Here is a 57,671-nt window from a genome sequence, read left to right as displayed (position 1 = left end):
TTCAGTGTCTTTGCGTTCGAGCGCGACAATTCCGAGCGACAGCAGTATGTCGCCATTGTTAGGCATTTGCTTGGCCAGGATTTTGAATTGCTCTTGCGCTTGCTCCATATCGTGATGGGTGAGGATGCGCGCGTATTGCTGGCGCAAGCTAGTGTTGTCTGGATAGAGGTCCAGCAGGTTGGCCATTTTGGTGGTGGCTTCCTGGTCGCGCTTTAGTTGATGGAGCAGGTTGGCTTCCAGAATCGCGGCGGGAATACTGCCAGGATGAAGCTTCAAGGCTTTGTGGGTGAGGTTCATTGCCTCGTCGTATTTACCCTGTTGTTGCAGCAGGATTCCGGTGCCGACCAGCAGTTGTTCGTCTTCCGGTTTGCGCTGCAGCTGGCCAACATAATCCTGCAGCAAGTTGGCGCGGTCGCCATCGCCAAGAGCGGTAGCGCCAGCGGCAATATTCTGGAACAGCGGCTCGCCGCCTTCATCTTGCAGGCGACGGGAGTATTCAAATGCCTCTCGCATATGACCGAGCAACATCTGGGTCATCGACATGTTAGTGAGCGCATCTTTATTTTTCGGGGCGGACTCCACCCAGATTTGCGCCATTTCCAGCGCTGCCTGGTTGTTGCCCATGTAACGCGCAATCATGGTGGCGCGCTCGGCGATCTGCGGGTCGCGGGTTTCGCGCGCTTGCTGAACGTAGTTGCTCAGCGCCAGATCATATTGCTGGCGGCTGCCGGCGATTTCGGCGGCGAGCAGGGAGTAGAGGGTTTCGGTCGGAAAAGCGCGTGCCGGGATCTGGATCAGCGGTTCCGGTTCAATCTCTGGTGCCGCCACCGTATTGGCCGATTGCAGCGTACAACCGCTCAGTACCCAGTAAAGGGCTGCGCTCGACAACATAATAGGGCGGTTTTTGATCATGCTCGACCGATAGCGGATGCAGAGTGGACGCAGATGCTGCTGCGTGGCCAGACATCATAAACGCGAAGGCGGGCGATAAAAAGAGTGTTCTGGAATTGTGTGAACTGATCTGGTGCTTAAAGCCCAGTACGCGCCGCCAATGCTGGCTGAGTCTCCACCAAGTGACGCGTTTCCAGATAGGTCTGCTGGATCAGGTAGGCATCGCCACTGGCGCGATGGCGCTTGATATCCAGCCGCCGCTCCAGCCGTTTTTTGGTTTTGTCCCACAACAAAAGCTGCGCTTCGGTGGCGATAAGCTCGATGGGGCTTAAATGGAAGATGGGATTGATACGTGCGGCGAAGAATAAGCGGTTAAGCCAGGGGCTGTCGTGGGTCCAAGCATCGCTGTAGACGGTCATACCCTCAAGGAACTGGTTGAGTTCCTGGCAGATGTCGCGCGGTTTTTTACCGCGGGTTTCGATCAATGCGCGGGTGATGCCATGTACCGCTTGCGCACTATCGCTCCAGTGATCCCACTCGGGTTGCGGCTCGATCAAGGCGCAATAGCGCTCGCCGCCGGGCTTGGCTACGCCGATTTCAATCGGATAGCTGCGCGAGCCAAAGCCGGAAGCCTCGATATCGATAATGGTGGGGCAGATGGGTCTGCGCATAAAAAATCCTTGGTAGCCAGTCTGATTATAGATGCAACTTGCGAGTGAAACGGCTTAATACGCCTCCTTTATGACAGGATTACGTGCTTGCCTCTTGTCACGCCCCGTCTGTGACCGGACAATACCGCCCTTCAAAACTATACCGGCCGCAAATAGCCCCGACCCATGACCCTGTTAGCCTTTGGTATCAACCACACGACTGCCCCTCTTGCCCTGCGCGAGCGGGTTGCATTTGCGCCGGAAAATCTCCAAAGCGCCATGCAAGAAGCCTGTGCCCACGCGGGGTTGACCGAAGTTGCCATACTCTCAACCTGCAATCGCACCGAAATCTATGCGGCGAGTGAAGGTGATGCCGGGGCGATCCAGCAGTGGCTGGTCGATCACACCGCGATTGAAGCGGCGGATCTGGCCAACAGTTATTACTGCTATCAGGATCAGGAAGCGGTGCGCCATATGATGAAGGTGGCCGGCGGACTCGATTCACTCGTGCTGGGTGAACCGCAAATTTTAGGCCAAATGAAATCGGCCTTTGCAGTAGCCAAAGAGGCGGGCACTTTAGGAGCGGAATTACACTCCACTTTCCAGCAGGTTTTTAATATCGCCAAGCGTGTGCGCACCGAAACGGCGATTGGCGAGAACCCGGTATCCGTGGCTTATGCCGCGGTCAGCCTGGCGCAGCAGATTTTCTCCAACCTGAAACAGGACACCGCGCTCCTGATTGGTGCAGGTGAAACCATCGAGCTGGTTGCACGCCACATGGCGGAGCAGGGCATTAAACACATTATCGTCGCCAACCGTACGCTCGACCGCGCCCAGCGCCTTGCGCGCGAATTTAATGGCGAGGCGATCTTGCTGGCCGATATTCCCGATTATCTGCACCGCGCCGATATAGTAATTTCATCCACCGCCAGCCAGTTGCCGTTGCTCGGTAAAGGTGCGGTGGAGTCAGCGTTGAAAAAACGCAAACACAAGCCGATGTTTATGCTCGACATCGCCGTGCCGCGCGATATCGAAGAACAAGTGGGCGAGCTGGATGATGTGTATCTTTACACCGTCGATGATTTGCACGCGGTGATTGATGAAAACAAAAAATCCCGCGTTGCCGCTGCCGATCAAGCCGAAGAAATTATTACCGAAGGTGTCGAGTCTTTCTTGCGCCAGCAACGCTCGCTCAATGCGGTGGCGACAGTAAAAGCCTATCGCAGCAAAGCGGAGCAATTGCGCGATCTGGAATTACAAAAAGCGCTGCGCAGTTTGCAAACCGGCGCCGATCCCGAACAAGTGCTGCAACAATTTGCACGCAACCTGACCAACAAATTAATCCACTCACCCACCGCTGTATTGAAAGAGGCGAGTGCCAGTTCCCGTCACCACGTTATCCAGGTGGCGCAAGAATTGTTTGAGTTGTCGATCACCACCGAAGAATCTGTTAACCCTGCTGCTGATCTCGGCAGTAACGCAAGTGAGTCATAATGAAAGCCTCTATTTTAGAAAAGCTGGATCGCCTTAAAGAGCGCTACGAAGAAGTCAGCGCTATGTTGTCGGAAGCCGACACCATCAACAACCAAAACAAATTCCGCGATCTTTCCAAAGAGTACGCGGAGTTGGAGCCGGTGGTGCAGGGTTATCAAAGCTACTTGCAACTGCTCGCCAATATCGAAGAGGCCAAACACTTGTTAGTGGATGGCGATGCCGATATGAAAGAAATGGCAGAAGAAGAATTAAAAGAGTGCGAAGCGCAGCTCGAACCTGCGCAGTTGGAATTGCAAAAACTGTTGCTGCCAAAAGATCCCAACGATGAGAAAAACTGCTACCTCGAAATCCGCGCCGGTACCGGTGGCGATGAAGCGGCGATTTTCTCTGGCGATTTATTCCGCATGTATTCGCGCTATGCAGAGAACCAGGGGTGGCGTGTAGAAATTTTGAGCCAGAACGAAGGCGAACACGGCGGCTTCAAAGAAATTATTAGCTTGGTGAGCGGGCAGGGCGTGTATTCAAAATTGAAATTTGAATCGGGCGCGCACCGAGTGCAACGTGTACCTGAAACCGAATCCCAAGGGCGTATCCACACATCAGCTTGTACCGTTGCAGTAATGCCGGAAGCAGATGAAATGGAAGAGATCAATATCAACAAAGCCGATTTGCGTATCGATACTTTCCGCGCATCCGGTGCGGGTGGTCAGCACGTTAACAAAACCGATTCAGCGGTGCGTATTGTGCATTTGCCAACCGGTTTGGTAATTGAATGTCAGGACGAGCGCTCGCAACACAAAAACCGCGCGCGCGCGATGAGTTTGCTTGCCACCAAATTAAAACAAGCTCAGGAAGATGCCGCGCACAAATCGCTTTCTGACGAGCGCCGCAGTTTGGTCGGTTCCGGTGATCGCTCCGAGCGCATCCGCACTTACAATTATCCGCAGGGGCGTATGACGGATCACCGCATCAATCTCACCCTTTATTCCCTGGATGCGATTATGCAAGGTGATTTGAATCCGGTTGTGCAACCGCTGGCAAATGAATATCAAGCCGACCAGTTGGCGGCGATTTCGGATTAATCCTGTGTACTCGGCGACCTTTATTTTCGACAAAAAACAATTCGATGCAGAATTTTATGCGTTGGATAAAGACATCGCCGAGGCAGCAAAAAACACTACGGGTTACCTTGGCGAAGAAGCTTGGGAAAATACTGAAACTGGCCGTGTTTCCACAGTGTATTACTGGGAGAGTATGGAAGGATTGCAGGAGCTGATGAAGCATCCCAAGCATTTAGCAGCCAAGGCTGCGCAAGCCAAATGGCTGGATGGTTATCATGTGGTCATTGCACAAGTGTTGCGCGCATATGGTGATGGTAGCTTTGCCCACCCAACTGATTCGTTGACATCCCAAACCTAGGTCGGGCCGCCGCGTATCAACCTTGCTTCAATGTGTTGGGGTTCGTTCCTCACCACCAACCTACAGTGAAATTTATGAGCAACATTACCGTTGCACAATGTCTGCAATTATCATCCGAGCTGGAAAGCATTAGCGATTCTGCGCGCTTGGATGTTGAATTAATTCTATGCAATGTCCTGCAAAAAAATCGTACCTGGCTTTTTACCTGGTCGGATAAAAATCTCACCGCCGAACAGCAGCAATTATTTAATGAATTTTTCTCGCGTCGCAAAAGCGGTGAACCGATAGCGCATATTATTGGTCAGCGCGAATTCTGGTCGCTCCCACTTTCAGTCAATAATTCAACTTTAATCCCGCGGCCGGATACTGAATTGTTGGTTGAGTTGGTGTTGGAATTATTCGCCGCCGACGAACCACAGAAAAAACGTCGCTGTTTGGATTTGGGCACGGGAACCGGTGCGATTGTATTGGCGATCGCCAGCGAAAAACCGGATTGGCAATTGTTCGGGGTGGATAAATCAGCTGATGCAATTGCGCTTGCCGAAAAAAATCGCGCTGCTTTGCAATTCAATCAAGTGACAATGCTGCAGAGCGATTGGTTTGCCGCGCTTTCGCTGCATGCAGATGAAACGGCGGTGCAACAATTCGATGTTATCGTCAGCAATCCTCCCTATATCGACCCACAAGATCCGCATCTTGATCAAGGCGATGTACGTTTTGAGCCGCGCTCGGCGTTAATTGCCGATAACAAAGGGTTGGCCGATATTGAATTAATCATCCAGCAAGGCTGGGATTATTTGTGTCCACAAGGATGGCTGTTACTGGAGCACGGTTACGATCAAAGCGTTGCAGTGCGCGATTTATTGCGTGCACGCGGTTTTGTGCAAATCGAAACGCGATTTGATCTCGGCGGCAATGAGCGAGTGTCTTTTGGTAAAAAAGATGTGGTCGGCAGAAAAGGAGCGGCAGAATGAATGATGAACAATTGTTGCGCTACTCGCGTCAGATTATGTTGCCGGATGTCGATCTCGACGGGCAGGAAAAATTACTTGCTGCGCGCGTATTAATTATCGGCCTCGGTGGATTGGGTTCGCCGGTAGCAATGTATCTTGCCGCAGCGGGTGTCGGCCACTTAACGTTGGCTGATTTTGACGTTGTAGATCTTAGTAATCTGCAACGGCAAATTGCCCATACCAGTGCGCGAATTGGCACTAACAAAGCCGTATCGGCGGCGCACAGCCTGCGTGAATTAAATCCGGATATCAACATTCACTGTATCGAAAAAGTGCTGGATGCAGATACGTTGGCTGACCATATAAATCAGGCCAGTGTGGTGGTTGATTGCACCGATAATTTCCAAACCCGTTTCGCGATTAATGCCGCTTGTGTTGCGGCGAAAGTGCCACTTGTATCCGGCGCCGCGATTCGGTTGGAAGGGCAGGTTGCCGTGTTTGATTCGCGCGCTACTGATAGTCCTTGTTACCGCTGCTTGTATGAAGAGGATAGCGATGACCTGACCTGCGCCGCCAATGGTGTATTGGCGCCGCTGGTGGGAATTATCGGTTCCATGCAATCGCTGGAAACGATCAAATTAATCTGCGGTTTTGGGACCAATCTTGCCGGACGATTATTGCTGTTGGACGCGCGCCACAGCCAATGGCGCGAACTGAAATTGCCCAAAGATAAAAACTGTCCGGTATGCGCGAGTAAGTCTGCGTAAAGAGCTTGTTTTTTGCCATGCGCCCCTTATATTGGCGCTAACTAATTTCCATTCCCAAAAAGGTGTTGTAATGAGTGATGTTCCCCCCGTGTATAAAACCGGCTTTTTCCCCAAGCTGATTTTCAGCTCGCGCTGGTTGCAGTTGCCCCTTTATCTGGGCTTGATCGTTGCGCAATGCGCTTATGTTTTCCTGTTTTTGAAAGAATTGGTGCACTTAGTGACTGGTGTTGCCTCTTTGGGCGAGCAACAAATTATGTTGATCGTACTGGGGTTGATCGATGTAGTAATGATCTCGAACTTGCTGGTGATGGTAATTGTTGGCGGCTATGAGACATTTGTATCGCGCTTGAGATTGAGCGGTCACCCTGATCAACCGGAGTGGTTGAGCCATGTCAACGCTACTGTGCTTAAAGTGAAACTGGCGATGGCCATTATTGGGATATCATCAATTCACTTGTTAAAAACATTTATTGAAGCGGGTTATATTGGTATTCCGTGTGCGGATCAACCAGCAGGTGTTTGTCGAACAATCACCGAAGCCGGTGTTATGTGGCAAACAATTATTCATATGACTTTTATTGCCTCTGCTATCGGTATCGCCTATACCGATTTGCTGATGCAACGTGTAAGTTCTGCGAACAAAGCTGGGCATTAATCCTTTGCAATACGAAAAATAGGCAGCTAAAGGCTGCCTATTTTTTTGCCCAAAATTTGGGTTTCGTCGTGTGAGATTGAAGCTGGTGCATTTGTTGCTACGTAACAAATTAGACACAAAAACGTCTGGTGCCGCGTGTTATCAAGTCCTCAGGTTAAGGCTGTTGGAATTGGCGACCTAAAGAACGCGCATCTGCTTTTTTACAGTAAATTCATACAGATAGGAGCAGGATATGAATGTTGAAGTAGGCGGAATCTTAGGTTTTATTTTACTGGTTTGTGTTATTTACGCGATTGTAAAAACAACGCAGAGCAGTGCAAGTACGGGAACAAAAGTTATTTGGATAGTGGTGCTTTTGTTGCTGCCGTTCCTCGGTTTTATTCTGTGGTTCCTGTTTGGACCCAAGTAGCTGGCGGCACAAACACACTCGGTAAGATGGGTTTTTATGCTCATCTTGCCGAGTGATTGTTCGCGAGCTTATTTAAAAAATGCGGCTTTTAATTCTGCGTGTTGTTCCGCTTTCAAGCGTGGGCCAAATTGGCTTACGACTTTTGCAGCGGCCAGGTTGGCAAATTCGCCTGCGGTTTTGAAATCTTTCCCTTGGTTGATTGCATACAAAAATGCACCGGCGAACATATCGCCAGCGCCGTTGGTATCTACGGGAGTAATCGGCGTTGCGGATACTTGCGTGAGTGTTTCACCATCAAACACCAATGCACCTTCGCCTCCGCAGGTAATTGCGAATTGTTTGCAATATTTTTTGAGCGCGGTGCAGGCTTCTTCCAGTGAATGGGTTTGGGTGAAACCGATAGCTTCGTCGCGGTTGCAGAAAATCAGGTCGACACCGTCGCCAATCATTTCTACCAAACCATCGCGGAAAAATTGCACCATCGCCGGGTCAGACAAACTCAACGCAGTGCGCGTATTTTTTGCTTCTGCTTGTTTACGCAATTCAATTGCGGCAGCGCGACCGGTATTCGAACTGACAAGGTAGCCTTCGATATAAACGTATTCTGCTTGCGCAACTGCGGCTACATCCAGCTCGGCAGTTGAAAGGGTTTCGCTGATGCCGAGGAAAGTATTCATGGTACGTTCAGCGTCAGGTGTAATCATAACCAGGCATTTTCCGGTGATGCCTGTGGGCGGAACGATATGCGCAGGAGTGGCAACACCGGCAGCGTGAATGTCATTCAAATAAAATTCACCGTTTTCATCGTTGGCAACTTTGCATGAGTAGAAGTTGTTACAGCCGAAGTAGCTGGCAGCGATGATGGTGTTGGCTGCTGAACCGCCGCTCGCGCGATGGGATGCAACCAGATGATGTTGCAAATAATCGATCAGCGCGTTTTGGCGCTCTTCATCCACTAGTGTCATTACACCTTTGGCAACCGCCATGGTGGTGAGGTCACTGTCGTTGAGGGTGATTTCGGTATCGACCAGGGCCGCGCCTATGCCATAAATGTGATATTGCTTGCTCATAAGCCGGTAACCTTTAGTTGTTAAGTTGAAAGAAGTTCGTTGATAAGTTGAGGGTAGCGTTAAATTGCGCGGCATTATGCAAAATTCGCTGCGCACGATAAAGCAGAAGCGTAGGCGAGAAATAAAAAATGCCGGTCAGCGTCACTGACCGGCATTGGTGTTTTGAGCGTGGGTTGTGCTTGTTAGGTGTTTGATCGCGGATTTGCGCTGCAAGCGACGACGCCATAGCAGGCCGCCGAGCAGCAGGCCGATAAGCGACAAACTTGACGGTTCGCTCACGGTGATCGGCGGAACAGGGATGTCCACGCTCACGCCTTCAAACAAAAAGATGTTGTCATTGAAGTCGCGGTCACCGCCGCCCCAAATATCTTCAAAGCCAACGAGGAATCGGTTATTGCCAAGATTCAACACTTTGGTGTGTATTTGGCGGTCGTTCCAGCCGCGCGCATCCTGATTGTTGCTGGCATCGCCGCTGAAGAAATAATTGGTGTTGGGATAGTGAATATTATCGCTGTTGTAATGCAGCACTAAGGCTTGCAAACCGAAAATCAAACTATCGCCGACCGTTAAACCGGATATCACACGCGACTGCCCGAGATTGTCGGGCACGCAAGTATTACCGGCTTTTGCCTCGGCATATTCGCAACCGCCGCGGGTTTCAAAGAGTGTGTTGCTATTTGTTACCGGATTGTAAGTCGAGAGATTGTTGGTGCCGCCGCTGGCATAAACAGGATTCCAAAAGGAATTTAAATCCAGTTGATCATCGCCATGTTGTGCGAGGAAAAGATTTGAGTTACGCGCGGCGCCAGTGCCTAAAAATGTTACGCGCACCGATTCCGATGCTGCCGCCAAACCGGCGCCGGTGTTGTCTTGCAGGGGCGCATTTTTAAATTGGCCGAGAATGGATTCGTCGATGTTGAAACGGTCATCACCATTGCCGATGGTGTAGCGGGAAAACCATTCGTTGGTGCCGGGTGTCGCACCGGGTGTGGCGATAATTTGATAGTCAGCGGTATCGCCTGACCAGCCGCTGCCGTTAGTGCTGGCGTCTTGCAAATTGCTGATGCTGTACGCGTGGGAAACTGCGCTGAGTAGCGATAAGCCCCCGGCGATCAGGATTGAATTAAGAGAATTGGTTGAGTAGCACATATAACTTTCCGTGAGCCCCTTGCTGTAATTTATGGTTATTGGTTTGGATAAAAAGCAAGCGGAAAATTATCACGGCAGATTTTGTGCTGCTATCGACAATTCAATGAATACGAATGCAGTTGAATGCATGTCATTGGCCTCGCATTCACACAGGGCGGCAGTTAAACTGGCGCGCATTATTTTTCCGGCCTTTTTTGGGCTTTGTGCATTATCACTATTTAAGATTTTTCCATGACCAAACGCCGCTCTACTTCCCGTCGCACTACCAAATCGTCCGGCCCTTCCTCGCGTATAAATTGGCGGGCGATAAGCCTGTGGGCTTTTTACGCTCTGCTGCTGATTGTGGCCTTGGTGGGAATCTGGACCTTGTATCTGGATACGGTGGTGCGCGCGAAATTCGAAGGCAAAAAATGGTCGCTGCCAGCGCGCGTCTATGCGCGTCCGCTTGAGTTATATCAGGGGCAATCATTGACTCCCGCGCTGTTTGAACAAGAGTTGCGTGCGCTTGGTTATCGCTTTGATGGAAGTATCAACACTCCGGGACAAGTAATAAAAAAAGTGACTGCCAGCTCACCGGAAGTGGTTTATCACATTCACAGTCGCGGGTTTGATTTCTGGGATAAAAAAGAGCCCGCGCATAAATTTATGCTGCGCGTTGCCAATGGCAGTGTGCAGGGTTTGATTGATTTAGGCGGTGCTGATTTGCCGTTGGTGCGTTTGGAGCCGGAAGAAATTGGCGGTTTTTATCCGGCGGATAAAGAAGATCGGTTGCTGGTGCGCTTATCCGATTTGCCACCATTACTCGGTGAAACGCTGCTCGCGGTTGAAGACAAACATTTCCTTGAGCATCACGGTGTATCGCCAATGGCGATTCTGCGCGCGGCTTGGGTTAACACTACCAACGGCGGCGTAGTGCAGGGCGGTAGTACGATCACACAGCAATTGGTAAAGAATTTTTATCTCACCAATGAGCAAAGTGTTTTGCGCCGCAAAATTCCGGAAGCGATTATGGCGGTGCTGTTGGAAGTGCATTACAGCAAATCCGAAATTCTGGAAACCTACATCAATGAAGTATCTTTAGGCCAGAGTGGCCCGCGTTCCATTAATGGTTTTGCGTTGGGCGCGCAACATTATTTCCGTCAACCGCTGCGTGAATTGAATGCACAACAGGTAGCGCTGCTGGTTGGATTGGTAAAAGGTGCATCGTTTTATAATCCCTGGCGCAATCCCGAGCGTGCGAAAGATCGCCGCAATCTGGTGCTCTCGGTAATGCATCAGGAAGGTTTGATTACTGACCAGCAATTAAAAACTGCACAAGCATCGCCGCTCGGAATTGTTGCTGCAGGTGATGCGCGCACCACAACTTATCCTGCATTTATGGATTTGGTGAAGCGTCAATTAAACGAAGATTATGACGAGGATGATTTGCGCAGCGAAGGTTTGCGCATCTTCACCACGCTCTCGCCGATGGTGCAGCGTCAGGCAGAAAAATCCATGAAGCTGCGTGTCGAGCAGCTGGAAAAACAATTCAAAACCAAAAACGTGCAGGGCAGCATGGTGGTCACTTCAGTTGGTGGTGGCGAAATTCTCGCGCTGCTGGGCGATCGCGATCCGCGTTTCTCCGGATTCAATCGCGCGCTCGATGCTAAGCGCCCAGTCGGCTCATTGCTGAAACCGTTTGTGTATTTAACGGCGCTGGAAAATCCGCAGAAATATAACCTCGGCACCATCATCAGCGATGCACCGGTCAGTTATAAATCCGGCGGCAAATGGTGGGCACCGCAAAACGCCGATAAAAAAGATCACGGCGATATCCCGCTCTATAAAGGTCTTGCCTATTCCTACAACCAATCGACCGCGCGTCTGGGGATGACACTCGGGTTGGATGCGGTTGCCAAAACCGTGAAGCGTGCCGGTTACGAAGGTAAAGTGCCGGAATTGCCATCGATGTTGCTCGGTGCGGTAGATATGTCGCCGATGGAGATTGCCGGTATGTATCACACCATCGCGGCGGACGGCGTTTACACACCACTGCATGCGATTCGCGAAGTGCTTACAGCAGATGGCAAACCACTTAAACGCTACCCGCTTGAGCTGGAGCAGCGCTTTGAAAATGAATCTACCTTTCTCGTGCAATACGCGATGCAGCGTACTTTGCGCGAAGGTACCGGGCGCAGCGCTTACAACCAGATCCCCTCGCAGATCGATCTTGCCGGTAAAACCGGTACCACCAACGATCAGCGCGATAGCTGGTTTGCCGGCTACAGCGGCGAGCATCTGGCGATTGTCTGGCTCGGGCGCGATGACAACAGCGCAACACCGCTCAGCGGTGCTGGCGGTGCGCTGCAGGTGTGGACAGATTTCATGAAGCAATTGCCGACCCGCAGTCTGGAACAGGAGCCGCCTATGGGGGTGAGTTTCGACTGGATTGACGATAAGACTGGCAAGTTGAGCGCGGAAACTTGTGCCGGTTCGACCTGGTTGCCGCTGCTGGAAAAATTCCGCCCGCTCGAATCGGTTGAGTGCAATATCGAGAGCAAAAACCCGGTCAAAAACTTCTGGCAAAAGCTGGTGAACTAACCAGCGTGAACCCGTCGCAAAAATAAACCGCTCAGGTGAATCTGAAGCTCACTAGACTGTGTCTTAGCTTGTGAGTTGGGGGCAATATTGATGTAATCCTGCCCGGATTTTTCCTGAGAGGCTTTTCCCATGACATTATCTTTTAGCTTGCCATGCCGCCTGTTGCGCGCAATAGGCTTGGCGCTGGTCTGCGTAGCGCCCGCCGCCTACAGCCTGGCGGCCAATGCGGCTGAGCTGCAGGGTACGCAAGTACCGCTTGATGCTCCCCATTCGGCACCGCAAATTGAGGCTCCTCGCGCTGAGGTCGATCCGCAACCTCAATCTCAGCCCCAGTCCCAGCCTGAAGCAAACCAGCAGCCGCTGGTGGCGCCAATATCGCCGGAGCCCACTGAACCGCCCCCACCGCCAGTTGTGATGGGTGAGGCTGAGTCTACGGCGGCGATGTCAGAGAACGTGCATCGTATTGCGCTTAATGAGGAGCAATTAGCACGCAATATTGAGGAGCGGGTTGAGCAGGTGCTAAATCGGCAAAATCATCGCAACAGTATCGATTTATCCCAACTGGTGCCGATTGTTGCTATCACCTTCTCCATTGGTGGTCCGCTGTTCCTGTTTATTTTCTGGATCTCCAAGCGCTATCAAAACCGCCAACTACGCCAGCAGAGCCTGAATGCGAATATCGATAAGTTACTCGCTGCCGGGCGCGACATTCCTGTCGAACTGCTGCGCGGGGATGACCCCAAAGAGGCCGATCAGAGCGGTAATCGCGATAAGGGGATACGCAATATCGCTATTGGTGTCGGGTTATTGTTTTTCCTGACGTTATTCAGTGGTCTATCTGAGGGAGCTATAGGGTTTATCTGGATTGCTTTGGGTGGGTCACAGGTGCTGATCTGGCATTTGAATCGCCCCAAGGGGATTGATCAGGCTGGGTCGCAGGACTAAGCCGAATGTCCCTTTCCGATCAGGAATTGATTGCGCGGGTGGTCAGCCGCAAGGATCAGCACGCCTTTGCGCAGCTGGTTTTGCGCTACCAATCGCCATTGCGTATCTGGGCAAGACGCCTGTGCAATGGCGATACGCACCTCGCGGACGATCTGGCGCAGGAGACCTTTATGAAGGCCTATGCTGCGCTGGGCGCGTTTCGCGCTGAAGCCAAGTTCTCCACTTGGTTGTACCGTATCGCCTTTAATATTGCCGCCAACCGCTGGCGTGCAAAAAAGATCGAATGGTGTGAACTGGATGAGAATGAGGAGATCGAAGCTGAGCAGTGCAGCGTAAAACAGTATCATGCGCAGAAGGATGTGGAAGCCGCCATGCAAACCCTGAGTGCAGGCCAACAATTGGCAATTCGGCTATGCTATGAAGACGGCTTCTCCCACGAAGAAGCGGCAACCATTATGGGTATTCCGCTCGGGACTGTGAAAACGCACATAGCGCGTGGCAAACAAAAACTGCAATCTCTCTTGGCATCCTGGCAGGATGCCCTACCTCAGTAAAAGGCGAGTAAGCGAGGTCGACTATGAACGACAAACAGTTTGATGATTTTCTGCAACAGCAGCTGCAGAGTTCCAGCCCCTATCTCGATGATGGTGATTTCAGTGCGCGCGTCATGGCGAGCTTGCCGGGGCAGAAAGTGCAAAAGCGTTTGCATCCCTGGGTGGAACGTTTGATTGCGTGTGTACCGGTCACGCTGATTGCAGTGCTGGTTCTGGGGCAGTTTCCGCTGCGCGATTTTATCCAACCGATTTATGCTTGGTTGATTACGTTTGATATGAGCAGCCTTGCACCGTTGATCGTGGTATTGGCGCTAGTGTTGTTTGCTATTTTCCAATCCTTATCCTCACGGCGCTTATCGCTGTTTTAATTTGTCGTATTTTTACGTTAAATATTTCTGCTTTAAGTCTCCCCCCTAAAAAAATCGCTTAATTACCGCAAGTAATTAGGCGATTTTTTTTAAGCGTTATAAATGCTTATGAGTAATTCCACTCAGGCGTTTATGGCGCTAAATCCCTTATGGCGTTTGCGCATTCCCTGAGCGACTGCTATACCCAAATGACGTAATAACGGCGACCGCCAAATTATATTTTGGTGCGAGAAAACTGCATCTTCTCAACGAGTTTTTTAAATTCGATTCATTTGTAATTTCTGGATCTTAAAAACACATCGTGTCCATTTGAGGCAAGGCTAAATGCTCCGCTTGACCATCGCAAAAAAATTGATGTTGCTTGTCACTATCGCCCTGTTGGGATTTGTTATCGCCCAAGCTTATTCAATGTGGATTGAGCGCGCTAATAGCAGCCGTTTGGCTGAAGTGGAAAAACGTATTTATCCCGCGCTTGAATTAACCACAGTTAATTTAGGTGCGCTCCTGTTAATGGAGCAGCAAATTAATAGTTCAGTAACAACCGGTGATGAAGGTGCGCTTGATGATGCCGATAAACATTATCAGGAGATTCGTCAGAATCTGGAAAAATTAGCTGGCCTCAGCAGTGATCTCGCTGGTCCCGCAAAAGATATTGATACCCAATTACAAGCTTGGTACACCACTGCAGTGCGCATCGCTAAAAGTTTTATTGGTGGTAATGTCGACTTAACACAAGTCGGTGCAGAGGCAGCGGCTAACGCCGATAAATTAAAGTCGCTGCGTAAATCACTGGCAACGATGAAAACTGAAAAAGCAAAACGCTTTAATGAAGCAATTAGTGAAACCGTAGATTCATCAAAAAACGCATCGCAAATTGCGTTGATTATTGCAATTTGTGCAGTGGTTGCTTTGTTGGTAATGAGTTCAATTATCAGTCGCTCAATTACATCAAGCATCAATGAAGTGACCGCATCGTTAAAAGAAATGGCATCGGGGGCGGGCGATTTAACCAAACGAATTAATTATCCAGGGCATGATGAAATTCGCGATCTGGTGAAATATTTCAATGCCTTCGTCGAAAAATTGCACGGCTCATTCGCCAATGTCAGTAATGATGTTGGTGGACTAACAAAAGTAGCATCGCGTTTGACCAATTCAAGCAGCCAAAATATGGGGCGCATTAATGAGCAGGCCACTGCAATTTCCAGCATGCGCTCATCGATTGAAGATTTAATGAAAACTGTGAGCGAAATTGCCGAGTTTGCTGGCAATGCATCACATCAGGCGCAAGATGCCAGCAACGCCGCCGCGCGCGGTAAAGAAACTCTCGCTACTAATGTATCGACTATCAGCACGCTCGCAGAAGAGGTTCGCAGTGCCGCGGGTGTGGTTAATCGCTTTGAAGAATTTTCGTCGGATGTGGGGCAATTGCTTAACACCATTCAAACGGTTGCCGAACAAACCAACTTGCTAGCGCTCAATGCTGCAATTGAAGCTGCACGCGCAGGTGAACATGGCCGTGGATTTGCGGTAGTTGCAGATGAGGTCCGCCAGTTGGCGGTGCGCACGCGTCAGGCGACAGAAGAAATTCACAAAGTGATTAGCGAATTGCGTCAAGTCTCTGCAAGTGCAGTTACTGCAATGCAGGGTAGTGTTGAGCGCGCCAATCGCGGTGTGGAAGCAACGGTTGCCTCGGGTGAAGTGCTTAATTCTATTCTCAATAACGTTGAAACTATCAGCAGCATTAACGAGCGAATTGCTGCTGCCACACACGAACAAACGGTAACTTTTTCCCATGTATCCCAGCATGTGAACGGTATTTATAACAGCACGCAATTGGTTACCAGTTCCACTAACGAACTTAATGAAATTAGTCACGACATTGGTCATATCAGTCAGGAGCTGGGCAAAGTTGCCAGCCAATTCCGCGTTTAAATTTTTCACTGTATCTCTTTGGTAGAGCATTTCTTTTTTTACTGCGTCGCTTGGCGGCGATGCAGGTTATTTTCACGGAGTTTATGCACAGGCAGTGCGCAACATTCAGGAGTGACACACACATGAACAACATTAGCTCGATGCGTAAAAAACACAGTCTTGCGCTGGCGATCGCACTTTGTATGGCTGCACCATTGACACAGGCTGCCGATCTCAATTTCTCCGGGTTTTTATCGGTAGGCGGCGGTATGGTCGATGATGAAAATGGCCCCGCTTACGGTGGATACGATGAAGAAGATTTAACGTTCGATAACAATCTCTTGGGTCTGCAGATTTCAGGGACCGTTTCAGAAAAATTAACGGCGACTGTCCAGCTAACCGCGCGCAGCGAAAACGATTATGAGGTTGATGCCGAGTGGGCCTATTTAAGTTGGCAAGCAACTGAAAGCAGTAAGATCCGCGCAGGTCGGTTGCGCACGCCTTTTTATATGTTTTCTGATTTTCTCGATGTAGGTTATGCCTACTCCTGGATCAGCCCACCGCGCGAAGTGTATTACCTGCCGTTCAATAATGTTAACGGTGTGGATTTTTATACCACGCAAACACTGGGGATTTTCGATACCACTTTCCAGGCTTACTTCGGCGGATTTGATGACGAGTTGGATCTCAACAATGACGGCATTTTGGAAGAGGCAAAAACCCGCAACCAAATGGGTATCGCCGGTACGCTAGGTAAAGATTGGTGGACATTGCGCGCTGCTTATCATCAGGCAGATTTGTGGATCGACGTTACCGGTATTTCCATGCCGGTGTTCGGCACCTTGGGTAATTTCGCCAACGCATTAACCAACACCTACAATTTGCCTGCTAATGCGAATAAATTGTTGGTGGAGGAAGACAGCGTTACTTTCGCTGAGGTTGGTTTAAATATTGATACCGGACGTTTTGTCGCAGCAATCGAATATGTAGAGTTCAAACCGGATGACGCATTGTTATCTAAAAACAAACGCGGTTACGCGATGGGCGGTGTGCGTTTTGGTGATTGGTTGGTGCACCTCACTGCATCGCAATCGAAAGATGATGAATCACATCCTGAAGCGGGTATCCCTGTTGCACCGCAAACTGCGCCGTTGATCGGTGCGTTACAAGCAGTGGCGGCATCGCAAGCAGTTGATCGCGAGGTTATTTCAATCGGCACTCGCTGGGACGTCACTACTGGTACTGCACTGAAGTTCCAGATTGATGATGTCGATGATAAAAACCAGGGCGACCAGAAAGTATTTTCCGTCGCACTACAAACTGTATTTTAATAGGGGGAGGCCATCATGAAAAAATTCATTTGTGCTGTGGCTACAACCTTAACATTGGGTTTAGCCAATGCAGCCTGGGCAGAAGTGGCGGTGATTGTACATCCATCTGCAAGTTTCGCTTCGCTCTCTGAAGACGACATCTCGCGCCTGTTCCTTGGCAAAAGCAAAAGCTTTCCTGGCGGTGGGCAAGCGGTTCCAGTGAACCAGAACGAAGGTGCAGCCGCGCGCGATAAGTTCAATGAAGCGGTGTGTAAGAAAAATGCCAGCCAATACAAAGCCTACTGGTCGCAGTTAGTATTTACCGGCAAAGGCACTCCACCTAAAGATGCTGGTGATGATGCAGCGGTGAAAGCCTTGATCGCAGCCAATCCCACTATGATTGGCTATATCGATGCCAGTGCTGTGGATGCCAGTGTAAAGGTGGTTTACAAGGTGCCCTAGGGTTTTTGTTTGATCAGGTTAGAGAAGGCCCGCCTTGTGCGGGCTTTTTTATACACAATTAAATCCCTGTCGCGCCGCCAATTAGGCTAAAATGCGCGCCTTTTTTACCCGTTTGTCCTTATTTATCCCTTTTTAGTCGCACAGTCGCAGAGAAAATTACCCGTGATCGCCACCGCCAATATCACCATGCAATTTGGTGCAAAACCGCTTTTTGAAAACGTTTCGGTCAAATTCAACAACAGTAACCGCTATGGTTTGATCGGCGCCAATGGCTGCGGTAAATCCACCTTTATGAAAATTCTGGGTGGTGATCTGGAGCCGTCCGGTGGCCAGGTGATGCTGGAGCCGAACGTTCGCTTGGGTAAATTGAAGCAGGATCAGTTCGCCTACGAAGAGTTCTCGGTAGTGGATACCGTCATCATGGGTCATACCGAGTTGTGGGCGGTGAAAGCCGAGCGCGACCGCATTTATGCGTTGCCGGAAATGAGCGAAGACGACGGCATGCGTGTTGCCGAGCTGGAAGTGGCATTTGCGGAGATGGACGGTTACACCGCTGAATCCCGCGCGGGCGAATTATTGCTCGGTCTGGATATTCCTATCGAACAACATTTTGGTCCTATGAGCGCAGTTGCTCCGGGTTGGAAATTGCGTGTGTTATTGGCGCAAGCATTGTTTGCTGATCCGGATGTACTGCTGCTCGACGAACCGACCAACAACCTCGACATCAACACCATTCGCTGGTTGGAAGGCATGCTCACCCAACGCAACAGCACCATCATTATCATCTCGCATGACCGTCACTTTTTGAATGCAGTCTGTACGCATATGGCGGATCTGGATTACGGCGAGTTGCGTGTTTATCCGGGTAACTACGACGATTACATGATGGCGTCGGAGCAAGCGCGTGAAAAATTATTGAACGAAAATGCGAAGAAGAAAGCGCAAATTGCCGAATTGCAAACCTTCGTAAGTCGCTTCTCTGCGAACGCTTCCAAAGCCAAGCAAGCAACATCGCGCGCGAAACAAATTGATAAAATCCAATTGGATGATATCAAACCTTCAAGCCGTGTCAGCCCGTACATTCGCTTCACGCAAAACAAAAAATTGCATCGCCAGGCGGTAACACTGGAAAGTGTGAGCAAAGGTTACGATCGCCAATTATTTACCGATTTAAGTTTGCAAGTGGAAGCGGGCGAACGCATTGCGATCATCGGCCCCAACGGCGCGGGTAAAACAACCTTGCTGCGTTGTTTATACGGTGACTTGCAACCGGATGCTGGCACCATCAAATGGGCTGAACAAGCAGAGATTGGTTATTTCGCGCAAGACCACGCTGCTGATTTTTCGTACGACACCAATTTGTTTGACTGGATGAAACAATGGACCAAAGGCGACGAACAATTGGTTCGCGGTGCGTTGGGTCGTATGCTTTTTTCTAACGATGAAGTGAAGAAAAATGTAAAAGTTTTATCCGGTGGTGAAAAAGGCCGCATGCTGTTTGGTAAATTAAGCCTGATTAATCCTAACGTTATGTTAATGGACGAACCAACCAACCACTTGGATATGGAATCGATTGAAGCGTTAAACCTCGCGCTGGAAAATTATCCGGGAACATTGATTTTCGTCAGTCATGACCGCGAATTCGTATCATCTTTGGCGACACGCATCATTGATATGCAACCGAGTGGTTTGATTGATTTCCACGGAAATTATGAAGACTACTTGCGCAGTCAAGGCATTTATACAATGTAAGATTTGCAAAAATTTTTGCATAAAAAAGCCCGCATTTGCGGGTTTTTTTATGCGCGCGTTAACGCACAGAGCATATGAATTTTTATTTTTATTCTGCATCCGTCTTTTAAATTAAGTGGGAGTTGATTATGAAAAAATTATTAGCAGTTTTGTGCATGGGTGCTGTGTCCTCTGTTGCGATGGCGCAAGACGATAATTCAAATCGTGGCAACGGTTGGCAATTCCAGCCGGAGTTTTCCATTGGTGCTGGTTACGGTTTCACCAAACTGAAAGACGGTGAATTCGATGAAGATGAAGCAGCCAAAAAAGTATTTGGTGTAGTTAAATTCAATGAGTACATCGGTGTTGAAGCTGCCTACATTGATTTCGATGAGGCCGGCAACGGTATTTATGATGTCGACCTTAAAGGTAAGGCGCTGAATTTAATTCTTGAGCTGCCAGTATCACAAAGCTTCTCAGTTTATGCGAAAGGCGGACAAATGTGGTGGGACGCTGATACTAATGAAGTGGATACATCAGACTTCCTCACCAGCAGAGATCATGACGGCGACGAAACCTTCTGGGGCTTAGGTGCGAAATTCCGTTTGGCTGAACATTTGGATTTGCGCGTAGAGTACGAGCGTTTCAATTTTGAAATTTCACGCGATGAAGTGAATGTACTGCAACCAAACAGTATTGATATGGATGTTGACTTTGCCAGTGTGAATTTGCAGTTCACTTTCTAATAGGAACAATATTTAAAAGGATTTTCTCAATAAATTATTCTCAGTAAATAAAAAGGGGCGATTCATTCGCCCCTTTTTATTTTACTCTTTATTTAATTTTTCAATTACACACAACTCCGCCGCCACCGGTACCCTGGCTATTACACGTGCTGGTAGTGATACAGCTGCGCGAATTTTCCCAGCCCCATCCACTCGCGGTATTTTGGCAAGTTGGATACAGGGTTCCCCACCAGTTACATTGGCAATTACCACCTGTGCTTACACTGCTGCGGCTGCTACTGGTCACCACTGCTGTGCTGCTACGACTACTGCTTGATATTGCAGGGGTGCTACTTGTAGTTCCGCTAGTAGGCGCAACTGCGCGACCGGTATTGGGATCAATTCTGCCCGGGCACAAACCTTTGTTGCGCAGCGTGGAAGCAATCTGCGCGATAGCGCTATTGGTGTTGGTATAGCTGCCATCATGCATCAGGATTATCTGGCCATTTTGCAATTGGTTCACCGCGTTGACGATGGCCGAAGCGCTGGCATTATTCCAATCTTGTGAATCCACATCCCAGGTAACAACACGCAGACCGGCAGCTTGTGCGGCTTGTTGGATGGTCGAATTCACTTCGCCGTAAGGTGGACGGAACAACGTAGGTTTGGGCGCGCCAGCATTCTGGATCGCCTGATTGGTGCGGTTCAATTCGTCGGACACTTGTGCCAGCGTCCAGCTGGTCATATGCGAGTGTGTAAAACTGTGGTTGTGCACCTCACCCACGCTGCGCTCCAGCGCGATCAGCGACGTATTGCTGGCGATATTATTGCCTTGGTTGAACCAGGTTACCGGCGTCAGGTTGTGTTGCTTGAGTAAATTAATCAGCGCCGTGGTATTGGAGTTGGGGCCGTCATCGAAAGTGATGCCGACGTAGCCACTGCAATTATTATTGGTGCCCGTGCTGCTAGTTGTACCGCCGGTACTGCTGGTGCCGCCGCTGCCATTGCAATTACCGCTGAAGCAATCGTAGGTGTAACCAAAACCAATCACGCCGTTGCAGTGCATGGTCTCCGAATTGGAGCCGCCACCGCAGGAGCCGTTGCCATAGGCTGCGGTGTTGTAATCCATATCTTCCGCTTGACGGGTTTCACCGTTGACCTGGATGTAATCAATAATCGCATCGCGGCCGCTGGCGTCGTTGTCGTACTGCACCTGGATATCACCGGACGCATTACCTGTGTAGGTGTAATTCTGGAAGCTGGTAGTCAGTGTCCAGTTAGCGACGGTTGCTCCGCCCACGCGCAGATTAATGTGCTCACTGCCCGCTACGCCGCGTGCACGAACAACAATACCTCCTCCTCCGCTATTAGGCGTTGAGCTGCGTACGGAGCTATTGGTAGCGGTAGAAGTAGGCGTACTGCTAGTGGTTGCTGTGCCTTCACTGACGGTGATATCGGAACTGCCGCGACTTTGATAGCCCTCGGTCGCAAGCACCTGATAATCATGCGCGCCCAGATTCAGGCCTTTGCTCGCCCAGAAATTAGCGTGGTTAGCAAAAGTGATGGTGCCGGAAATCGCTCCAAAGCCTTTTTTAGGATTGCGCACGCTGAAGTATTGATAGAAGGTCTGTGTACCATCGATCGATGGTTGTTGGACGCGCTGGCAGCGGCGCACGTTGTAAGTCGCACCATCGCTTTGGAAGCTGCCGTAGTCAGTACCGCCGGAGCAACTTGCTGGATTGTAAGAGCCGTAACTTTCGATAACGTAATATTCGATCAGCGGGCTTCTGGTCCAACCATACAGCGCGAGATAAGAGTTTTGGCTGTTATCGACGCCGTAGGTGCCGGAATAGCTGATCACTCTTGTGCTGTTGCCGGGCTTCCAGCCTTTGCCGCCCACCCAGTTGTTGGTGCTGTTAGTCCATTGCGATGTATAGCGGCCACCTGCTTGTAATCCCATTGATGCATCGCCGGAATCCTTCCAAAATGTGTAATAAAACCCGTTATTGGTTCCCGTCGAATTTGAACTCAGGGTTTGGGCGCTGACTGATGTTGCACTAATGGTTGCGCCTATACCCAAAGCGCAGATGAGCGTAGTTACAGCATTTCTGCCGATGTTGTGTAATTTCATTATTAGATCTCCAGAGTGTGCCTCTCAACCAATGCAGCCAATAGAGGTGGAGGCTGTTGGAAGGCGTATCCTGTTTATTGCAAACAGGCGTTGTTCATCGAGCGCCATACTGCTTTGCTGTTATTGTTAAAACTACGTGGCTAGCTCGAAGTGCACTTGTATACATCTTGATGTGTATTGGTGTCAATTGGACTATATGCATATTGTCATTTAAACCATTACGCATCACGTTTTTAGCGTGTCCTGTTCAAAAAAGCAGTTTTTTAATAGGCTTTTTTATTTTTTTACGCGATAAAATTTAAAAATTATCTGAAAAAAATTTATCGCCAGTAAAAATATTTTTTGAATTTTGATAACTTTTCAATTCTCAAGTGACAGAAAAAATACCCTCAAATTTCTCTCCTTCTGCTGTTTTACTCATTCATTTGATTTTGAAACATGCGCCGGATTGCGCACATACAGCAAGCAGGTTTATCGCTATAAAGGAGAGCGTCCGATAGGTGGCAGTACGGGCAATTCGACAACTGGATCTTTTTGTAGGAGCCTGTTTGATGGTGTGTTTTGCCAAAATACTGCTGCTTCCGTTACTGCTCGCGCTGGCGGCTTGTTCGGTTGCGCCGCTGAAAGAAAGGAGTGCTGATGTGAGCTTGTCGCAAGAGGATATCCTGCAAACGCGCCTGGGGCAGATCGCACAGGTTTATGGACAGGAGCATCCCGGGTTTTCCGGCGTTTATCCGCTCAATAATCCATTGGATGCATTTGCCGCGCGCATTTTTCTTGCGCGTGCCGCAGAGAAAACCCTTGATGTCCAGTATTACATTTGGCGCAAAGACCTCACTGGCACAATGCTGCTGCATGAACTTTATCAAGCTGCCGAGCGAGGCGTGAGAGTGCGGCTATTGTTGGATGATCTTGGTATTGCTGATCTGGATGATTGGCTCGCCATGCTCAATAGTCATCCCAATATTGAAGTACGGCTATTCAACCCTTTTCCGTTGCGCCAAGCGCGCATGCTCGGTTTTATTACCGATTTTTCGCGCGTGAACAGGCGCATGCACAACAAATTATTTACCGTTGATCAATCGGTGACAATTGCCGGCGGTCGCAATGTGGGTGACGAATATTTTGCAGCAACTGACGAAGTATTATTTGCTGATCTGGATGTGATGGCCGTTGGCCCCGCCGCAGTCGCTGCCAGTGAAGATTTTGATGGCTATTGGGCGAGCCAGTCATCATATCCAGTCGATCAACTCTTTCAGCAGAAGAGCGATATTTTATCGCTGCAGAATGAGGTCGATAAAATTCTCGCTCGCCCTGAGTCTGCGCAATATGCGACGTCATTGCGACAAACTTCATTTGCACAACGCATGCTAGCGAAAGAACTGGAAATGGACTGGGTGCATACGCGGCTTGTCAGTGATGACCCGGCAAAAGGAATGGGACCGGTCGATAAAAGTGGTTTGATGATTTACAGCCTCGAAGCAATGATGGGGCAATCGATCCGTAAATTGGATTTGGTGTCTTCTTATTTTGTACCGACTGACGCTGGTGTTGAGGTGTTCAGTGCGATGGCCGGACAGGGAACACAAATCCGTATTTTAACGAATGCGTTGGAGGCGACCGATGTTGCCGCAGTGCATTCCGGCTATGCAAAACATCGCAAAGCATTATTAAAATCCGGCATTGAGCTTTATGAAATGAAAAGCCAAGCACCTGCGGGTGATAATGGCGCTGGTGGTTTTAGTTACGGTTCCGGCAACGGCGGTTTTGGTAGCTCAGGTTCCAGTCTTCACGCTAAAACGTTTTCTGTGAATGGTAAGCAAATTTATATAGGGTCATTTAATTTTGATCCACGCTCCGCAGAGCTGAATACTGAATCCGGTTTTGTTATCGATAGCACTGCGATGGCCGATGCGGTGGATAAAATGTTTATTGAACGTGTCCCCCATACCGCCTATCAAGTCAAATTGGACGAGAAAGGAAATGTATATTGGTTAGAGCAGGGCGATCCTCCGGTGATCTATCACCGCGAGCCGGGGACAACTTGGTTAAAGCGTGCGATGGTTAAGTTTATGTCATGGCTACCGATTGAATGGTTGTTATAATTTTCTTGATTGAATTTGATATTTTTCACTGAAAATACTGAGGAAAGTATTGCTCAGCTTTGATCGAGTAATCTTCTAGTGTGTTGGCTAAGCCACACAATCCCATTAACGCTGATTCCGTATTTTTCTCTCTAATTCCTGTGAATATCTGTCTATAAAAAGAGATTATAGGTTTGCAGCTTTCCTGTTGTTTAAGCACTAATCTAAGCGCTCTATCAATGTGTATCTTTTCTTTAAAAATAATAGTTGTTAGTCGTTGGAAGTTTCTTGCTTGGCATAACGTTAAGTAGAACTGATGGTCTATATCAAAAAAATCATCTTCCTCTATAGTATTTTTTTGATCCAATTTGATGAGGTCTTGCTCCAGGCTACTGATTTCTTTTTCGACCCCAGCGGAAATGGGCATGCAATCTTTCATTATTGCAGCTAACAGGGATTGGATGATAAATATCGAGTCGATTGTGGTCCCCAAATTTAACTTGCAAATGGTGGTTACTCTTTGTGGAATTATATGGACTAATTTATCTTGAGCTAACAATCTAAATGCCTCTCTTATTTTTGATCTGGGTGTATCCAGTTCGCTTGCCAGCTCCATTTCTGAAAAACTCCTTCCTGGCAGATATTCAAGCATCGCTATTTTTAATTTAATAACGTCGTAACATGGATGACTTGACATGGGGTTATCGCAACCTTGATGCATAGATCAAAGGCCAAAAACCTTATTTAGAAAATCAATCATGTCAGTTACTGTCGGTTCGGAAAGGTCTTTAAAGCAGCCATTGTTATAATCGTTGCAGTTGCTATCCAGAAATCCATGGCCTTTGCCTTGGTAGATTTTAAATTGCACTGGCTGATCAAGAGTTTTGAGTTGTTCAACATAAGCTTTTGCGCGCTCGGGAGTGGTTAACGCATCCCGTTCGCCCACATGTACAAATTGCTTCGGCAGTCTATATTCGTTTGCTTTCACCAGATATTGGTCAGGCGATACCGCTTGGTAGTATTCGGGATTGTCATTTACATTTATTTTTCCGCCAAACATACCGCGCGGCGTCGCCTTGGCCCATTTCCAAAATTGATTTCCTTCGCCTTCAAAATCACGCTTGGCAACCTCGACCAGGCTGAAGCCTGCATAGCTCAGAATTGCTGCTTGAATCTTCAATCCATCTTTTTTGGCAACCTGTTCGGCGGTGATTCCTTTGGGAAGATAGGTTGGATTAAAACCCAGTGGTTTTTTGGTGAATCCATCGCTGTCTAAATTGCGGCCAGCTACTGCTACCATCGCGGCCAAATGTCCGCCTGCACTGTCTCCGGTGACGGCGATTTGATCCGGGTTACCTCCATAGGCTTTGATATTGTCTTTAACCCAAAGTACGGCGCCCATCGCGTCTTCCACAATTTCATTGACGGTGGTGGTGTTATCAACGTCAGCCAGCAAACGGTAGTTAACATTGACGGTGATGATATCTGTGCGGGTAGCAATGCTATTCGCTAAATCCGTCATGATTGATTTGTTATTAAGCAGCCAGCCTCCACCGTGAAAAATGACCAGCACCGGTTTTGTTTTGGTTTTTGTCTCGGGAATTGCTATATCCAGGGTAAGGCTGAAACCCTTCGGCTTTGCCCATTCGACATCCTTGAAGTGCTTTATATTGTGATTGGCAAAGGCCTGTGATGAGCTAAAAGTCAGAAATAGAAATAATGCAGAAATAATATTGAAACAACGCATCCAAAGCTCCCATGAGTGTAATTATTGTCGGTTTGGGTTTCATTCAATGTGGATATGCTGCGTTTTTGGAGGGGCGCTATCAAAAAAAAACTGCAAAACTTCATCAATTTTTTGCAGGATTTATCAAGTTTCTGTTGAATCTGCTCGATTTCAGATGATTTCAGTCAATTAAGTTCCTCACAGGGTAAAAAAAGCCCGGCATGTGCCGGGCAACCTCAAGAATGGGTTAATGACAATCAGAATTGTTTTATGAAGTTCCAGGCTTCCACGGGAATCCAAGATTCAGGCTGGCCAGCATCATGTTGTGATGGCCAATGTCCGCCATCAAATGCACACCAACGCACTGGATAACCAGCGGTACAACCCTGATAAGAGGTGCAGATATGTGTGCCACTACCACGGGCGGGTTCCAGCGGATTTTGTGTTGTACATTTGTTATTTCTAACAGCGCGATCACGTAATGAGCGACCTTGGGCGATGCTCAGGACGTTATCGTCCAAACCGTGTGCCGCAAAAAATGGAATGGGCAATGTTCCACCATCACAGCCACTTAATTGTGCTCCAGAATAAAGTGCTACGCCGCGAAACACATTGGCGCGCGCACAAGCAACTGCGTTGGACATTCCTGCACCGTAACTGAAACCGGTTGCGAAGATTCTGCTTTTATCGATACAAAAACCGGATTGGATTTGATTAAGAATGGCATCGGTGAGGGCGAGGTCACGCCCGCCGCTGTTTGCCCAACCCTTATCGATACCCTCAGGCGCAACAAAAATCGTGCTGTTTTGGGCAAGGTTCCAGAGGCCGTAATAAGGTGTTTCAGTAGCTGAACCATTGCCGCCATTGGCAACCTGCGCCGCATCCCCATTTAACCAGTGATATCCGACAATAAAACGGTAAGGGGTTTGATTATTGTAATTATCCGGTACGCGCAAAATGTATGACCGATTTAATCCATTCACATTTAAATTGATTCGGCCATTTTGCAAGCTGCGCGCTTTGCCGCAACCATCACTCGGTACAGCGCCAGTTGGATTGGTTGGTGTTGTTGGTGAATCAATTACACCGCTATAAGGCCCAATATGAATCCAATCCAGATCGGCATAATCCGTTGCGCCCACTGTCACACGAATTTTTTGATAGCCCGACTTCAAGCGAACTTTGCCGGCTGACCAGGTTTTAAATTCGCCCCAATTATTCACGTTGGGAACCTGAAAGGATTCAATTAACGTCGTGTTGCATTGTGAAATTTTAAATGTGCGTCCGGTTCCTACTGCACCGGAGCGAATAGTTACATCATAATCACCTTCGGTTTCCACATAGACGGTGTACTCCAACCATTCACCTGCCGTCATCCAACCTACGGCATTACCGTTGGTAATCGTTTTAATATCGACGCCGGTATCAGTGCGATAAGCACTGCCTTCGTTGGTGGTAGTGCTGTCAGAATAACCGGCTGGATCGAAATCTTCTGCTTGTATCGTTGCCGGAATTTTTGGTGCGAGCATTTGATAGGCGTTTTCTACCTGACTGGCGCACGCATTGGTTGCAGCACTTGATGCTATCGATGATGAGGCGCGCAATGAGGATGAGCTGCTTCTTGATGAGGAAACAACAACAGCAGATGAGCTTGGTCTGGACGAACTCGCCACTGGAGTGCTGCTTGCAGTAGAGCTTGCTGGTGTAGTTCCGCACAGCGCACCGTTAATTTGCGGACGCTCGGCATTGTTGCCAGTTTTGGTGCCCTGGAACCCAAATGAAATAGATTGGCCAGCCGAAATATTACCATTCCAGGACACATTGGTTGCCGTATAAGGATTGCTACCCGATAAATTTGCATTCCAGCTATTGGTAATACGGTTGTTGGCATATTGCCAATTCACGCTCCAATTATTCACCGCTGCACCGGTATCATTTTTAACGATGATGCTTGCTACAAATCCATTCGACCATTCATTATCGATTTGATAAGTACATGCGGCTGACGCGGTGTGTGCGGCTGTAGCGAACGTTGCTGCAACACCAAAACTTAACAGTGACTGCTTTATTTTATCCAGATTACCGTCTGGTGAAACTTTTGATTTATTCATAATTCAAGTCCTTCGCGAACAATTGAGGAAACCGCAAGTACCTTGGGCTTGCGGTAGCGAATTCGGGGTTTGCTGACAACTACTTATTTATTGTTGTAATTCTATTTTTACAGCGATTACTCACTTCCTTGCATCCACATTACTCTCACAAAAAAAGCCTGCACCAAAAAACATTGATGCAGGCTTTTGCTTTTTATTTCTTGAGTCGCAACAATCCTAATTTATAGGGAATAGTGTTGTAGTCGGAGCTGTTGCCTGCCTGACCTTGATAGAGGAATTCCAGATTGCACGGATCAACCGTTAAACGCTCATCGTAACCGGAGCGAACCAATTCACCGTGGCTGATACCATTTGCCCATTTTCCATTCGGCCACTCCACATTGTTGTTGCCAGCAAATGGATTTGAATCTGTATCTGCTAGTGGTGTCCATGGGCCATCGAGGCTGCTGGATGTCCAGGAGCGGAACATGCGCGGACCACTTGGCCAGGCTTCAACCATCAACAAATATTTATTTTGCCCGTCGAGTTTGTAAACGTTGGGTGCTTCAAATAAATACTGGTTACCGTTGCCGCGATGATCTTCCATAACGATGGAATAACCAGAGAAATTGGGGAAGTTACCAATAGTGGTTTTGGAAACGTACAGCACACCGTCGTCGCGTGAGAAATACAAGTAGCAGTGGGTATCGTTACAAATTACCCAGAAATCCAATGAATTGGTGGGTTCACCTTGCAACAAGCGTTGCTTGGCTGACCAGTTGGGATTTCTAATATCGTCAGTTGTAGCGTAAGTGCCAGGCCATTGGGTAATCAAATACCACTTGTTGTGTGGACGGAAGAAAAATACTTGCGGTGCAACAGCATTACCCACGCGGCTTCCGTTCATTGAAATGTGCGCAGATTGTTGCGCATTGTTCCAATCAGTGAAGCTGGTGTACATGGATTTGTAAGCCGTATCGTAGTAAGTGGCGTACACATGATAAGTGCCGTTGTATTTCACTACCGATGGATCTTTAATGGACACCCAGCCGGAATTTTTCGGGCTGATTAATGGGCCAGTAGACGTCCATTTCAGTGGCGCTTTTAATTCACACGTTTGTGCACTGCTACTACTGCTTGAGCTGCGCGAACTGCTACTTGGTACCTGAGTTACTTGACCACTAATAGAAAAATCATCGGCGTAATAGCTGATAGTTGTATCCGTGGCTTCAATAATAAAATGTTGAAAGGCAGTACCGGATTGAGTGTAATAACCTTCTAACAAGCGCCATTCATTCGCTGACGCTGTGATAGTCGCGACACGAGTGTACTCGTTGTAAGTTGATGAGTCAGAATCATCCTGACGTTTTGCGGTTAATGTAATAACGCTATCAGGCGTTCCCGGAGCCAATTTCACCCAGGTATTGATCTGGTATTCATTGCCAGTAGTGAGCGTTCCAACATTAAACGTTAAACCATTCCATGCGGCAGTGCGACCAGTAATCAGCGCACTTGCAGAACCGCTGCGTTTATCTGTAGTCGAGCGCGTTACTGTTCCCGCAGTGGTGCCCCAATTAGTCAAGCCACTTTCGACTCCGCCATTTTGTGCAAAATTATTTGCCGGAGTGGAATTATTGACTGAAGAAGCCGCAATGCTTGAACGCGAGCTGATTGCAGGTGCAGAACTCGTTGGCGTCGAGCTGTTTGGCGGCGTGGAGCTGGGAGCAGCACTTGAGCGTGGAGAAGAGCTTGCAGCTGCGCCGCACAATGTGCCGTTAATCACCGGTCGTTCAATTGTATTGCCGTTGCTGTTGCCCTGGAATCCAAACGAAATGGATTGACCTGCTGCAATGCTGCCGTTCCAACCGACATTGGTTGCTGTATAGGGATTACTACCGGAAAGATTTGTATTCCAGCTACTGGTGATGCGATTGTTGGCGTATTGCCAATTCACGCTCCAGTTATTGACGGCTGCACCCGTATCATTTTTTACCGTAATACTCGCCACGAAACCGCTACCCCATTCGTTATCAATTGAATAGGTGCAGGCTGCGAAACTGGTATTGGAAAGTGCAAACAGGCTGGCGCCCAAGCCGATTACACCGCAGGTATTGCGCAACACCTGTGGTAATAATCTGGCGGAGTTTTTTTGCTGAGTCATCATGTAGTCTCCGAAAAGTTAAAAGGTTCTATTCGTTTTTAAAATTATTTTTCACTTTTATTGACCGAGCCGAAGGTAATTAAAATTGCAGAATCACCGGTGCTTCATAATTCCGGTGAATAGAGAAATGCGTTGTATTTTTATTAGGGAAACTCACCCACGAGAGTGGGTGAGTTAACTGATTGCTACTTATTGATGTAATTATTCAGTAGCCAGGTCATTGCAGGGCGCGGTGTGCCGTTGTCCTGAATCAAGCCGGAGCCTTCAATCCAGGTTCTGCCGTTCACATAACCCCAGATGGTAATGCCTTTAACGTGAGGATGGTCCCAGAACACCGGGAAGTGCGCCTGGAAGTTTTGCAGTTGAACCTGATCATTGGTATCACCGATATCGTACTCGGAGATATAAATAGGCTTGCCCACTTGATTCCAGATATTGTCGATTGCAGTTTTAACTTGCGCTGCGGTCAAACCCTTCAGCTCATGAGCTTGCAGACCGACTGCATCTATATAATTGCCTTGCGCTTTTGCAAGCGCGATAAACTCGTTGTGCTGCCAACGAATATTGTTGTAGTCGTTCAAAATCAAAATTGAGTTGGGGCAATATTGACGTGCTAGTTGGAATACGCGTTGAATCCAATTATTACCGAACGCCTTCTGTGCATAACCCGCTGGCTGGTGGCCAACTACTGCTTCGTTCACTACGTCAATCATTGCGGTATCCGGATAGCGTGCGCAGTAATCGCGAATCCATTCTTCGATCTCTGCTGCTGTTTCGGACGCGCTCAGGTTATTGATCCATGAAGGAGATTGCGCACCCCATACAAAAGTATGTGCTTTTACAGGGATATTATTTGCGCGGGCATATGCATAGATGCGATCAACCGGTGCCCAGTTGTAAACGTCGCGTGTGCCCTCAACTGATCCCCATTTGCCTTCATTTTCCGGCGTAATTTGATTCCAGTAGCGGGTGAAGTCTGATCTCACTGCGCCGGAAGTTGTAATGTTGCCGATAAACTTTTTGGTGGATGCCGCACTGCTTGAACTACGCGAACTGCTGCTCGGTACCTGAACTACCTGGCCACTAATGACAAAATCATCGGCGTAATAGCTGATGGTTGTATCAGTTGCTTCAATAATAAAGTGTTGGAAGGCGGTTCCTGATTGAGTGTAATAACCTTCTAACAAGCGCCACTCATTTGCTGAAGCGGTGATTGTCGATACGCGAGTGTATTCGTTATAGGTCGATGAATCTGAATCATCCTGACGTTTTGCTGTTAAGGTAATAACACTATCCGGAGTTCCTGCAGCCAACTTCACCCAAGTGTTTACCTGGTATTCATTGCCGGTGGTGAGCGTGCCTACATTGAATGTTAATCCATTCCATGCTGCTGTCCGACCAGTGATCAAAGCACTTGCTGAACCGCTATGTTTATCCGCCGTTGAACGCGTTACCGTTCCTGCTGTTGTCCCCCAATTGGTTAAACCACTTTCCACTCCACCATTTTGTGCAAAATTATTGGCGGGTACAGAATAGCTTGACGAGGAAACTGCTGTAATGGAACTGCTTGAGCGTGAGCTGGCCACAGGTGTGGAACTTGGTGCAGTACTGGAAACTGCCACACTTGAACGAGAAGAAGAGCTTACCGCTGCACCACACAATGAACCGTTAATAACGGGACGCTCAACGGTGTTGCCATTGGTATTGCCTTGAAAGCCAAATGAAATCGATTGGCCGGCAGCGATATTACCGTTCCATCCTACATTGGTTGCGGTGTAAGGATTGCTGCCGGAAAAGTTTGCATTCCAGCTATTGGTGATACGGTTGTTGGCATATTGCCAATTAACGCTCCAGTTATTGACGGCTGCACTCGTATCATTTTTTATCGTAATACTGGCCACAAAACCGCTACCCCATTCGTTATCAACGGTGTAGGTGCATGCTGCAAATGCATTGAGGGAAAATACAGCCAAACCTGTGCTGACGCCTAAAGCGCAGCAGCTGCGTAATAAGATTTTAGTTAGGCCTCGATTGGGGTTTTTATCTGAATTCATTATTTGAATCTCCACTAAAGTTGTGAATCAAGTTAACCCATTTGTAAAAATACCCGGTCCTAAGACCGGGAAAGCCAGAATCTCCCGCAACCAATTGGTTTTGGTGGAAACTGGTACAACAGGGGTGTACTTGGGTTGGCTTTTCAAAAAAGGGTTTAAGGAGACAACTGTTAATTTTTATTACCACGACTAGTACAGATTATTTTTACTAATGATGTAGTCAGTTGATTTTTTATAATTATGCTTCCAGCTGTGGAGAGTGAAGCTGATGAAAATGTTATCGAAATGATTGAGGAGGGATGACTACTTTTGATAAAACCTTATCGACATTGCAAAAAATTCGGCAGTTACTGTAATTTTTTGCAGATGTATTGAAAGGCTTAAAACTAAAATGAGATATGGATCTACTTTTTGGTGTGTTTATTTTGACGGTGAAAAGTTAATCACCATTCTTGCTCCTCTAAATGAATAAGGCCAAGTGTGATGCACTTGGCCTTATTCATTCATCGCAAATTTTCACTGTTAAAAATTATCTTCCTTATCGTCTTTTACTATATACAGTGACTTAAATGTTTTGGGCGCACAGCCGTACTCTTGCTTGAATAATTTACTAAAATACGAGACGTTGTTATATCCAACCGAGTAAGCAATTTCAGAGACATTAGCCTCCTCATTTTCAGTAAATAATCGTGCCGCTTCAGTGAGTCGCAATTTGTTTAGATAGGTGCTAAATGTGAGACTTAGTTCTTCTTTTAGTATCTCGTTAATTTTGGTTCGATTAATACCCAAGCTGGCCGCAGCCATTTCAAGACTAAGCTCTGCGTTGGAATATTCTGTCGCCATATAACGCAACAGCAAACTTTTTTCTTTGTCCTTTTGCGGCTCTATAGATAATTTTTTATAGGCAATTAACTGTTGGTCCTGTTTGACCTTTTCTTTTATTTCAATCGTAAGCACTTGCAGGTAACGTCGAAATAGCCATACAAAGAATAATATCCATATGCCAATACTGAGGGTGCCTGCACCGTAGAGGTAGCGGAAGTCTTTTCCTTGCAGTTCTATATCAGTCATCCGTATATGGGATTGTGTATTAATAGGGCTCTGTAAAGAATTTACCCACGCAAAGCCCATGGTTTTATCCAGCTGATAGGATGTATCGCTGAATTCAAATCCATAGCGCCCCAGCCACCAATGGGGTGTATCAAGGTCATCAAAGTCAATACTGATCTCAGTCCAATTCTTGTCGCATGAAAAAGCAGTTGAAGATACGCGACGTGTAGCCATATTGTTTAGATCCGTCACTTTTTCGTCAAAACTGAACAGCACAAAAAGCAAAACGTTTTTGGGATCGCATTGGATTTTGAAAACAATATTTGAATAGCGAGTAAGATCAAGTTGCACGTAAGATTGAATGGCATCCACAAAGTACATGGAATAATGAGTGTAGGGGAATGGTTCTACGGTACCTAAAAAGAAATCATATTCTATGGTGCCCACTTCATTTTTTAATGTTAAACGAGTATCGCTAACTTGCTTCTTTGGCTCGGTTGCGGATACCCAGAGTAGGTTTTTGTCGCGTGCAGGAAATACAGAGGCGTGAAGCGTTGACTTTACAATACCTATGTAGGCCAATATCCCTGTAACAAGGACTAACAATAAAAAGACAATGAGCGCGTTGCGATAAAACTTAAGCATTTGTGTGAAACCACGTTGAGTCTGCGCAGGCAAAAACGCTGGTTATTATGTTTGGTGTGGAGTGTCACTCTATGTACAGCGATTACGGAATTAGCCTATCAGCGTGTTTTTCTGTCAAGTAACGGCCGAAAGCTGAGTGTATTGGTGCAAGGTGACTATATCATAATATCAGACATGTTAAGGCTTTCTGCAGTTTGACCTGCAGGCCAAGGCCACTGCTGCCGGAATCAGATAAGGTCTGGTAATTTTTGTCGGTGGCATCAAACTTTGGCGCACGGTGGAGCTCTGTTTATGCCTCTGAGCATCAATAAATGGCCATCAATACGTGTTTGTTATTGTTGACCCTATGAAGCGCTGGCATGGGATCTATGCGGTAATACGATAATGTATTGCCGTTATTCAAGGTTGGCGGCAATTTACTGAGGGATTGAGGAAAAATGGTGGGCCCAGCTGGACTTGAACCAGCGACCTGCCGATTATGAGTCGGATGCTCTAACCAACTGAGCTATAGGCCCTTAAAGGAGGTGCTGCATTGAGCAGCGCGGGCGCATTATAGTGGCTCACACTGTGCGTGGCTATAGTTGATAAGTTTTTGTGTGGACTAAAAAAATAAAACCCGCTCATGGCGGGTTTTATTTTTTGCAGCTGAATAATTAATAAGCGAATTATTAATCGTCGAGGAAGCTGCGCAGATGATCAGAGCGTGAAGGGTGACGCAGTTTGCGCAATGCTTTTGCTTCGATCTGACGGATACGCTCACGCGTTACATCAAATTGTTTGCCCACTTCTTCCAGGGTGTGGTCGGTGTGCATGTCGATGCCGAAACGCATACGCAATACTTTGGCTTCACGTGCGGTGAGGCCAGCAAGTACTTCGCGTGTTGCTTCCATCAAGCCTTCCATTGTCGCTGACTCCACCGGGGAAATAATGGTGGTGTCTTCGATGAAATCGCCCAGATGCGAATCTTCATCGTCGCCGATTGGCGTTTCCATGGAGATAGGTTCTTTGGCAATTTTCAGCACTTTGCGTACTTTATCTTCCGGCATTTCCATGCGCTCGCCGAGTTCTTCCGGCGTTGGCTCACGTCCCATTTCTTGCAGCATTTGACGCGATACACGGTTGAGTTTGTTGATTGTCTCAATCATGTGCACTGGAATACGGATGGTGCGCGCCTGGTCGGCGATAGAGCGGGTAATCGCCTGACGAATCCACCAAGTGGCGTAGGTCGAGAATTTGTAACCGCGACGGTATTCAAATTTATCCACCGCTTTCATCAGGCCGATGTTGCCTTCCTGAATCAAATCGAGGAATTGCAAACCGCGGTTGGTGTATTTTTTCGCGATAGAAATAACCAGACGCAGGTTTGCTTCCACCATTTCTTTTTTCGCGCGGCGTGCACGTGCTTCACCAATCGACATGCGACGGTTGATGTCTTTGATGCTCGCAAGGCTCAGGCCGCTTTCAGTTTCGATCTGGGCGAGTTGCTGCTGTGCTGTTTGTACATCCGGCAATACACGCTCAAGTTTTTCGGCGTGATCAACTTTACCTTTCAAGAATTCAGGCAACCAAGCTTCGTTGGTCTCGTTGCCGGGGAATTCTTTGATAAAGGTTTTGCGTTGCATCTGGGCTCTGCGGGTACACAGGTCCATGATGAGGCGCTCTTGTCGACGAACTGTGTCGAGCATATCGCGCGCTTTGGTATAAATTGGATCGAACTGACGGGTAGGCAGTTTGAAGAACTTGAACAAATCGCCGAGTGCAGACAATTCTTTTTCGGCTTGTTTACTGCCGTAGCCGTATTTCGCGAGCGTTTTGTTGGTTTTGTCTTGCTGCTTTTGCAACTCTTCAAAACGTACGCGGGCTTCTTCCGGGTCTACACCGGAAACGGCTTCTTCTTCATCTTCTGATGAAGATTCTTCCTCGTCATCGTCGCTCTCTGGTTTTGCACCGGCAGCGGCAACAGGAATTTCTTCAACTTCAGCGAGTGAGGCAGGGATATCTTCTACCGGATCGAGCCAGCCGATAATCACATCCGCAAGGCGACGCTCTTCTTTGGCGACCAGCGCGTACTCGTCGAGTACTTGTTGCACTGCGCCCGGCCAGTAGGCGACGGCGTGCATCAGCTCGCGTACACCTTCTTCGATGCGCTTGGCGATAACAATTTCGCCTTCGCGGGTCAACAGCTCAACTGTGCCCATTTCGCGCATATACATACGCACAGGGTCAGTGGTACGGCCGGTTTCGGTCTCTACTGCAACCAGTGCGGCGGCAGCTTCGGCGGCAGCGATTTCATCTGCTGCAGAGTCACCATCGGTCATTAACAGGGTGTCGGCATCGGGCGCCGTTTCATAGACGCGGATACCCATGTCGTTGATCATCTGAATGATGTCTTCGACCTGATCCGGATCTGAAATGTCTTCCGGCAGGTGATCGTTTACCTCGGCATAGGTCAAGTAACCTTGCTCTTTACCGCGGGCGATCAGTTCTTTAATACGGGACTGTTGCTGTTGGACGTCTTCAGACATTCGAAACCCTATTTAAAACCTGGTGAGTGAAATGCAAAGCCCGAAATTATACTCCACTTGCTTGGGTGGATTCTAGGCGGATGCTTGGTGATGCCACATTCTTCGGTGAGTTATGGCTAGATTGGGCTTTTTTTGATCAGTACAAGTGCTTATTGCTGCAATTTTGCCGCTAACGCGGCGCGCACTAATTGGTCGCGTTCTTCTTTGGTGAGTTGAGTTAAGTCGGCATTTTTCAATTTTGCCAAGGATTCTGCCGTTTTTTTCTGATTTTGCTGCAAACGCAGTTTTTCCATGGCATCGCTAAAGGCCGCTTGAGTGTCGTAATCGGCTTTTGCCGGTTTATCTTGCCGGCTGATGGTGAGCGCATTGGCCGCTTGCAGCAAATCATGCCCTGCGACTGCCGCCAGTCGCTCGGTATCCTCTGCTCCGTAAATACCGCGCCAATAACCAATCAAGTGTGACAAATTGTAATGCGGGCGCTCGTGCAGCACTTTGAGCAGTCGCCCGAGCATCAGGCAATCAAGGTCAGTTTCATTGCCCAGCCACTCATCGTGATTGGGTTCAAGGCTGGCAAGCGTTGGGTGCGTCAGCAAAAGTGCCAGCGCTTTGCGTACCGGCGGCATTAAATACTTTCCTGCAGCGCGCGCTTGCAGCTCGGGTTGGTATGCCTTCCGACCAGTTTTGCGATAAGCCTGGGGTTCTTCGTAATGTTCGTGATAATCCGCTGGTGGCAGCTCCTGCGGAAAATCGCCGTAATCGGCGTAGGCTTCCAGTGGCGGATGCTCCCATTCCGGTTCAGTTTTTTTCGGTAGGGCGACTTTCGGTACTGTCTCTTCCGTCTTTACTGGTGTGGGTGGCGCAACAAATAACGGCTGCATCTCCCCTTTGCTTTGCTGTTCCAGAATCAGCTCTTGCAAAATGTTGCGGTTCAATCCGGTGCGAGTGGCGAGGCTTTCAAACATCAGCTCGCGAAATACCCCTTTGGGTAGGCGATCCAGCAGCGGCGCCGCGCGTTTGCTAAATGTGGCGCGACCTTCCATGGTGCGGATATTCAAACCTTCCGCGACCGCATCAAATAGATAATCCTCAAATGGCACGGCCAGCTCGATCATGTGCTCGAATTTGTCCGTGCCTATCTGGCGCACTAATGTGTCCGGATCTTCACCTTCGGGTAAAAACAGGAATTTCACTGTGCGGCCATCGGTCATGGTATCGAGTGAGGCCTCCAGTGCGCGATGGGCGGCGCTGCGGCCAGCCTTGTCGCCATCGAAACAAAATACCACTTCATTGGTGTATTTAAAGGCGCGGTCGAGATGGTCTGGCCCGCAGGCGGTGCCAAGGGTTGCCACGCCGTAGCCGATCCCAAATTGCGCCAGGCTGACCACATCCATATAGCCTTCTACCACCAACAAGCGTGGTAACTCGCGATAGGCGAGGCGCGCTTCGTACAGGCCGTAGAGTTCCTGGCCTTTGTGGAATACCGGGGTTTCGGGCGAGTTGAGATATTTGGGTTTGTCGTCGCCCAGTACGCGCCCACCAAAGCCGATTACCCGCCCGCGGGTGTCGCGGATGGGGAACATAATTCGATGGCGAAAGCGGTCGTAGAGTTTCTTTTCCTGCTCCTGATGAATCAGCATGCCGCCTTCGATCAGTAGGTGTTTGTCTTCATCATTGTGGGCAAGGCTTTTTAGCAAGTTGTCCCAGCCGGGCGGTGCGAAGCCGACGCCATAGCGCTTGGCTGTTTTGCCGTCGAGTCCGCGATTTTTTAAATAATTGACCGCGAGGTGCTTGCTTGGGTGGTGGCGCAACTGCTGCTGGTAAAAGTCATCGGCCTTTTCCAGCAGTGTATAGATGCTGCGTTTTTCTTCTTCGCGTTTTTGCTGGGCTTCAGTTTGGACTTCGCGCGGAACTTCCAATCCGGTCAGGCGAGCAAGCGATTCAACGGCTTCGGGGAAGCTGAGGCGCTCATAATCCATCACAAAACCGAGTGCATTACCGCTCGCGCCGCAACCAAAGCAATAGTAAAACTGCTTTTCCGGGCTGACGGTGAAGGAGGGGGTCTTTTCGTCGTGGAAGGGGCAGCAGGCGCTGTAGTTCTTACCGGTTTTGCGCAGCTTAACGCGACTATCGACCACATCGACTATGTCGAGGCGGTCGAGCATGTCATCGATAAAGCTTTGGGGGATAAGGCCGGCCATGGGGTTGTCGCCTGAAAAAGACAGCTAGAAGCTAGCAGTTGACGACTAATTACTCAACTTGGCTTTAAGCAGCTTGCTTACATCGCCCATATCGGCGCGGCCTTGCACTTGTGGCTTGATTAGCGCCATGGCTTTGCCCATATCGCGTGCATCGGTCACGCCGGCATCGGTCAAGGCTTTTGCAACTATGGCATCAAGCTCGGCAGCGGTTAGCTGGGCAGGAAGGTAGGCTTGGATTTCAGTGATTTCGTAAGCTTCTTGCTCGGCGAGCTCCGGGCGATTGGCGTTGCGATATTGTTGCTCGGAATCGCGGCGCTGCTTCACCATTTTGTCGAGCACGACTAAAGCGCGTGCGTCATCAACTTCGATGCGCTCGTCTACTTCGATTTTTTTGAATTCAGACATCACAAGACGCAAAACCGCGACGCGCTCTTTTTCTTTAGCGCGCATCGCGGTCTTTAAGGCATCATTTATGCGGTCTTTTAGCGTTGGTTGACTCATGAATCACCGGAGATTGAGTGAACAATTTGGGTACAGGAGTGGAACGCACAACTCGTTAATTGACAGATGCAAACAGGATAACGAGCGGAACCGGTCAAACTAATTACAACTACCGACAAAGTCGGTGGGGTTGATTAGTACAGACGGGTAAACTTTTTAGATTCGCGTTGTACCTTTTTTGCATGACGCTTAACAGCGGCAGCGGCATCACGCTTACGAACAGTAGTTGGCTTCTCGTAGCATTCACGAGCGCGAACGTCAGCCAAAATGCCTGCTTTTTCACAAGCGCGCTTGAAACGACGCAGGGCTACGTCAAATGGTTCGTTTTCTTTAAGTTTTACTGAAGGCATGCTGTTACCTTTAAAAAAGAGCTAATAAATGATGTCTTGTGGATAGCGCCAGTGCATAAATGCAGTGAAGTATCCGAGGGGTGCGGATTCTATACGCTTCTTATTGCAGCCGCAACCTTGCGCGCGCGACAGTGCTGGGTTTTCGCAATGCCAGCCTTTATCATAGCGCCCCTACGATGCCCCGGTAGCGGGTGCCCGGATTAGTAATTGCCTCCTGCGTGCAGGTTGGCCAGAGGTTGGTTTATGCGTGTATTGGGGTTGGAGACATCCTGTGATGAAACGGGTGTGGCGGTTTATGACAGCGAGCGCGGCTTGCTGGCACACACGCTTTATACCCAGATTGCCCTTCATGCGGAGTATGGCGGTGTGGTGCCGGAACTGGCCTCACGCGACCATGTGCGCAAATTGCTCCCACTTATTAATGAAGTGATGGCTAAAAGCGGTTCTACCCCTGCCGATATCGATGGTATCGCCTACACCTCAGGCCCGGGTTTGATCGGTGCGCTGATGGTGGGTGCTTCGCTGGGCCGCTCATTGGCTTATTCCTGGGGAATCCCTTCTGTTGGTGTCCATCATATGGAGGGGCATCTACTCGCGCCGATGCTGGAGGCGAATCCACCAGCGTACCCATTTGTGGCATTGCTGGTTTCCGGCGGCCATACGCAGCTAGTGAAAGTTGATGCGCTGGGTGAATACGAATTACTGGGTGAATCGATTGATGATGCGGCGGGTGAGGCATTTGATAAGGCGGCCAAAATGCTCGATCTGGATTATCCCGGCGGTCCGCAAATCGCCAAACTTGCCGAGCTCGGAGTCGAGGGGCGATTTAAATTCCCGCGCCCGATGGTAGATCGTCCCGGTTTGGATTTCAGCTTTAGTGGTTTAAAAACGGCGACGCTTACTACTGTCAATGCCAATAAACAATCCAATGGTTTACCTGACGACCAAACCTGCGCCGATATCGCCAATGCATTCCAGGCTGCCGTTGTCGATACGCTCGTGATCAAATGTAAGCGCGCGCTTGAGCAAACCGGAATGAAAACGCTGGTGATTGCCGGTGGTGTTTCTGCCAACAAAAAACTGCGCGCCGATTTGGATGCGAGCCTTGCAAGAATTGGCGCAAAAGTATTTTACGCACGCCACGAATTCTGTACCGACAATGGTGCAATGATCGCCTACGCCGGCTGCCAGCGTTTGCTTGCCGGTCAACATGAAGGTCTTGCTATTAACGTGAAAGCGCGCTGGCCGCTCAATACTCTCTCCTCACTTTAAAAGAATTTTTTATGGATATTGTTTACATCCGCGATTTGCGTATCGATACGATTATTGGCATTTACGACTGGGAGCGCGAAGTGCGCCAAACCGTAAGTATTGATTTGGAGATGGCGAGCGATATTCGCAAAGCTGCCGAAACCGACGATATCCAATACGCGTTGAATTACAAAGCGGTTTCCAAGCGTTTGATTGCCTATGTTGAAAATCGCAATGCCTTATTGGTCGAAACCCTTGCAGAAGAAATTGCACAAGTGATTCGCACCGAGTTCAATGTGCCCTGGTTGCGTTTACGTTTGAGTAAACCGGGCGCAATTCGCGGTGCGCGCGATGTTGGATTGATTATCGAGCGCGGCGCAAAGCCGGGAGCGCTGCCTGAATGACTGCGATTTATTTAAGCTTGGGCAGCAATGTTGATCGCCATAAAAATATTACGGCGGCATTGGATGCTTTGGCGGAATTGTTTGGTGTTTTGAAAATATCGTCAGTTTACGAAAGTAAATCTGTCGGCTTCGATGGCAGTAATTTTTTTAATTTGGTGGTTGGTGCTGACACGGATTTATCGATAGCTGAATTATCGGAAACCTTAAAGCACATTGAAGATGAAAATGGTCGTAAGCGCAACGGGCCAAAGTTCAGTCCGCGTACGCTGGATATTGATATCCTGACCTACGGCGACTTTGTCGGCAATGAAAGCGGAATTGAATTGCCGCGCGCCGAAATTACCAAAAATGCGTTTGTGCTTTTGCCTTTGGCTGAAATTGCTGCGGATGTATTTCATCCAGAATTACAAAAAAGCTATCGCGAGTTATGGGCGGGCTACGATCAGACTTCACAATCCCTGTGGTCGATTGATTTTGAATGGCGCGGCAAAAAAATCTCTGCCGCTTAATCTTTTGCATTAAAGCCACTTCTTAAACGCAACAATGCCAAATCCCGCTGCAATTACCAACATCGCACCTAAAGTATAAAAATAACCGTAAGGTGCGTGCAGCTCTGGCATATTGTCAAAATTCATTCCGTAGATGCCGGCAATAAAGGTGAGTGGAACAAAAATAGCGGTGATAACCGTGAGTACGCGCATAGTGTTGTTCAGTTGATGCGAGCTAATCGATAGATAACCGTTGATCAAATCCCCGCAAATTTCGTAGTACATGGTGCACAAGCCATGCAGGCGTTCGCAGCGCTCGAATAAATCCTGTAGGCCGTGTTCTATATCGCCATCTTCATCAATCAATCGTTGGGGAATATCTTTTAGCAGATTGGTCACCAATTTTTCATGGTAACTAAAAATACGTTTTAGTTTGCGCAAGCGCGATTGATAGCTGATTAATTCGCGCATGACCTCATCGTTGGGGCGCTCTTGCATTGCATCTTCCAGCTCGTTGAGCGATGGCTCAAAGGCGAGAATTGCCTCCAGATAGCGGCCAACCGAAAAACGCATAATGCGCGAGGCGAGCAAGCCGGGGCTAACTAATAGATTTTCCTGATGGGCATTTTCCCAGTAGTGAACGATACCTAAAGAGGTGCGTGGATGGCAGCTGATCAGGCAGCGATCTCCGGCAAAGAGCGCAATCGTCATCTGCTGGATGGTGAGATCTTTATTGAATTCGGTAATGCCGCGATACAAAATTAAAGTGTAGTTATCAAAGGTTTCTGTTTTAGGTGGATGACGAAAACGTTGCACGTCTTCCACTGCGAGCGGATGGCAGCCCATTGATAACAGAAATTGCTTTTCGGCAGGTTGGTCTTCATTGAGCAGGTCGATCCAGATGTAACTGTTGCTGTCACCGCGCCAGCGTTCAATTAATTCAATCCCACCTTCCAGTCGTTCACCATTTGCCGTCAGTAATTGTGTTCTTATCATTTTTACCATCGCTAAAATTAAATTGTAATCGAGCGGCCGCCATCGACAGTCAATATTTGCCCGGTAATATAAGGCGCGCTTTGTGCAAGGAATAAAATAGTCTTGGCAATATCTTGTGCTTGGCCGCGCTGCTGCAGTGGAATACGCGCGAGCATTTTTTCCTTGTTGTCATCCGACAATTTATCTTCCGGGCATTTGTTGGTGTCATCCGGCCAAAGAATTGCACCTGGCGCTATACCATTCACCCGCACCAGTGGCGCCAGCTCCTGCGCCAATGTTTTGGTCAGCATCACATTGCCTGCTTTGGCGATGGAGTAGATGCTGTGTTTTTTGAGCGGCTTGTCGGCATAAATGTCGGCGATATTAATAATGCAGCCATGATGCTCGCTCAAACTTTGTGCAAGTGCTTGCGCGAGAAAAAAAGGTGCTTTGAGATTGGAGTTAATTAAATTATCCCAATCCTCCTCGCTGGAGTTGCCAATCGGAGTTGGATAGAAACTGGATGCATTGTTGATCAATAAATCGATTCGCTGCCAACGCGCCAGTGCTTGTGTTGCCAGTTCGTTTATTTGGGTGATGCTGTTCAGATCGGCCTGAATACAAATTGCGGAATTTTCCCGCTCTTCATTCAGTTCATCTGCCAACTCCTGCGCGGATTTTTCTGAGAAATGGTAGTGGATGACCAGATTAAAACCGGCGTGATGAAGGTGCCTAACAATTTCAGCACCAATGCGTTTTGCTGCGCCGGTAACCAGCGCAACTTTTGCCTGTGTGTGTGCTACGGACATGGGCTTACCTCTGCGTTAGTTATTAGTGAATTATAATCACGCGGATGGAGCAGTGGGGTGAATTACTCTTTAGTTGAGTTTGATTTTGTTAATTGAACCAGATTTTGCAAGCGCTGGCGATTAACTTCATCGCCAAAGGCCTGGCCAGTATGACCGCCTTGCTGGATTGCTGCCATATCAATTGCTTGCGCTGCTTTTAACGCTGCACGGAAAAAATCGGCTTGCGGATATTCACGATCTTCAAAACCGGTGCGACCACGCGCGTCGGCCTCGCAACACAATAAAAATTGTTCGAAGCGCTCCGGGCGACGAAATGCATCGTTGGATTGCAATACTTTTAATATGGTTGCTGGTTTTAATTCCAATGCACGATGGCAGTGGGTATGCCACTGCGCGACCATCAATGCCAGATCTTTATAATCTTTGGGCGCTGCTATACGTCCGCACAGTTGTTTAACGAGCGGCAAACTGCGTGCTTCATGGACGATGTGGCGTGGCCACTCCTCGCGCGGTGTAGTGGCTTTGCCGAGATCATGCAGCAGCGTTGCAAAGCGAACACAGGTGCTGGGCGATAATGCTACCGCTTGTTGAAGGCTCATTAGTGTATGAACACCGGTATCAATTTCCGGATGATGGGCTGCGGTTTGCGGCACGCCAAAAAGTGCATCAATCTCTGGAAATAAACGCGCGAGTGCATCGCATGAGCGCAGGACTTCAATAAATACTTCCGGATTCGGTTCACCCAGTGCGCGCTCGGTTTCTTTCCATACGCGCTCTGCGACAAGATGGTCAACTTCGCCATCGGCCACCATGGTTTTCATCAGCGCGATTGTTTCATCGGCTACGCGAAAACCGAGGGCGTGATAGCGCGCAGCAAAGCGGGCGATGCGTAAAATGCGCACCGGGTCTTCGGCGAATGCGGGCGATACATGGCGCAAGAGCTTATCGGCGAGATCCTGCTGCCCATTGTAGGGATCGATAATCGCCCCGTTTTCATCTTCGGCCATGGCATTGATGGTGAGGTCGCGGCGGATGAGATCATCTTCCAGTGTGACTTCTTCGCCGCAATAAAAACTGAAGCCGCCGTAACCTTTTCCAGTTTTTCGTTCGGTGCGGGCGAGTGCGTATTCTTCTTTGGTTTGTGGGTGGAGGAATACCGGAAAATCTTTGCCTACCGGGACAAAACCCTGTGCTTGCATTTCTTCAGGGCTGCTACCGACTACCACCCAATCGTGTTCGGTGACGGTTCGGCCTAATAACTTATCGCGGACAGCACCGCCAACCAGATATGTTTTCATTTCGTTTTGTTATTACATCTTTTCATTAAAAGTCGGGGCACGAGTATAGGGTAATTAATTGAATAAAAAAAATGCAAAAATAACTTGTGGCTGAACAGAAATTAAATTAACCTCGCCTCAGTTTTACAAATCCTTATAACCTTAGATCAATTAATTATGTATCAGATGAACTCCATTAAGCATACCGCCTCACTGCGACCAATTTTTTGGTGCGCGGTCATGGCGCGTTGCTTGGCGGAATTTGTTGATTAGTTGAATAATCGTTATAAACAAAGGCCGCAGCATAAAAACTGCGGCCTTTTTGTTTTCAGGGTTCAGTTTTTTAATTTCAGTTTGCTGATTCTTTATTGGCAGTCTCACTGATTTTTTTTGCTGCGGTCATTCTCTCGTAGGTTGCTCATCGGGCAATAAGGAGTTATGCCGTGGCTGTGTTATTTGCATATTTTTCAGTAGTACTTATTTGGGCTACTACCCCGCTTGCTATTCAATGGAGTAGCGACAGTATTAGTTTTATGGCTGCAGCTGCGTTGCGCATTGCTATTGCGCTAGCTATTGCACTGCTTATTCATGGGCTGTTACGCAAATCCCTTGCAACTTACTGGCAGCACGCGCAGATTTATTTTGCCGCGTCGATCAGTATTTTCCCCAATATGCCGGTGGTCTACTGGGGTGTGCAATTTATTCCATCGGGTTTAGTAGTAGTGATTTTTGCGATGTCACCCTTTGTTACTGGTTTGATGACATTGCTGCTGCTAAAACAAAATCCATTCACGCTAAAAAAAGTCATTGCGCTGATGTTGGCACTGGTTGGTTTGGTCATTATTTTTTATCACCAGTTTCAATTTAATGCGCGCTCCATCTACGGCATTGCCAGCATTTTACTGTCCTGCCTGATATTCAGTTTCAGTAGTGTGTGGGTGAAAAAACTTATCCAGCAACAGGCGGTAACGCTGGATGCATTTCATCAAATCAGCGGTGCATTATTGTTTTCGCTACCGGGTTTGTTGTTGTGCTGGTGGTTAGTGGATGGTGCTTTGCCGCAAGCGGTTTCGGTTAAATCAGGTGCATCCATTCTTTATTTGGCAATCATGGGATCGCTGGTGGGCGGCGCGTTGTTTTATTTTATTTTGCAGCGCATGTCAGCATCTGCTGTATCGCTTATTACGCTGATGACACCGGTGCTGGCGATCATTATTGGCAAGCATTTAGCCGATGAGGAGTTGTCGTCGCAAACCTTGATTGGGGTGGCAATCGTCTTGTTTGCGCTGCTGTTATATCTGCCCTGGTCGATACGTGCAGTTGCAGCAAAGGTAGATGCCTGGTTGTTACATCAAATGACTAAACCTGTACCGGACGAGAGCGAAACCAGCGTGCAGGAGGAGCTTCAAAAAATTAAGGATTACGTCATTCGCTTCAAATGAGTTGTTTTGGTGCGCGCCTGAGTGGCGCGCTCGGTTTTTATGCACCATGCTTGTGCTTGCGGTAGTTTTGTTTAGGGTATGCAATCTTGTATTCAACATATAACACAATGATTTAAAAGACAAAAATAAAACTGGCTTGGTAACTGCAATATTGCCATCAAGCTAGTGTGAATCATCAATAGCTGCCTTAAAAACTAACTAGTAAAGACCATTAAGAGGAAGAACTCATGAAGATGAAACAAAAATTAGTCGCTGGTGCTATCGCTCTGTCTGCTATGGCCGGTTTTTCTGTACCAGCGGCTCACGCCGAAGTTTCTGCGGCAGTTGGGGCTGCCAACATGTACTACTGGCGTGGTTTGGATTTGGGCAACGGTGATGCACAAATCTGGGGTGATTTGAAACTTAGCGGTGCTGGTTTTTACGGCGGTGTTTGGGCTGCTTCAGGTGATGCTGCAATGGGTCAGGAATATGACCTCTACGCTGGTTACGGCAACTCTTTCGGCGATTTCAAATTTGATATCAGCTACTGGACTTACTCTTATCCAAAACCAGCTAGCGCAGTTGAGTACATTGACGGTTTGCCAGTTGATGCAACTCCAGAAGCACTGTCACCAGGTGACTTGCAAGAAGCGGTAGTAATGGTTGGTTACGGCCCGGTTGCTTTCACTTATTACGACAATATTGACACTGATTACACCTACATGACATTGGCAGCTACTTTCGGTCCTGTAACCGCTAAGTACGGTGTACATGAGGATGATCTGGCGCACGTAGATATCACCTACGCTTACAACGACAAGCTGAGCTTCACCGTTGGTAAAGTGGTAGATGATGTAGAAGGTGCTTACAACGATGAAGCCAAAATCGTAGTAGCCTTCACCCTGCCAATCGAATAAGTTTTAACGACCTAAAACTGCTCGATAAAAAGGCAAGCTTCGGCTTGCCTTTTTGCGTTACGGATTTCCCTCTCGTCTTTCTGCTTATTTTGCCCTACGTCTTATTTAAATATTAATTATATGATTTAATAAAAGATTCTTCTCCAGCCCTTATGCTGCCGCCCGAACTCTGGTTCAATGCGCGCGAAACGGCTTACATCTTTATAAGGAATCTTGCATGTCCCGCTCTCCTATCCTTGTCACTGGCGGCGCCGGTTTCATCGGCAGCCATGTCTGTGTTGAACTGATCAATAGCGGCTATTTGCCGGTGGTGGTTGATAACCTCTGCAACAGCAAGCCCGAAGCGCTCAAGCGCGTGGCGAAAATCGCCGGGGTTGAGCCGATATTTTATGAAGTGGATATCAACGACAAAGACGCCCTGCGCAAAGTATTTGCCGCCCATCAATTTGAAGCGGTAATGCATTTTGCGGGCTTGAAGGCGGTCGGTGAGTCCAACCAAATCCCGATGAAATACTACCGCTACAACGTTGCGGGAACTCTGTCGCTCACCGAAGTGATGGAAGAGTTCAAGGTGTGGAAATTGATTTTCAGTTCCTCCGCCACCGTGTATGGCGATCCGGTTTCTGTGCCTATCGATGAAAGTTTTGCTACTTCCGCTACCAATCCTTACGGTCGCAGCAAATTGATCGTGGAAGAAATTTTGACGGATATCGCCAAAGCGCCCGGCAGCCAATGGAATTTCTCGCTGCTGCGCTATTTCAATCCGGTTGGCGCGCACGAAAGTGGTTTGATCGGCGAAGACCCGGCTGGCATCCCCAATAACCTGCTGCCTTATGTGGCGCAGGTGGCGATTGGCAAGCTCAAAGAGTTGAGTGTCTTTGGCGACGACTACAACACTGTTGATGGCACTGGCGTGCGCGATTACATCCATGTGGTGGATTTGGCTCACGGTCATGTGGCTGCGCTGAAAGGTCTGGATAAATCCGGCATTGGCTGCCGCGCTTACAATCTCGGCACTGGCAGCGGTTATTCAGTGTTGCAGATGATCAAGGCATTCGAAGTGGCAAGTGGCCGCGCTGTGCCCTACAAAATTGTGCCGCGCCGTGCAGGTGATATCGCCAGCTGTTATGCCGATCCGGTGAAAGCAAAAGCCGAGTTGGGTTGGACAGCAAAATATGACCTCGCGCGTATGATGCAAGATGCCTGGCGCTGGCAGTCGCAAAACCCGAATGGTTACGACAACTAATCGTTCGCTTTAATTGCGTTATCCGAACAGCCGATGAAGGAAACTTCATCGGCTGTTTTATTTTGTGGTCACTGATTCCTTGTCGGCATCAATAAGACGTGTAACTCGTTTCATCATCAGGTGTGTTTTGGGTGTAATTGGTTGCTCGCACAGCACATTTGTGATCGGTTAGGCATAAACCCATCTCACTTTCTACCGCCGCAAGTGAGATGCCCCATCTTTTTCTGCTTTTTCAAAAGTGAGAAGAGAAAAATCGGCAAATCAGTAATGCTGGCTAGTGTGTTAGTCCATCAACACCTAACCATAATTCCAATAAAAACCTGACTCGAACCTTTGCTTACAAACTTCGCGCTGTTATGGGGTTTGGAGTGGAGTTGTGTCGCAGTCATCACAACCAGCCAGTTCCCTTTATCCGGTTGCTTCATTCGCAATAAAAATAAGATCTCGTAGAGACAGGAATGTGAGTACCCGAAGGGAAATTAGTGGAGACAATTATGCAAACCATCACCCTGGGCCGGATGCTTTTCCTGCTCTGTTCGCTACTTATTAGTCACAATCTCTTTGCCCAAACCAATCTCGCATTGAACAAAACTGCCACTGCCAGCTCGGCTCTTACGCCGGCGCTGAATGCAGTCGATGGCAATGGCGGAACCCGTTGGGAATCGACTCATGGTGTTAGCCCGAGCTGGCTGAGTGTTGATCTCGGTGCGAGCTATAACCTGTCCTCTGTCGTTATCGATTGGGAGGCAGCAAACGCGGCCAACTACGAAGTGCAGGGCTCGGTTAACGGGACTAGCTGGAATACTATCGCCAGCCGCACTGGCGGCACTTTCGGCACCCGTACCGATACGGTCGCGGCGAGCGGCACTTATCGCTACGTGCGTATTTATTGCACTCTGCGCAGCACCGGCAATGGCTGGGGTTACTCGCTGTGGGAGTTAAAGGTGTATGGCAGTGCGCCGGTGAGCAGTTCATCCACCGCAGCAGCCACCACCAATATCGCCATAGGCGCGACAGCAACGGCGAGCACGCAGTTGCAACCCGCATCGCTGGTGAATGACAACAACGCCGGCAGCCGCTGGGAATCTGCCCATGGCATAGATCCAAGTTGGATCACCCTGGATTTCGGTTCAGCGAAAACCCTGGGTTCAGTGGTAATCGATTGGGAAGCCGCTAACGCTGCTAACTACCAAGTGCAAGGCTCAAACAACAACTCTACCTGGGTTGATTTGGCGAGCCGCACCGGCGGTACTTTTGGCGCCCGCACCGATACTCTCAGTGTTAGCGGCAGCTATCGCTACCTGCGCGTTTACGCTACCCAGCGCAGCGTGACCAATCAGTGGGGCTACTCGATTTTTGAATTGAAGGTGTACGGTGCTGGTGGTACTCCGGCCAGCAGTTCACCGAGCAGTGTGGCTCCCAGCAGTGCTGCGCCAAGCAGTATTCCGGCATCCAGCCGCGCATCGTCTTCTGCACCTTCCTCTACTCCGGTGGCAGTATCGTCCAGCAGTGTGGCGACCAGCATTCCCGCTAACCTGAGTTACAAGCCGCTGTTCCCGACCCAGTTCTCGCAAGAAGTATCGCGCAACTGGCGCATCGAGCCGGACGGCACCATCGTCACCTTTGGTAGTGGCCGCGCGCGTTCACGCCACGAAGCGGAAAGTATTTTCTACACCTTCCCGTCGTTCTATCACGAGCACCGCACCTTCAAATTTGAAGTGCATGACCACACGCCCAAAGGTGAATCGCGCGTAGAGATTTTCTACGAGCCCGAGTACGCCAACTTCAACGATATTGGCTGCCGCAAAAGTTTGTTTAACCCTTACCGCTCTTACTTCGGCGATAACGGCGGCTTCACCCGCATCGCGACTGCCGATCCGGCAACTGGAAAAGGCGAGCGCTGGCGCTGTGTGGGCACCCGTTTTGTACCGGGTGAGCGCGAAGGCCAAACCACTTTGCGCACCGGCGAGTTCTACGATTTTGAATTCCAGCAATGGCTCGGCTTTACCGATACTGACCCTAAAGTTAGCGCCCAGCGCGTGTACTACACAGATACCTTCCGCATCAAATTGGGAAGCCCTGGTTTGTACATTGTTAACAACGATGAGTTGAACGCGAAGCTGTCTGCCGGTGGCGCCGCTACTGCACCACCAGTGCGTGCATTTAGAGGTATCGCCCCAGAGAATGTGATCAGCACAAGTGGTGTGTTGGTGGATTCCAGCGGTCAGGGTTATATGCCAATTCGCTCGCCACAAGCCATCGCCAAGGGCTATCAAAAGCCGTCTTACCTGATTACTAACCCGGCCAATAATGCGACTGTTACCTATCGTGAAGGCACCCAGGTGTTCACTGATTCGGTGCTGGAATACACGCCTGGTGCAGCCAGTGCGTTTGTGGTTGAGCGCCATGAATATCTGTGGACCTCATTCTTCCGTGAAGCACTGAATACTCGCTGGGAAACCCACAATGGCTTCCTCAATGGCCGCCGCATTTTCCATACGGATTTTGTGAACGGTAAACATTTTGAGGCGGGTAACCCGGACTTCACCGAGTTGGCGAATCTCTCTACCGGTTTAACGATCAACAACTCCTGCGTGGGCTGCCACGTAAATAATGGCCGCGGTACCGCGCCAGTTGCTGGTCAGCTGCCCAACACCATGGCGGTGAAAGTCAGTTCCGGCAGCACTGATGCGCAGGGTAATGCCTTGCCACACGCTTACTTCGGTAAAGTGTTGCAACCGCAATCGCGCAACAGCGGCGTACCGGCAGAAGCGACTACCAGCCTGACTTACAGCACTATCAACGGCACCTTTAACGATGGCACTGCCTATCAATTGCAGTCACCTACTTATTCGGTGCAAGTGTTGGATCAAGCGGGCGGCGCAGTGAATTTCTTCTCGCCGCGTATGGCGCAAACCATTGTTGGTTTAGGTTTGTTGGAAGCGGTACCTGAGGCGACTTTGTTGCAACGTCACGATCCAAATGACAGCAATGGCGATGGAATTTCCGGTCGCGCAGTGCAAGTGACTGATGCAAAAACCGGCGACCAACGCATCGGCCGCTTTGGCTGGAAAGCAAATATCGCCACCCTTGAGCAATTCACTGCGGATGCCTTGCATGAAGATATTGGTGTAAGCACCAGCATGTTCCAGGGGCCAGCTTGTGGTGCTAACCAAACGGCGTGTCGCAATGCCGGACCAGCAGGTATCGAGCTGAATGATGCGCGTGTGAATCTGGTGACTGTGTATATGCAAGCGCTGGGTGCTCCCGCCCGTCGCCCTGAAACCGTAAACAACGCCGATGTGATTCGCGGTGAGCAAGTGTTTGCGAACCTGGGGTGCGGCGGATGCCACACGCCAAGTATGACCACCGATTACGGCCATCCATTGGCGGAATTGCGCGGTCAAACGATCAAGCCGTACACCGACTTGTTAGTGCACGATATGGGCGCTGCCTTGGCTGATAACCTGACTGGCAATGCCGCGTTGAATCGCGAATGGCGTACACCGGCATTGTGGGGCCTGGGTTTGACTGAGGCAGTTAACGGTCATAGCCGCCTGCTACACGATGGTCGCGCACGCAATATTAATGAAGCGATCCTGTGGCACGGCGGCGAAGCAACTGCCAGCCAAGCTGCATACAAAGCGGCAACTGCAGCGCAACGCAATGATTTGATCAAGTTCCTCGAATCGCTGTAATTTTTTAAGCGATTTGCAGCAATAAAAAACTCCCGTCAGGTAACTGGCGGGAGTTTTTTTATTTTGCTTTTGAACTTCTTTTCGGTGTGCATTATTCCAAGATTGATTCCGATGTTTCATTTGTGACCGTATGCAGCATGGATGCTGCATTCGAGCCTACATGGACGTATTCACGGCGTGTCACAGAGGGAACATCGGAGTCAAGCTCTGCACATTCGTAATGCGAACAAATCAAACCAAATCTTTATCCGTAGCAAACGACAGCGCAAATGATTTCGGCCCAACATTAATCGCGCCGGTCATGCTCATCATTGACAGCATGGTTTTGATGTTGTGCTTTTTGCAGAATTCACGGAACTCAACCAGAACCGGTTCATCTTTGATTTCTTCCAACAAACCGCCGTAGCTCATGGCGATGACTTCGCTGGTCAGGCCTTGTTTGATTTGTTTTTTCACGTGCACAAATAATTTTTCCAGCGCACCTAAAAAACCTTTGCCGGTATCGATTTTATCGGTCGCACCGCGATGCAATTGCACAATCGGACGCAGGTTTAGCGCGCTCGCCAATTTAAAGTTGATCCAGGAAATATTGTTGTCGCCTTTGCGCAAATGACGGCGTTCGCGCATATACGACAAATCATTCGGAATCAAATAACCGTAAACCTGGTCGCGCATATTGTCGATTTCGCGAATGGATTTGTTTAGCGTTAATTTATCGACTTGAATGCGTCTTACCAATTCGTATACGAGTAGTGCATGGCCGGTAAACATCGACATAGAATCGTAGAGGCGAATGCGGAAGGGGGCGCGGCCTTCGCTGCGTTCCATCTCGCGGAATTTTGGTTCGTTGACCAGCGCCGCCTCAGAAACACGTTTGAATACATCGCTCTTTTTGCTGTTGATGGTCACGACTTGCACCAAGTCGTATTTCGGCAGCAGACGCTCTTTGAGGATTTCAGTCATGTCGTTGACTGACAGTGGATCAGATTGCGCTAAACCATACACATCGCGTGAGTGATTCTTGTAAAAATTCAGCATGGTTTGCGGGTCGCGATAATCCATTTCCTGCCCCTTCGCGTGGTTGATATAAATGGGCAGCACTTCAATGTTGTGTTGTTGGATAAATTTTGCGGGCAAATCGCAAGTTGAATCTACGGCAATACACGTCCTGGATGACATCATCTTTCTCCACTGGGTTACAGCATTGTTGGGTTGCCGTCCTTGATAGATTGTTCCTGTCGCTCCCGCTGCTTTTTCAACGCGCAGCAGTTGAGTTGATGGTGCCAGTATCGGCCTTATGCCAATAAAGCAGTAGTCGCATAAATCACTATGCTTTGTGAGGCGATGCGGAAGTTGTTGTGAGGCGTAGACGGCAGGGGTGTGAGCTTTGGCTTACAAGGAGGTGCGAAAATCCGCAAAATGGTTATAAAGGGAACAATAGATGCAGCGCGATTTAGTCGGTAGCGGGGAGCAGTGGAAGGCAGACACTGAAACGCGCGCCGCCCAATTCGGAGCGATGGATGCTGATTTCCCCGTCGTAGCTGCGCACAATTTCGGCGGCGACGGACAGGCCGATACCTTGGCCGGGAATACTGGTATCCAGCCGTTGGCCGCGCTCCAGAATTCGCTCGGTCTGGTCTTCCGGAACACCGGGGCCGTCGTCTTCAACATCAATCCGCAGCCAGCCATCTTCAATAGTTGAACGCATGCGCACGTGTTTATTGCCGTACTTGAAGGCGTTTTCCAGCATATTTCCCAGTAATTCCATTACATCCTGTTCGTCACCGGCGACGGTGGAATTGGGGGTGAGATCCAACTCCTGGTCCATTTTTTTGTGCGCATACACTTTTTGCAGCGCGGCAAACAACCGCTGGGCGATGGGTTCGAGGCGGGTGCGGCGGAAGGTGCCTTTTTGCTGGCTGGATACCGCGCGCTGCAGTTGGTAAGTCACCACCTGGTTCATGCGCGCCACTTGTTCGCTGGCGATCTGCTGCAACTCGCTATCGGATTCCACACTTTCCACCAGTTTGCTTTGCAGCACGGCGAGCGGGGTTTTCAGGCTGTGAGCGAGATCGGACAGGCTGTTGCGATAGCGCTGGCGCAACGCCTGTTCGCGCGCGAGTACTTGATTGAGGTTATCGACAATTCGTTGTAGTTCGCGCGGGTGTTCACCAGCGATATTGCTGGTGTCACCGCTTTGCATCGCCTTGAGCGCTTGCGCGAGTTTGCCGAGTGGACGCAAGCCCCAGCGCAGAATCAGGGTTTGGGCGATCAACAGGAAAAATCCCGCCGCGCCCAGCCAGCGCCAGAGTTGGTTGCGATAGGCTTTGAGTTCGGCGTGATACTCCTCGGCACTGTGGATCACTACAAAGTGAAAAGGCGTGGGGTTTTCGTTGGCATCTTCCCAATTGACGGTGTAGCGCGCGATAAAGTGGAGTTTGTTGGCCAGCTCTTTTTCGCTAAACAACATCCTTCCGGGGTTATCGCTTTTGGCGATGCTTTTGTAGTTGGGCGGGTCACTTAATGCGGCGGAGTTGGAGTGCCAGACCGCCTTGTTACGGTTATCAAAGACATAGCCGTAGAGGCCAGAGTTGGGGTGTTCAAAATCCGCCTCGCTGAGGGTGACTGGCAGGCGCAAGCCAACAATCAATGAGTCTTTGCTGATTGGTTCAGCTACGCTCATCAGCAAGTTGACGTGGCCGCGCAAGCGCGAGCGCTCAGCGACTTCCAAACTGTTTTCGAACGCGCGATCAAGGAAAAAACCGGTCAACCCGAGGAACAATGGCAGCAACAGCGCCGATGCCAGCAGCAGGCGCGATGCAATAGAAGAGAAGCGGGCAATGACCACCGGTTATTGCTTGTCGAGGTTGAAGCGGTAGCCAAGGCCGCGCTGGGTGCTGATTAAATTCAGAGTGCCGTCCGGATCGAGCTTTTTACGCAAACGGCCGACAAATACTTCGATCACGTTGCTATCGCGGTCGTAATCCTGCGCATACAGATGTTCAGTCAACTCGCTCTTGGAGATGTTTTTGCCCGCATGTAGCGCGAGATAGGTGAGGGTGTTGTACTCAAAACTGGTGAGTTCGACCTCGGCGTCATCGCGGTACACGCGCTTGGCGCTGGTATCAATTGAAATTGGGCCGTAGCGCAGCGTGGGCGATGCATGGCCGCTGGCGCGGCGGAGCAGGGCGTGGATGCGCGCGCGCAATTCTTCCGGATGAAATGGCTTGGTGAGATAGTCGTCGGCACCGGCTTCCAGCCCGCTCACTTTATCCTGCCAGTTGCCGCGCGCGGTCAAAATCAGAATGGGGAAATTGCGCTCTTTCGCGCGCAATTCACGGATTAATTCGGTGCCGTCCAGCAGTGGTAGGCCGAGATCAATAATCGCCAGATCGTAGTCGTATTCGCTGCCGAGGAATAAACCTTCGCGGCCATCGGCAGCGGCATCACATGCGTATTTTTCATTCGCCATCAGGCTGAGGATTTGTTCGCGCAGGGGTTTTTCATCTTCAACGATCAAAATACGCATAAAGCTGTCCTGGTTTTACGGTTAGTTGTTGTTGAGTGTACAGGATTGGCGCGGTGCCTTAGTTATTAAGCAGTTGGCCGGTTTGCCCATCCACTTTGATGACCCGCATGCGGCCGGCATTAAGCACTTTTACGCCATAAATCACGCCATCGTCATTATGCAGGGTGTTGACGCTCATGACTTGTCCGCCGACTTTATTGCGCACCAACTCGGCGGCCTCAGCGGGAGTGAATTTGGGTTCAGCTGGCGCGGTTTTGATCTTATCAGGATTGATAAGGGACTTTTCGTGTAAATCGTTGGCGTTACTGGAAGGCAGGCCTAAATCACCGCCCAGTAAATCTGGCTCGGCAGTGCCGGGCAGGGATACAAAAATTAACATTGCCAGCAGTAGTGCTGGCAAGCGCGAGAGACCCGGGCGGGTATCGAAGGTTTTTGAGTACAGCATGACAAATTCCAACAAGGAGGCGTTCGCGAAAATACAACGCCTTCACTATCGCCCGTGTTTGCGCAAAGGTCAATTTGACCAGTGCGCATTCGCTCGGGATATTAACGACGACCGCGTACGTGGACGATACGGTCGCCAGGGTGATGGCGGGTTTCGGTGTGGTAAATACGGTCATCGTAACGGTAAGTCACATCGTAACCCACCAACTGACGTTCGTACTCAGTGCGATAACGCGTGCTGCAGACTTCGCGGTCTTCATAGTGGGTAACACGACGGCTGCCACTGGCCGCATTATTACCAATCGCAGCACCAATTAAACCACCGGCGGCAGTTGCATGGCCATTGCGACCTACTTCATGGCCGATAGCTGCGCCAATCAAACCGCCAACGACTGTGCCTTTAAAAGAATCGCCGCCGCGCTGGCGTTCGCTGTAAGCCACAGTTTCAACGCGGCAGGAGTCCATCGGGACTTCCACGGCGACTGTGCGATAAATCGGCCTGCTCGACACCACGCGCGCATATTCGGTGTATTCGACTACCTGATAACTGCGATGATGATCGTGATGTCTGTGCTTATGGCGATGGTCGCGATCAGCCAGGGCATTGTTAGCCAGCAACAGGCTGCCGGCCAGGGTGCTGATTAATAACAGGCTTTTCATGATGAGATGCTCGCGTAGTTGACGGTGGCTCCGGATCGCTCGGGAGTAGGTTCAGACTAAGCTTTTTAATCTGAACAAAAACTGAAATCGCGGTGCACAAACTTGTGCGCGCCTTCGCAATCCGGATAAACCGCTGCAAAGCGGACAATTCGCTAAATAAAGCCCCGTATTCATTGAATAAAGCTGCGTGCAGCCCCAAAAACGGGCGCAAGTCGGGTTATAATCGCGCCTATTTTTTCCGAAATGTCTGCAACAGGTTGTTTCATGTCTGAATTGAACGTCAAAGAGTACATGGCCGAGCTTGGCCGCAAAGCGCGCACTGCATCCCGCGTGATTGCCGCCGCGCCTACCGCGTTAAAAAATAAAGCGCTGATTGCGATTGCCGATGAGTTGGATAAATCGCGTATTACGCTGGTAGCCGAGAACCAAAAAGATTTGGCCGCCGGTAAAGCCAATGGCCTCGATGCCGCTATGCTCGATCGTCTGGCAGTCAAGCCATCGACAATCGACGGCATGATCGAAGGTCTGCGCCAGGTTGCAGCATTGGCTGATCCCTGCGGTGAAATCACCGGCATGAGCTATCGCCCGAGTGGAATCCAGGTCGGCAAAATGCGCGTACCTTTGGGGGTGGTGGGGATTATTTATGAATCGCGCCCCAACGTGACTATCGATGCAGCGAGCCTGTGTTTGAAATCCGGCAACGCGGCCATTTTGCGTGGCGGCAGCGAAGCGATTCACTCCAACCGCGCCATCGCCGCCTGTTTGCAAGCGGGATTAAAAGCCGCTGGTTTGCCTGCCGATGTAGTGCAAGTGGTTGAGACAACTGACCGCGTTGCCGTAGGCGAATTGATTGCCATGCCGCAATTTGTGGACGTCATTGTTCCTCGCGGCGGCAAGGGTTTGATCGAGCGCATTAGCAACGATGCGAAAGTACCAGTGATCAAACACCTCGACGGTATTTGCCATGTGTACATCGACGATAAAGCCGATC

48 protein-coding genes and 1 tRNA gene (1 of these 49 running past the window's edge) are annotated in these 57,671 nt (G+C 49.2%); 25 read left to right on the top strand and 24 right to left on the bottom strand.

What is annotated here, in order from left to right:
- On the bottom strand, positions 1-912 hold the 5' portion of the coding sequence (locus AAGC78_RS15805) for a tetratricopeptide repeat protein (protein WP_435785065.1). 807 nt of this gene lie to the left of the window's left edge; the window shows 912 of its 1,719 coding nt (coding positions 1-912); its start codon is at positions 910-912; the stop codon falls past the left edge of the window.
- Between the two features lie 116 nt (positions 913-1,028).
- Positions 1,029-1,562: a 3'-5' exonuclease gene (locus AAGC78_RS15800; protein WP_435785064.1), complete on the bottom strand. Its 534-nt coding sequence runs from the start codon at positions 1,560-1,562 to the stop codon at positions 1,029-1,031.
- A gap of 165 nt (positions 1,563-1,727) precedes the next feature.
- Here AAGC78_RS15800 and hemA point away from each other — a divergent pair, with 165 nt between their 5' ends.
- The 7 genes from hemA (at position 1,728) to AAGC78_RS15765 (ending at position 7,238) form a co-directional block, all read left to right on the top strand.
- Positions 1,728-3,035 carry a glutamyl-tRNA reductase gene (gene hemA, locus AAGC78_RS15795; protein ID WP_435785063.1) on the top strand — a complete coding sequence of 436 codons (1,308 nt, stop codon included), beginning with the start codon at positions 1,728-1,730 and terminating at the stop codon, positions 3,033-3,035.
- The gene (gene prfA / locus AAGC78_RS15790) at positions 3,035-4,117 is read left to right on the top strand and encodes a peptide chain release factor 1 (RefSeq protein ID WP_435785062.1); all 1,083 of its coding nucleotides are present in this window, start codon (positions 3,035-3,037) and stop codon (positions 4,115-4,117) included. Before hemA ends, prfA begins: the two co-directional genes overlap by 1 nt.
- A 4-nt stretch (positions 4,118-4,121) precedes the next feature.
- Entirely contained in the window at positions 4,122-4,454 is a 333-nt protein-coding gene (locus AAGC78_RS15785; RefSeq protein WP_435785061.1) for an antibiotic biosynthesis monooxygenase family protein, read from the top strand.
- Positions 4,455-4,528: 74 nt separating this feature from the next.
- Complete coding sequence (prmC, locus tag AAGC78_RS15780; protein ID WP_435785060.1) at positions 4,529-5,428, top strand: peptide chain release factor N(5)-glutamine methyltransferase; 900 nt, start codon at positions 4,529-4,531, stop codon at positions 5,426-5,428.
- On the top strand, positions 5,425-6,174 hold the full coding sequence (locus AAGC78_RS15775) for a HesA/MoeB/ThiF family protein (protein ID WP_435785059.1): 750 nt from the start codon (positions 5,425-5,427) through the stop codon (positions 6,172-6,174). Before prmC ends, AAGC78_RS15775 begins: the two co-directional genes overlap by 4 nt.
- A 70-nt stretch (positions 6,175-6,244) precedes the next feature.
- Positions 6,245-6,829 carry a TIGR00645 family protein gene (locus AAGC78_RS15770; RefSeq protein ID WP_435785058.1) on the top strand — a complete coding sequence of 195 codons (585 nt, stop codon included), beginning with the start codon at positions 6,245-6,247 and terminating at the stop codon, positions 6,827-6,829.
- Between the two features lie 232 nt (positions 6,830-7,061).
- Positions 7,062-7,238, top strand: a complete 177-nt coding sequence (locus AAGC78_RS15765) for a PLDc N-terminal domain-containing protein (protein WP_435785057.1) — start codon at positions 7,062-7,064, stop codon at positions 7,236-7,238.
- Between the two features lie 68 nt (positions 7,239-7,306).
- Here the strand turns inward: AAGC78_RS15765 and AAGC78_RS15760 are convergent, their stop codons facing one another.
- Positions 7,307-8,308, bottom strand: coding sequence for an adenosine kinase (locus AAGC78_RS15760; protein WP_435785056.1), 1,002 nt, complete (start codon positions 8,306-8,308; stop codon positions 7,307-7,309).
- 141 nt (positions 8,309-8,449) lie between these two features.
- Positions 8,450-9,457 carry a DUF4114 domain-containing protein gene (locus AAGC78_RS15755; RefSeq protein WP_435785055.1) on the bottom strand — a complete coding sequence of 336 codons (1,008 nt, stop codon included), beginning with the start codon at positions 9,455-9,457 and terminating at the stop codon, positions 8,450-8,452.
- Positions 9,458-9,688: 231 nt separating this feature from the next.
- Here AAGC78_RS15755 and mrcB point away from each other — a divergent pair, with 231 nt between their 5' ends.
- From mrcB to AAGC78_RS15710, 9 genes are all read left to right on the top strand, one after another.
- Positions 9,689-12,037: a penicillin-binding protein 1B gene (gene mrcB, locus AAGC78_RS15750; RefSeq protein WP_435785054.1), complete on the top strand. Its 2,349-nt coding sequence runs from the start codon at positions 9,689-9,691 to the stop codon at positions 12,035-12,037.
- A gap of 129 nt (positions 12,038-12,166) precedes the next feature.
- Positions 12,167-12,982, top strand: a complete 816-nt coding sequence (locus AAGC78_RS15745) for a DUF6249 domain-containing protein (RefSeq protein ID WP_435785053.1) — start codon at positions 12,167-12,169, stop codon at positions 12,980-12,982.
- A gap of 5 nt (positions 12,983-12,987) precedes the next feature.
- Complete coding sequence (locus AAGC78_RS15740) at positions 12,988-13,536, top strand: RNA polymerase sigma factor (protein ID WP_435785052.1); 549 nt, start codon at positions 12,988-12,990, stop codon at positions 13,534-13,536.
- Between the two features lie 23 nt (positions 13,537-13,559).
- A complete protein-coding gene (locus AAGC78_RS15735) occupies positions 13,560-13,904 on the top strand; it encodes a hypothetical protein (protein WP_435785051.1) in 345 nt (114 codons plus the stop codon).
- Between the two features lie 324 nt (positions 13,905-14,228).
- Positions 14,229-15,839 (top strand): methyl-accepting chemotaxis protein, encoded by a 1,611-nt coding sequence (locus tag AAGC78_RS15730; protein ID WP_435785050.1) that lies wholly within the window; start codon positions 14,229-14,231, stop codon positions 15,837-15,839.
- A gap of 122 nt (positions 15,840-15,961) precedes the next feature.
- On the top strand, positions 15,962-17,149 hold the full coding sequence (locus AAGC78_RS15725) for a porin (RefSeq protein WP_435785049.1): 1,188 nt from the start codon (positions 15,962-15,964) through the stop codon (positions 17,147-17,149).
- Positions 17,150-17,164: 15 nt separating this feature from the next.
- Positions 17,165-17,590 carry a phosphate ABC transporter substrate-binding protein gene (locus AAGC78_RS15720; RefSeq protein ID WP_435785048.1) on the top strand — a complete coding sequence of 142 codons (426 nt, stop codon included), beginning with the start codon at positions 17,165-17,167 and terminating at the stop codon, positions 17,588-17,590.
- A 162-nt stretch (positions 17,591-17,752) separates the two neighbouring features.
- Positions 17,753-19,342 carry an ABC-F family ATPase gene (locus AAGC78_RS15715; protein WP_435785047.1) on the top strand — a complete coding sequence of 530 codons (1,590 nt, stop codon included), beginning with the start codon at positions 17,753-17,755 and terminating at the stop codon, positions 19,340-19,342.
- Between the two features lie 128 nt (positions 19,343-19,470).
- Positions 19,471-20,067, top strand: a complete 597-nt coding sequence (locus AAGC78_RS15710; protein WP_435785046.1) for a porin family protein — start codon at positions 19,471-19,473, stop codon at positions 20,065-20,067.
- Positions 20,068-20,167: 100 nt separating this feature from the next.
- On the opposite strand, the gene AAGC78_RS15705 is transcribed toward AAGC78_RS15710, so the two are convergent.
- Positions 20,168-22,177, bottom strand: coding sequence for a glycoside hydrolase family 11 protein (locus AAGC78_RS15705; RefSeq protein ID WP_435785045.1), 2,010 nt, complete (start codon positions 22,175-22,177; stop codon positions 20,168-20,170).
- A 500-nt stretch (positions 22,178-22,677) separates the two neighbouring features.
- Between AAGC78_RS15705 and AAGC78_RS15700 the strand changes: the two genes are divergently transcribed.
- Complete coding sequence (locus AAGC78_RS15700; RefSeq protein WP_435785044.1) at positions 22,678-24,282, top strand: phospholipase D family protein; 1,605 nt, start codon at positions 22,678-22,680, stop codon at positions 24,280-24,282.
- A 25-nt stretch (positions 24,283-24,307) separates the two neighbouring features.
- Here the strand turns inward: AAGC78_RS15700 and AAGC78_RS15695 are convergent, their stop codons facing one another.
- The 11 genes from AAGC78_RS15695 to rpsU all read right to left on the bottom strand — a co-directional run bounded on the left by AAGC78_RS15695 (position 24,308) and on the right by rpsU (position 39,561).
- Entirely contained in the window at positions 24,308-24,958 is a 651-nt protein-coding gene (locus AAGC78_RS15695; RefSeq protein ID WP_435785043.1) for a GntR family transcriptional regulator, read from the bottom strand.
- Between the two features lie 27 nt (positions 24,959-24,985).
- The gene (locus AAGC78_RS15690) at positions 24,986-26,008 is read right to left on the bottom strand and encodes an alpha/beta hydrolase (protein WP_435785042.1); all 1,023 of its coding nucleotides are present in this window, start codon (positions 26,006-26,008) and stop codon (positions 24,986-24,988) included.
- A gap of 236 nt (positions 26,009-26,244) precedes the next feature.
- Positions 26,245-28,098, bottom strand: coding sequence for a cellulose binding domain-containing protein (locus tag AAGC78_RS15685; protein WP_435785041.1), 1,854 nt, complete (start codon positions 28,096-28,098; stop codon positions 26,245-26,247).
- A 193-nt stretch (positions 28,099-28,291) separates the two neighbouring features.
- Positions 28,292-30,241, bottom strand: a complete 1,950-nt coding sequence (locus AAGC78_RS15680) for a non-reducing end alpha-L-arabinofuranosidase family hydrolase (protein ID WP_435785040.1) — start codon at positions 30,239-30,241, stop codon at positions 28,292-28,294.
- A 182-nt stretch (positions 30,242-30,423) separates the two neighbouring features.
- The gene (locus AAGC78_RS15675) at positions 30,424-32,292 is read right to left on the bottom strand and encodes an endo-1,4-beta-xylanase (protein ID WP_435785039.1); all 1,869 of its coding nucleotides are present in this window, start codon (positions 32,290-32,292) and stop codon (positions 30,424-30,426) included.
- 522 nt (positions 32,293-32,814) lie between these two features.
- The gene (locus tag AAGC78_RS15670; RefSeq protein WP_435785038.1) at positions 32,815-33,987 is read right to left on the bottom strand and encodes a helix-turn-helix domain-containing protein; all 1,173 of its coding nucleotides are present in this window, start codon (positions 33,985-33,987) and stop codon (positions 32,815-32,817) included.
- 438 nt (positions 33,988-34,425) lie between these two features.
- Positions 34,426-34,502: transfer RNA gene (locus AAGC78_RS15665), tRNA-Ile, on the bottom strand.
- A 153-nt stretch (positions 34,503-34,655) separates the two neighbouring features.
- Complete coding sequence (rpoD, locus tag AAGC78_RS15660) at positions 34,656-36,512, bottom strand: RNA polymerase sigma factor RpoD (protein ID WP_435785037.1); 1,857 nt, start codon at positions 36,510-36,512, stop codon at positions 34,656-34,658.
- A gap of 149 nt (positions 36,513-36,661) precedes the next feature.
- A complete protein-coding gene (gene dnaG / locus AAGC78_RS15655; protein ID WP_435785036.1) occupies positions 36,662-38,710 on the bottom strand; it encodes a DNA primase in 2,049 nt (682 codons plus the stop codon).
- Positions 38,711-38,755: 45 nt separating this feature from the next.
- A complete protein-coding gene (locus AAGC78_RS15650; RefSeq protein ID WP_435785035.1) occupies positions 38,756-39,211 on the bottom strand; it encodes a GatB/YqeY domain-containing protein in 456 nt (151 codons plus the stop codon).
- A gap of 134 nt (positions 39,212-39,345) precedes the next feature.
- Positions 39,346-39,561, bottom strand: coding sequence for a 30S ribosomal protein S21 (gene rpsU, locus AAGC78_RS15645; protein WP_084618192.1), 216 nt, complete (start codon positions 39,559-39,561; stop codon positions 39,346-39,348).
- Between the two features lie 243 nt (positions 39,562-39,804).
- Between rpsU and tsaD the strand changes: the two genes are divergently transcribed.
- The 3 genes from tsaD to folK are packed head-to-tail and all read left to right on the top strand — an operon-like array spanning position 39,805 to position 41,725.
- The gene (tsaD, locus tag AAGC78_RS15640; RefSeq protein WP_435785034.1) at positions 39,805-40,833 is read left to right on the top strand and encodes a tRNA (adenosine(37)-N6)-threonylcarbamoyltransferase complex transferase subunit TsaD; all 1,029 of its coding nucleotides are present in this window, start codon (positions 39,805-39,807) and stop codon (positions 40,831-40,833) included.
- An 11-nt stretch (positions 40,834-40,844) separates the two neighbouring features.
- Positions 40,845-41,216, top strand: coding sequence for a dihydroneopterin aldolase (gene folB / locus AAGC78_RS15635; RefSeq protein ID WP_435785033.1), 372 nt, complete (start codon positions 40,845-40,847; stop codon positions 41,214-41,216).
- Positions 41,213-41,725, top strand: coding sequence for a 2-amino-4-hydroxy-6-hydroxymethyldihydropteridine diphosphokinase (gene folK, locus AAGC78_RS15630; protein ID WP_435785032.1), 513 nt, complete (start codon positions 41,213-41,215; stop codon positions 41,723-41,725). Before folB ends, folK begins: the two co-directional genes overlap by 4 nt.
- 9 nt (positions 41,726-41,734) lie before the next feature.
- Here the strand turns inward: folK and AAGC78_RS15625 are convergent, their stop codons facing one another.
- From AAGC78_RS15625 to AAGC78_RS15615, 3 genes are all read right to left on the bottom strand, one after another.
- Positions 41,735-42,700 (bottom strand): magnesium transporter CorA family protein, encoded by a 966-nt coding sequence (locus AAGC78_RS15625; RefSeq protein WP_435785031.1) that lies wholly within the window; start codon positions 42,698-42,700, stop codon positions 41,735-41,737.
- A 17-nt stretch (positions 42,701-42,717) separates the two neighbouring features.
- On the bottom strand, positions 42,718-43,488 hold the full coding sequence (locus AAGC78_RS15620) for a pteridine reductase (RefSeq protein ID WP_435785030.1): 771 nt from the start codon (positions 43,486-43,488) through the stop codon (positions 42,718-42,720).
- A 62-nt stretch (positions 43,489-43,550) separates the two neighbouring features.
- Positions 43,551-44,786, bottom strand: coding sequence for a multifunctional CCA addition/repair protein (locus tag AAGC78_RS15615; RefSeq protein ID WP_435785029.1), 1,236 nt, complete (start codon positions 44,784-44,786; stop codon positions 43,551-43,553).
- A 422-nt stretch (positions 44,787-45,208) separates the two neighbouring features.
- Here AAGC78_RS15615 and AAGC78_RS15610 point away from each other — a divergent pair, with 422 nt between their 5' ends.
- The 4 genes from AAGC78_RS15610 (at position 45,209) to AAGC78_RS15595 (ending at position 52,047) form a co-directional block, all read left to right on the top strand.
- Positions 45,209-46,207, top strand: a complete 999-nt coding sequence (locus tag AAGC78_RS15610) for a DMT family transporter (protein WP_435785028.1) — start codon at positions 45,209-45,211, stop codon at positions 46,205-46,207.
- 227 nt (positions 46,208-46,434) lie between these two features.
- Positions 46,435-47,103: a TorF family putative porin gene (locus AAGC78_RS15605; RefSeq protein ID WP_435785027.1), complete on the top strand. Its 669-nt coding sequence runs from the start codon at positions 46,435-46,437 to the stop codon at positions 47,101-47,103.
- 217 nt (positions 47,104-47,320) lie between these two features.
- Positions 47,321-48,349, top strand: coding sequence for a UDP-glucose 4-epimerase GalE (gene galE, locus AAGC78_RS15600; RefSeq protein WP_435785026.1), 1,029 nt, complete (start codon positions 47,321-47,323; stop codon positions 48,347-48,349).
- Positions 48,350-48,843: 494 nt separating this feature from the next.
- Positions 48,844-52,047, top strand: coding sequence for a di-heme oxidoredictase family protein (locus AAGC78_RS15595; RefSeq protein ID WP_435785025.1), 3,204 nt, complete (start codon positions 48,844-48,846; stop codon positions 52,045-52,047).
- A 231-nt stretch (positions 52,048-52,278) separates the two neighbouring features.
- On the opposite strand, the gene AAGC78_RS15590 is transcribed toward AAGC78_RS15595, so the two are convergent.
- The 5 genes from AAGC78_RS15590 to AAGC78_RS15570 form a co-directional block, all read right to left on the bottom strand.
- A complete protein-coding gene (locus AAGC78_RS15590; protein WP_435785024.1) occupies positions 52,279-53,229 on the bottom strand; it encodes a DegV family protein in 951 nt (316 codons plus the stop codon).
- A gap of 271 nt (positions 53,230-53,500) precedes the next feature.
- Complete coding sequence (locus AAGC78_RS15585) at positions 53,501-54,895, bottom strand: ATP-binding protein (protein ID WP_435785023.1); 1,395 nt, start codon at positions 54,893-54,895, stop codon at positions 53,501-53,503.
- A gap of 3 nt (positions 54,896-54,898) precedes the next feature.
- Positions 54,899-55,576: a response regulator transcription factor gene (locus AAGC78_RS15580; protein ID WP_435785022.1), complete on the bottom strand. Its 678-nt coding sequence runs from the start codon at positions 55,574-55,576 to the stop codon at positions 54,899-54,901.
- Positions 55,577-55,634: 58 nt separating this feature from the next.
- Complete coding sequence (locus AAGC78_RS15575; protein WP_435785021.1) at positions 55,635-56,021, bottom strand: PepSY domain-containing protein; 387 nt, start codon at positions 56,019-56,021, stop codon at positions 55,635-55,637.
- A 101-nt stretch (positions 56,022-56,122) separates the two neighbouring features.
- Positions 56,123-56,680, bottom strand: a complete 558-nt coding sequence (locus AAGC78_RS15570) for a glycine zipper 2TM domain-containing protein (RefSeq protein WP_435785020.1) — start codon at positions 56,678-56,680, stop codon at positions 56,123-56,125.
- 273 nt (positions 56,681-56,953) lie between these two features.
- Here AAGC78_RS15570 and AAGC78_RS15565 point away from each other — a divergent pair.
- The coding region (locus AAGC78_RS15565) for a glutamate-5-semialdehyde dehydrogenase (protein WP_435785071.1) at positions 56,954-57,671 on the top strand (718 nt) is incomplete at its 3' end.

The organism is Cellvibrio sp. (assembly GCF_039207905.1).
Lineage (GTDB): Bacteria > Pseudomonadota > Gammaproteobacteria > Pseudomonadales > Cellvibrionaceae > Cellvibrio.
Note: the sequence above shows the minus strand (reverse complement) of the source record. Positions and strands in the feature narration are given on the sequence as shown.

What these genes read in the sequence shown, in the direction of transcription:
- AAGC78_RS15800 (WP_435785064.1), bottom strand. Translation starts at nt 1,562, where the DNA reads ATGCGCAGACCCATCTGCCCCACCATTATCGATATCGAGGCTTCCGGC.
- hemA (WP_435785063.1), top strand. Translation starts at nt 1,728, where the DNA reads ATGACCCTGTTAGCCTTTGGTATCAACCACACGACTGCCCCTCTTGCC.
- prfA (WP_435785062.1), top strand. Translation starts at nt 3,035, where the DNA reads ATGAAAGCCTCTATTTTAGAAAAGCTGGATCGCCTTAAAGAGCGCTAC.
- prmC (WP_435785060.1), top strand. Translation starts at nt 4,529, where the DNA reads ATGAGCAACATTACCGTTGCACAATGTCTGCAATTATCATCCGAGCTG.
- AAGC78_RS15775 (WP_435785059.1), top strand. Translation starts at nt 5,425, where the DNA reads ATGAATGATGAACAATTGTTGCGCTACTCGCGTCAGATTATGTTGCCG.
- AAGC78_RS15770 (WP_435785058.1), top strand. Translation starts at nt 6,245, where the DNA reads ATGAGTGATGTTCCCCCCGTGTATAAAACCGGCTTTTTCCCCAAGCTG.
- AAGC78_RS15765 (WP_435785057.1), top strand. Translation starts at nt 7,062, where the DNA reads ATGAATGTTGAAGTAGGCGGAATCTTAGGTTTTATTTTACTGGTTTGT.
- AAGC78_RS15760 (WP_435785056.1), bottom strand. Translation starts at nt 8,308, where the DNA reads ATGAGCAAGCAATATCACATTTATGGCATAGGCGCGGCCCTGGTCGAT.
- AAGC78_RS15755 (WP_435785055.1), bottom strand. Translation starts at nt 9,457, where the DNA reads ATGTGCTACTCAACCAATTCTCTTAATTCAATCCTGATCGCCGGGGGC.
- mrcB (WP_435785054.1), top strand. Translation starts at nt 9,689, where the DNA reads ATGACCAAACGCCGCTCTACTTCCCGTCGCACTACCAAATCGTCCGGC.
- AAGC78_RS15745 (WP_435785053.1), top strand. Translation starts at nt 12,167, where the DNA reads ATGACATTATCTTTTAGCTTGCCATGCCGCCTGTTGCGCGCAATAGGC.
- AAGC78_RS15740 (WP_435785052.1), top strand. Translation starts at nt 12,988, where the DNA reads ATGTCCCTTTCCGATCAGGAATTGATTGCGCGGGTGGTCAGCCGCAAG.
- AAGC78_RS15735 (WP_435785051.1), top strand. Translation starts at nt 13,560, where the DNA reads ATGAACGACAAACAGTTTGATGATTTTCTGCAACAGCAGCTGCAGAGT.
- AAGC78_RS15730 (WP_435785050.1), top strand. Translation starts at nt 14,229, where the DNA reads ATGCTCCGCTTGACCATCGCAAAAAAATTGATGTTGCTTGTCACTATC.
- AAGC78_RS15725 (WP_435785049.1), top strand. Translation starts at nt 15,962, where the DNA reads ATGAACAACATTAGCTCGATGCGTAAAAAACACAGTCTTGCGCTGGCG.
- AAGC78_RS15720 (WP_435785048.1), top strand. Translation starts at nt 17,165, where the DNA reads ATGAAAAAATTCATTTGTGCTGTGGCTACAACCTTAACATTGGGTTTA.
- AAGC78_RS15710 (WP_435785046.1), top strand. Translation starts at nt 19,471, where the DNA reads ATGAAAAAATTATTAGCAGTTTTGTGCATGGGTGCTGTGTCCTCTGTT.
- AAGC78_RS15705 (WP_435785045.1), bottom strand. Translation starts at nt 22,177, where the DNA reads ATGAAATTACACAACATCGGCAGAAATGCTGTAACTACGCTCATCTGC.
- AAGC78_RS15695 (WP_435785043.1), bottom strand. Translation starts at nt 24,958, where the DNA reads ATGTCAAGTCATCCATGTTACGACGTTATTAAATTAAAAATAGCGATG.
- AAGC78_RS15690 (WP_435785042.1), bottom strand. Translation starts at nt 26,008, where the DNA reads ATGCGTTGTTTCAATATTATTTCTGCATTATTTCTATTTCTGACTTTT.
- AAGC78_RS15685 (WP_435785041.1), bottom strand. Translation starts at nt 28,098, where the DNA reads ATGAATAAATCAAAAGTTTCACCAGACGGTAATCTGGATAAAATAAAG.
- AAGC78_RS15680 (WP_435785040.1), bottom strand. Translation starts at nt 30,241, where the DNA reads ATGATGACTCAGCAAAAAAACTCCGCCAGATTATTACCACAGGTGTTG.
- AAGC78_RS15675 (WP_435785039.1), bottom strand. Translation starts at nt 32,292, where the DNA reads ATGAATTCAGATAAAAACCCCAATCGAGGCCTAACTAAAATCTTATTA.
- AAGC78_RS15670 (WP_435785038.1), bottom strand. Translation starts at nt 33,987, where the DNA reads ATGCTTAAGTTTTATCGCAACGCGCTCATTGTCTTTTTATTGTTAGTC.
- rpoD (WP_435785037.1), bottom strand. Translation starts at nt 36,512, where the DNA reads ATGTCTGAAGACGTCCAACAGCAACAGTCCCGTATTAAAGAACTGATC.
- dnaG (WP_435785036.1), bottom strand. Translation starts at nt 38,710, where the DNA reads ATGGCCGGCCTTATCCCCCAAAGCTTTATCGATGACATGCTCGACCGC.
- AAGC78_RS15650 (WP_435785035.1), bottom strand. Translation starts at nt 39,211, where the DNA reads ATGAGTCAACCAACGCTAAAAGACCGCATAAATGATGCCTTAAAGACC.
- rpsU (WP_084618192.1), bottom strand. Translation starts at nt 39,561, where the DNA reads ATGCCTTCAGTAAAACTTAAAGAAAACGAACCATTTGACGTAGCCCTG.
- tsaD (WP_435785034.1), top strand. Translation starts at nt 39,805, where the DNA reads ATGCGTGTATTGGGGTTGGAGACATCCTGTGATGAAACGGGTGTGGCG.
- folB (WP_435785033.1), top strand. Translation starts at nt 40,845, where the DNA reads ATGGATATTGTTTACATCCGCGATTTGCGTATCGATACGATTATTGGC.
- folK (WP_435785032.1), top strand. Translation starts at nt 41,213, where the DNA reads ATGACTGCGATTTATTTAAGCTTGGGCAGCAATGTTGATCGCCATAAA.
- AAGC78_RS15625 (WP_435785031.1), bottom strand. Translation starts at nt 42,700, where the DNA reads ATGATAAGAACACAATTACTGACGGCAAATGGTGAACGACTGGAAGGT.
- AAGC78_RS15620 (WP_435785030.1), bottom strand. Translation starts at nt 43,488, where the DNA reads ATGTCCGTAGCACACACACAGGCAAAAGTTGCGCTGGTTACCGGCGCA.
- AAGC78_RS15615 (WP_435785029.1), bottom strand. Translation starts at nt 44,786, where the DNA reads ATGAAAACATATCTGGTTGGCGGTGCTGTCCGCGATAAGTTATTAGGC.
- AAGC78_RS15605 (WP_435785027.1), top strand. Translation starts at nt 46,435, where the DNA reads ATGAAGATGAAACAAAAATTAGTCGCTGGTGCTATCGCTCTGTCTGCT.
- galE (WP_435785026.1), top strand. Translation starts at nt 47,321, where the DNA reads ATGTCCCGCTCTCCTATCCTTGTCACTGGCGGCGCCGGTTTCATCGGC.
- AAGC78_RS15595 (WP_435785025.1), top strand. Translation starts at nt 48,844, where the DNA reads ATGCAAACCATCACCCTGGGCCGGATGCTTTTCCTGCTCTGTTCGCTA.
- AAGC78_RS15590 (WP_435785024.1), bottom strand. Translation starts at nt 53,229, where the DNA reads ATGATGTCATCCAGGACGTGTATTGCCGTAGATTCAACTTGCGATTTG.
- AAGC78_RS15580 (WP_435785022.1), bottom strand. Translation starts at nt 55,576, where the DNA reads ATGCGTATTTTGATCGTTGAAGATGAAAAACCCCTGCGCGAACAAATC.
- AAGC78_RS15575 (WP_435785021.1), bottom strand. Translation starts at nt 56,021, where the DNA reads ATGCTGTACTCAAAAACCTTCGATACCCGCCCGGGTCTCTCGCGCTTG.
- AAGC78_RS15570 (WP_435785020.1), bottom strand. Translation starts at nt 56,680, where the DNA reads ATGAAAAGCCTGTTATTAATCAGCACCCTGGCCGGCAGCCTGTTGCTG.